Origin of the sequence: Agrobacterium tumefaciens (genome assembly GCF_013337285.1) — a bacterium.
GTDB lineage: Bacteria > Pseudomonadota > Alphaproteobacteria > Rhizobiales > Rhizobiaceae > Agrobacterium > Agrobacterium burrii.
Genome location: NZ_SUPW01000005.1, coordinates 1 through 57,671, shown reverse-complemented (window position 1 = coordinate 57,671; position 57,671 = coordinate 1). Strand labels below are relative to the sequence as shown.

The following is a 57,671-nucleotide window of genomic DNA, read 5'->3' as shown; positions in this document are numbered from 1 at the left end:
AAGCAGACACAGGGGTCGGTGGTCAACATAACCTCGGTCAACGGCATGGCGGTGTTCGGCCATCCGGCCTATAGCGCGGCCAAGGCCGGGCTGATCCATCTGACGAAGCTGATCGCCGTCGAATACGGCAAATTCGGCATTCGCGCTAACGCCGTGGCACCCGGAACCGTGCGCACCCAGGCATGGGAAGCACGGGCAGCCAGCAATCCGCAGGTCTTTGAGGAGGCGAAGCACTGGTATCCGCTGCAGCGGATCGTACGGCCCGAAGATGTGGCCAGCGCGGTTGCCTTTCTGGCCGGTCCACAGGCACAGGCCATCAGCGGCGTGTGCCTGCCGGTCGATTGCGGGCTTACGGCGGGGCAGGCGCCGCTGGCCCGGACTTTTTCGCAATCCGAACACTACTGATCGAAGCCCTTTCACGGGCTCAATACGCAATGAAGGGGAGCATCATGGCGCTCGCAAATTATCGTCTTGAAAATTCATGGCATCCGCTTGCAGAGTCCGCATCCGGCGGCTTTACGTTCACGCTGGTCAATCTTTCCCGCGAACCGCTGAAGGATTTTCGTATCGTCTACACCTCGCTGACGCGGACGGTGGACAAGCCGGTTTGCGGCAATGCCGTTTATCTGCGCCGCAATGCCAATTTCCATGAGTTTGCGCCGCCAGCCGGTTTCGTCCTCGAAGCGGGGAAATCCTGGCGCTTCACCGTCGATGGCCTCCTGAGGCCTGCGCGGCATCGCACCGACGGGGCGAAATCCGCCTATGTCAGCCTTGCCGATGGTACACATCGCGCCGTCGATGTCGGCGATCTGATGCTGGATGGGCGTCATAGCGAGCCAGCGCCGGTGCTGCTTCCGGAAGGCGAGCTCGACCTGCCTTTCGCCATTCAGCCATGGCCCGCTGAAATCAATGTCGAGCCGGGCGAGGGGTTTCCTGTCGCGCTTTTCCCGACGGAAGACGCAAGCACGGAAGAGGTTCTTGCGGTGGAAACCGTGCTTTCCCTGTTCCGCAGGCTTTTTGCCGTGGGGCACGTGCCTTTCAGCCTTGCGCCGGTTCATGAGGGAAAGCCGCTTCGTTTCAAGCAGCATAGCGGGCTTGAAGCAGAAGGTTATCGCATCACCTTTTCCGAAGATGCGGTGATTGTGGAATATTCGGCCGCTTCCGGTCTGCAATATGGCCTGACGGTTCTGGCGCAATTGCTGCATGGCGCACGCATCGATCCCAAATTCCGGTTCCCGGCGTCCGGCAGCATCAGTGATGCGCCGCGTTACAGCTGGCGCGGCTGCCATCTGGATGTCTCGCGGCAATTTTATCCGACCGGCGATGTCGTGCGGCTTATCGATATTCTCGCATGGCTGCGCATGAACCGGTTCCATTGGCACCTGACGGATGACGAGGCATGGCGTCTCGAAATCAAGGCCTATCCGCTGCTGACCACTGTCGGCGCAACACGTGGTCCGGATGCGCCGCTTCTGCCGCAGCTTGGCAATGGAGCACAGCCTGTTTCGGGCTATTACACGCAGGACGACGTGCGCAGGGTCGTTGCCCATGCGGCCGCGTTGAATGTCGAAATCGTGCCGGAGGTTGATATTCCCGGCCACAGCACGGCGGCTCTTGTCGCCTATCCGGAATTGACGGATGGGCAGGAAGCGCCCGACAGCTATCGCTCGGTGCAGGGATATCCGAACAATGCGCTCAACCCGGCCATCGAGCCGACCTATGACTTCCTCGGCAAGATATTCGACGAGATGGTGGAGCTGTTCCCGTCGCGGCTGATCCATATTGGCGGCGATGAGGTTGCGGATGGTTCATGGCTGGCCTCGCCGCTTGCCAAGGCATTGATGGAAAAGGAGGGGCTGGATGGCACCTTCGGCATTCAATCCTATTTCATGAAGCGCATTCAGGGGATGCTGCATGAGCGCGGCCGCCAGCTTGCCGGCTGGGACGAGGTTTCCCACGGCGGCGGTGTCGATCCGGCTGGAACATTGCTGATGGCATGGCAGAAGCCGGAAGTCGGTCTTGAGCTTGCACGTCAGGGCTACGATGTGGTGATGACGCCGGGTCAGGCCTATTATCTCGACATGGTGCAGGATGAAGCTTGGCAGGAGCCGGGTGCGAGCTGGGCCGGCACCGTTCCGCCTTCGCATACCTATGCCTATGAGGCAGTCGGTGAATTTCCGGAGGAATTGAAGGAGCGGATGAAAGGTGTTCAAGCCTGCATCTGGTCCGAACATTTCCTCAATCGCGCCTATTTCAACCATCTGGTTTTCCCGCGGTTGCCGGCTATCGCCGAGGCGGCATGGACGCCGAAAGCGCAGAAGGACTGGCTGCGGTTTTCTGCCATCGTTCCCTTGAGCCCGGTTTATTAAGGGGAGGGCGAGATGCGTATTGCCGTTGGTGGAATTCACACAGAATGCAGCACCTATTCGCCAGTGCTGATGGGTGAGCAGGATTTTCGCGTCTTTCGCGGCGCGGAATTGCTGGAGGCCGAGTATTTCAATTTCCTCGGTGAAGGCGGAGCGCAGATACTGCCGCTTCTGCATGCTCGTGCGGTGCCGGGTGGTCCCGTATCGCGCGGGGCCTATGAGGCGTTCAAAGCGGAATTCCTTGACCGCCTGAAGGCCTCGCTACCGCTGGACGGGCTTTATCTCGCCATGCATGGCGCGATGAATGTCGAAGGCATGGATGATGCGGAAGGTGACTGGATTTCCAGCGCCCGTGCCGTCGTTGGGCCGGATGTGATCATTTCCGCGAGCTACGACTTGCACGGCAACGTCAGCCAGACGATCATCGATCAGCTTGATATATTCGCCGGCTACCGAACTGCGCCGCATATCGACGTGCGCGAGACGATGGTGCGGGCTTGGACGATGCTGCTCAAAGCTCTGAAAACGGGTGAAAAGCCCGGTGTGGCTTGGGCGAAAATTCCCGTTCTCCTGCCCGGTGAAAAGACGTCCACCGAAGATGAGCCAGCCAAGAGCCTTTATGAGGTTCTGCCGGGCTATGACACCCGGCCCGGCATTTGGGATGCGAATTTTATGATCGGTTACGTCTGGGCCGATGAGTCACGGGCGACGGCCTGCGCGGTGGTGACGGGATCGGACAGAGAGGCGGCACAGGCGGTCGCAGCTGAAATCGCGCAATCTTACTGGGATGCCCGGCAGGATTTTCGTTTCGGTCCCGTGACCGAGCCGCTTGAGGCCATTCTGGATATTGCGGAAAAGACTGCTACCGGCCCGATCATTCTCGCTGACTCAGGCGATAATCCAACTGGTGGCGGGGTCGGCGATCGTGCTGATGTTCTGGCGGCACTGATTGCGCGTAACTGGCAGGGTGCTCTCTTAGGCGGCATAACCGACCGACCGGCGGTCGAAGCCTGCTTTGCGGCTGGCGAGGGGGCGGCTCTTTCCCTCAAGATTGGCGGCAGCCTCGATCCGCAAAGCCCGTCGGTCACTGTCGAAGCCAAGATCCTGAAATTGGACGGTTCCGGCGCTGCGGATCAGCGGCAGGCGGTGGTCGCCATCGGTGGTATCACCGTCATTCTGGCGGCCCGGCGCAGGCCCTATCACATGATTTCCGATTTCACCCGTCTCGGCTTTGATCCGAAGGCGGTGAAGTTGCTGGTCGTCAAGTCAGGTTATCTTTCGCCGGAGCTTGCGCCGATCGCCAATCCCAACCTGATGGCGCTGACGGAGGGAGTTATCAATCAGGATATCGAAAACCTTCCAAATCGTCGCCGGGATGGCGATTTTTACCCATGGAAGCCGCATTTCGACTATATGCCGAAACCCATTCTTTCGGCCCGCTGGCAATGACAGCGGTCCGGTAGCTTTTATCCAGCGATCCGGCGAGGCCGGATCATCTCAGGCGAATATCCATGCCGTCGGCTCTTTCCATCGTCATCAATAATCCGTCGATCCGCATCGGGGCGCTCGCCATCCTGTTTTTCGGATTTTCGAATGCGGCGACCGCACCTTATCAGGCGGTCATCGGCATTCGCGAAATCGGGCTCAGCAACACCGTTTATTCCCTGCTGATGCTTTTTGCTGCCATCATCAATGTCAGCGCCAGCGTGCTGATGGGGATTGTGGCTGACAGGCTGGGCGAATATCGCAAGCCCATGCTCTATATCGCGCTGTTCGGTGTCAGCGGCTATATGCTGGTTTATCTGGCGGGCAATGCGACGGCCTTTGTGAGCGCGAAGCTCATTCTCCTGCCGATTTTCGGGGCGATGAACTCGCTGATCTTCGCGCATGTGCGCGCCGATGCCCGCAATCTTTCGACGGGCGACATGATTGCCGTGAACTCGATCATGCGGGCGACAATCTCGCTGTCATGGGTGCTGGTGCCGGGTATCGTCGGCATTTTTCTCATCAGTTCCGGCAATATGCTGACGGCCTTCCTGTTTTCCGGCCTTTGCGCACTCGTCTGTTTTCTGCTCGTGGCCTTCTGCCTGCCTCGGGCCGCCACGCCGGCGGTGGTGAATACGGAAGCGCGTTTTGGTCTGCGTGCCTCGCTTGCGGAAATCGGATCACCGCGGGTATTGCTGCGGATCATCGCCATCGCGCTCATCTGCTCGATGCTGCATCTCAATGATTCCATACGTTCGCTCATCATAACGGGCCAGGCGAAGGGCACGGTGGCGGATATCGGCATCGTGGCGGGCATCGTTGCTGCGCTCGAAATTGTCTTCATTCTCTTGTGGGGCTGGATCGAGAAGAAGGTGCCGCAAACGCTGACCTTGGCGGCGGGAGCGGTGCTTTATGCGGTCTACCTCATTCTGCAGGGGCTTGCGACGGAACCCTGGCATATCTACGCGCAGACTTTCATCAGCGCGTTGGGGGCTGCTGCCATCATCAGCATCCCCATCACCTATCTGCAGGAGTTGATCGCGGACCGGCCGGGGCTTGGAAGCTCGCTGATCGCGGTCAATATCTTCCTCGGTGCCGGTCTGGGTGCACTGATTTTTGCCGTTGGGACAATGGTCTCCACCTATTCGGGCACCTCCATATTGGGGGCGATCGTGGGTCTTGGCGGCGTTTATATGCTCTACACGCTTGATGGGACGGGTCGCCGCAGGTAGAGCCTCGGACCGAAAAGTGTGAGCGGTTTTCGGATGCTCCGGTGCGTAAACAGGGCACGTTCAAATGAAAGAGGTTAGGATGATTCTCGAGATTTGCGTGGACGATGTGGCCGGTCTGGAAGCGGCGGTTCGGGGCGGGGCCGATCGGATCGAGTTATGCGCCGCGCTCTCCGGCGGCGGCGTAACGCCGTCTGCGGGCTTCATGCAACGGGCGGCGTCCTGTGGATTGCCCGTCAGCGTGATGATCAGGCCGCGCGCCGGTGATTTCGTGTTCACGCGCGACGAAGCAGATGTGATGAAACGCGATATCGATGCGGCACGTGCGGCAGGCCTTTCCGGCCTGGTGCTTGGCGCGTCGCTTGGCGATGGCTCGCTTGACATTGCCCTGCTTGAAGAATTGCGCCGTCATGCCGAGGGGCTGGATATGACGCTGCATCGGGCTTTCGATGTCGTTCCGGATATGGATGAAGCGCTGGAGGCGGCCATCGCTCTCGGTTTCCCGAGAATTCTGACTTCCGGCGGCGCCCGTTCGGCGCTTGAAGGGGTAGAGGCGCTGGCGCGTCTATCCGAGAGAGCAGCCGGTCGGATCGTCATCATGCCGGGTGCCGGCGTGCGTCCGCAGAGCGTGCAGGCATTGCTGGATCGCTTTCCGATTACGGAAATCCACGCCTCCTGTTCCGCCGTTCCCTTCTATGATCCGGAAAGCCGGGTGGCGAAGCTAGGTTTCACCGGCGATGGGCGCAAGGGTACAGATGAGGCGGCGGTTCGCGAATTAAAGGCGATGCTTACCGCTCATCATAAAGGCGGCGCAAAGCCCTAGCCGTACCGTCCGCGCCATCGAGATCGAGGCTGATCGTGTCTGGTGCCGGCAGGGCCAATGCCGCCGTGATGGCATCGGCCATGGATTGCGCGGAGATATCTTTCTCCTCCAGAACCTGCGCCAACCCCAACCGTGCCAATCGTTCGGCACGGGCGCTCTGTTCGGTTTCGCCACCGGCTGCAAAGGGGATGAGGAGCGAGCGGCATTTGGCCTGAAGAATATCGCAGACGGTGTTGTAACCGGCCTGTGAAACCGAAAGCCGCGCGCCGGCGAGCAGGCTTGCGAAATCCTTGCGGAAACGGAAGACAGAGACATTGTGCGGCGCCTCAGCCGAAATCGCGTCGAAATCCACCTGGCGCATGTTGGGGCCAGTGACGAGGCACCAGTTCCCGATCCCGTCCAGCAGCGGTGCGGCTTCAAGGGCGGCCCGGACAAGTGCTGCACCGACCGCGCCACCGCCGGCGGATACCACGATATCGAATTTCTCCGCCGGTTGCGGCGGTGGAAGCGGGGCAACAAGGCCGGTATAGACGATGCGCTGGCTGATCTCGCCGGCAAGGGGGAAGGTGTCTTCCAGCCGGGCGAAATTCGGGTCGCCATGCACCAGCACGGCATCGAAATGCTTTTTCACCAGCGACACGGTTTCTTCGTCCCGGCCCGGCTTGGTTTTTTCCTGTAGAATATCGCGCAGCGATGTCATGACCAGCGGGCGCGGTTCGCTGTCCTCGATCTCGTCAAGCAGCGACAGCAATTCGAACCGCACCTGCCTGCGGCCGAAGGGGAAAGCTTCGATGATGACGATATCGGGTTTTGCACCGTGATAGGCACCAATCAGCATATCGGTTCTGAGCTTTCTGAAGGCGTCGTCCACCGGCTTGCCGGAACTATCGACAAGACCGGAAAAGCTGCCGTCGCTGACCGCGATCGGTGGTAGCTCGACATGGCGGATTCCCTCACCCGGAAAGCCCGGGACCGGTGTGCCGCCTGTGACTAGAACGACATCGAAACCATCCGCCTGAAGCGCGTTGGCAATGCGGCTGGCGCGGGCGATATGGCCGATGCCCAGAAGGTGCTGGACATAAAAGAAAACGGAAGGGCGTCTTTCTGGATTGCTCATGGTGTCTTTTCCCACTCGGTCTCGAACAGGGCCTTCAACTCGGCAATACTGGTGCGATGGTCGAAGGCGGTTCGAACACGGTTTTCGGCGGCGTTACCCAGACGCTGGCGCAATTGCGGATCGGTGATCGCGCTGCGCAGGGCCTCTGCGAAGGCGGCCGGATTTTCGGGTTCCGTCAACAAGCCGTTTTCGCCAGAGACGAAAAACTCTGGAATGCCTGAGATATTGGTGGAAATACAGGTCAGCGCCTGGCTGGCGGCCTCGACCAGAACATTGGGAAGACCGTCACGGTCGCCATCGCTGGTGATGCGGCAGGCGAGTGCGAAGAGGTCCGCCTCGCGATAATTCTCCAGCACCTGCTTCTGGTCCATGGCACCGGTCCAGACGATCCTGTCGGCGATGCCAAGCTCGTCGGCGAGTTTCTTCAGTGCGGCCAGTTCGTCGCCGCCGCCAATATGGGTAAAGCGCCAATGGATATGCTGCGGAAGCGAGGCCAGCGCCCGCAACAGAATATCGATGCCCTTTTTTTTGACCGCCCGGCCGACGCTTAAAATCCGGACCGGATCATCGGCGACCGATCCATCTCTTGCCGGACGCGGCGCTTCGAAATGCGGGAAGCGGGTGAGATCTAGCCCATGATAGCTTAAGTGCACATTCTGCTTCGCTCCGGAAAGGTCGCGAAGGTGCTGAAAGCCGCCGGCCGTGCAGGTGACGGCCCAGCGGGCGCTTTGAAGCTTGCCGGATAGGTCGCGGTCGCTCGAAGTCCAGATGTCCTTGGCATGAGCGGAAATCGTCCACGGCGTTCCGGTGATGAGATGCGTATAGGCGGCGACCGAGGCGGGCGTGTGGATGAAGTGGACATGCAGCCACTCGGCATCCACAGGCCATTCATGGGCTAACACGGCGGCCTGACCGAAACGGCGGAAGCGGTTGCGGCTGAGATCATGTGGCAGATCATTGAAGAAACGGCGGAGCGCGCTGGTGAAGCCCGGCTTCTTGCGGCAGGCCCACAGCGCTTTCAGGACGCGCAGCGGCTCCTCATGCAGATATTCCGGCAGGTAGGTGACGGGTGCGCGGATTTCATCATGAACGGGGTGGCGCTTTTTGTCTGTCGGCCGGCGCATGGACATGAGTTCGAGTTTCAGCCCGGCCTTTTCAAGCCCCAGAAGTTCCTGGGCGATGAAAGTCTCGGACAGGCGCGGATAGCCCTTGAGGAGCACCACGATTTTTTTTGTATCGGTCACGTTGCGCGTGTCTCTTTTGAAGCGGTGGTTGTCGGGGAGCCGGTCACGCAGAGAGCGTGATCGGCGCCTTTTCGCCCTCGGGCGGCAGCCATTCGGCGATCCGTTTCGATATGTTTTCCAGACCGTCGAGCTTCAGCTCTCGCGAATTGACGGAGGGTGGCGCGCGGTTGGGCAGGGCTTTGAGAGCTTCCGCCATTTTTGCGGGATTTTCGGCATCTTCCGGCAAAAGCATGTCGAAAAGGCCAAGCTCCGAGGCGCGGCTGGCGCGGATCAGCTGCTCTTCCCGCGGCACGGTGCGCGGCACGACGAGGGCGGGCTTGTCGAAGGACAAGATTTCGCAGACGGTGTTATAGCCGCCCATCGACACGACGGCCTGGGCGCCGGCGACGAGATCTTCCATGCGGTTGTCGAATTCGATGATCTCGATATGGGGAATATCGGCAACGCTGCTCATGAAGCGCTGGCGCTGATCCGCCGGCATATAGGGGCCGAGTACCACCAGCGCCTTGTGGGTCAGTTCAGGATCATGGCGGTAAGCGTTGATGACATCGTCGATCAATTCGCTGCCATCGCCGCCGCCGCCGGTGGTGATGAGGAGATAGTCACCTTCCGGGCGGTGTGCCACGGTTTCGGCCTGCGTTTTGGACCTTTGCAGGAAGCCGACGAAATCCATCTTGTCACGAACGTTTTCGGGAACATCGAGCCCCGTCAGCGGGTCGTGGAAATCCGGCGGGCCATAGACCCAGACGTGGTCATAAAACTGGCCGATCTTGGTCATGACGTTGTTGCGCTTCCACTCCGCTTCGAGCAGTTGCGGCGCATCCATGACGTCACGCAGGCCGATAACGAGCTTGGTTCCCTGTCCCTTGAGGTAGGCGAGCGTTTCTTCCACTTCGCCGCGAAGGCCCATTGGCTCCTTGTCGACGATGAAGATATCGGGCTGGAAGCTTTCGGCGGTGTGATAAATGATGGAACGGCGCATCTTCAGCGTTTCCTGGAGATCGATATGCCTGTCCATCGAGGTGTATTCGCCGTTGCGCAGCTTGATGACGCTCGGGATCTTCACGAAATCGACGCGGGCGCGATAATCGAAGGCGCCGGCAATTGTCGCACCGGAAATGATGAGAACGTTGAGGCCGCGATAATCCTCCACCAGCGCATGGGCAATGGTGCGACACCGTCGCAGATGTCCGAGGCCGAAAGAATCATGGCTGTACATGAGGATACGCGCGTCGTTCAAACGGGAGGTCATGGGCCACACCTCTTTTTGCCTTTCACAAAAAAGGCGATGGCGGAAGAGCAGTTTATCAAAGGGTGTTCCATTTTATCTGAAGGGATCCGCAGCATCACGTAGTCCGTCGCCGAAGAAATTAAAGGCCAGAATGACGAGAACGACCGGGATCGTCGGTATGAGAAGCCATGGATATAGCGCAATGACGCTGACGCTGCGCGCCTCCGTGAGCAGAATTCCCCAACTTGTGATCGGTGGTCTGAGGCCGAGGCCGAGGAAGCTCAGCGCGGTTTCGCCGAGAATCATGCCCGGTATAGTCAACGTGGCCGAGGCGATGAGGTGCGACATGAAGCCGGGAATAAGGTGCCTGCCGATGATGCGCGGTGTGCCCGCGCCCATCAATTGTGCAGCCAAAACATAGTCTTCTTCGCGAAGCGCCAGCAATTTCGAACGCACGGCGCGCGCCAGTCCCGTCCAGTCCAGCATGCCGAGAATGATGGTAATGCCGAGATAGACGAGGATCGGGCTCCAGGTCACCGGCATGATCGCCGCAAGCGCCAGCCACAGCGGAATGCTTGGGATGGATTGCAGGACCTCGATGATGCGCTGGACGATGAGATCAAAGGTGCCGCCGCGATAACCAGCGAGACCGCCGATCACAATGCCGAGAACGAAGCTCATGGCGACGCCGAGAAGGCCGATAGTGAGCGAGATGCGCGCGCCATAGATGATGCGCGACAACACATCGCGTCCGAGACGATCGGTGCCGAGCAGGAACATTTCGCCGCCTTCGGCGGGGCATACAAAATGGGTCCTGCCCTCGAACATGCCCCAGAAACGGTAGGTATCGCCCTTGCAGAAGAAACGCAGCGGCTGAACATCCGTTGGCACGTCCCGATAGACACGCCTCAGATTGTCCATGTCGAGCGTCATTTCCCGGCCGTACACGAAGGGGCCGACAAATTTTCCGTTATCAAAGAGGTGAATGGCCTGCGGCGGGGCGTAGATATGCTCGATATTGCGGGTATGGAGGTTGTAAGGCGCGAGGAACTCGCTGATCAGGATCGAGAGATAAAGAACCACCAGAAAGGCACCGGACCAGACGGCGATCTTGTGCTGGCGAAACTGCCACCACATGAGCTTCAGCTGCGACGCCTTGCTGAAGGCTGCCATTCCGGATGTGTTCGGTTCGATCAAGGAGGGATCGAAGGGCGCGGTCGAGACGTAATGCGGCAGCGCTTCGCCTGAATTCGGGATGGATGAAGTCATTTGACGTTACCACCTCCAAAGCGGATTCTCGGGTCGAGTATGGCAAGGGCGATATCCGACACCAGAACGCCGATCACCGTCAGGAAAGCGAGGAACATCAGGAACGAACCGGCCAGATACATATCCTGGCTTTGCAGCGCGCGGATGAGCATAGGACCGGTGGTTTCGAGCGACAGGACGACGGCGGTGATTTCCGCGCCGGAAATGATGGCGGGCAGGATCGAGCCGATATCCGAGATGAAGAAATTCAGCGCCATGCGCAGCGGGTATTTGATCAGCACCTTAAAGGGGTGAAGCCCCTTGGCACGGGCAGTCACGACATATTGTTTCTGCAATTCGTCCAAAAGGTTGGCGCGCAGGCGGCGGATCATGCCCGCCGTGCCCGCCGTTCCGATGATGAGGACGGGGATCCAGATATGTTCGAGGATCGATTTGAACTTCGCCCAGCTCATCGCCTGGTTCAGATATTCGCGGTCCATCAGATGGCCGATGGAGATACCGAACCAGATATTGGCGAAATACATCAGGATGAGCGCCAGCATGAAGTTGGGAATGGCGATGCCGAGCAGGCCGAGGAAGGTCAGGCCATAGTCGCCCCAGCTATATTTATGTGTGGCGGAGTAGATGCCGATCGGAAAAGCGAGAATCCAGGTGACGATGATGGTGAGGAACGACACGAGAACCGTCAGCCACAGGCGGTCTCCCACCACATCGCTGACGGGCAGCTGATATTCGAAGGAATAACCGAAATCGCCGACCAGCATGCCGGTCGCCCAGCGGAAGTAGCGGATCGGCGCGGGCTGGTCGAAACCGTAGCGGACGCGCAGCTCCTCGATTTCGGCAAGGTTCGCCGTCTCGCCCATGGCGCGCAGTTCGGCGACATAGCTTTCGAAATAATCACCCGGTGGCAATTCGATAATGGTGAAGACCAGCATCGAGATCAGGATCAGCGTGGGGATCATGACGAGGATGCGCTTGATAATATATCGCAGCATATCAGGCGTCCCCGTCGTACCAGAAGGCATCCGGCAGGTAGACGCCGAGATAAGATGTGGGTTCATAACCGAAAAGTGCCTTTTCGGGCACGTTTCGCATGCGCTTGACATGAACGACAGGCTGAAGCGCGCCGTTGACGATGCCAATGGAAAACACCTGCTGTGTATAGATATCAAGCATTTCCAGCCAGATCGCCGTCCGCTCTTCCTCGGTGACGCTTTTGCGCCATTTTTTCAGGAGATCGAGCAGATGTGCGGCCTCCGGCAGATCAGGCTCCTTGCCCTCGCGGCCGCCGGAAAGATAATGGATGCCCCAGACGGGCCATTGCAGCTGGTCGTCACCGGTGGGCGCAAGGCCGGAAGGCAGCATATCCGAAGTGGGTACGCCATTGTCCATGCCCATCCATACCGACATCAGCACTTCGCCGCCCATCGCACGCTTGCGGAAGACATCGCGCTGGGTGGGGCGGACGGAAACCGCAATGCCGATGCGCCGCCAGTAATCGCTCACCAGTTCCATCACGTCGGTCTCAAGCGTGCTTTCGCCGGTTGTTTCGACGATGATATAGGCCGGACGGCCATCGGGCAGGAGCCTTATGCCGGCATCGTCGCGTTTATCGAGACCCACCTCGTCGAGCAGCCTGTTGGCCGCTGCGCGGTCGAAGGCGCTCCAGGCTTCCGCAAATTCCGGCCTGTAAAGTGGGCTTTCCGGCAAAACGGTGTCGGAGCTTTCCTTCGCCAGCCCGTAAAAGCAGACCATGTTGATTTCGTGCCGGTTGATCGCAAGGGACAGCGCGCGGCGCACCCGCACGTCCTGGAAATAACCCCGCCATGCCGGGTCGGCGCAATTGAGGTTCGGCAGAAGCGCAACCCGCGATCCTTGCGAGCGTTTGTAGAGGTTCACCTTCAGGGGGAAACGCTTTTCGGCATCCTTCAGGAAGGTGTAATCGGCGAAATCGAGGCCGAAATATTGCAGGTCGCTGTCGCCGGACGCCGTCTTGGCCGAGATGATGTCGGAGGAGGTGACGTTCAGCAGGAAGCGATCGAGATAAGGCAGCTGCAGGCCGTTTTCATCGACACGGTGATAATAGGGATTGCGCTCGAACACGAACTGTTCGGCCGGCGGCGAGGTCGTGTTGCGCCATGCATCCAGCGTCGGCAAAGCGGGGTTTTCCGGGCGCACCTGCCGCGACATCTTGATATGCAGCCCGCTCCAGTCATCCGCCTTGTTCTTCTTGATAAGCTTGGCGAGATTTTCCGCGGTCTGATATTTGATGTGGAACTGCTTCATATAGGCGGCAGGCAGGAACAGCCGCGCCGGGGAGGCCGCCGCGAGTTTCGCCAGAAAATCCGGGTTCGGACCTTCCCAGGTGTAGCGCACCGTCAGTTGGTCGATGACTTCGATCAGTGGCGGATTGTTGTTGACCAGAAGTTCGATCGGGGGACCGCCCTTGTGGATTTCCTTGTTAAGGGCGACATCCTCCCAGAAATAGCGGAAATCCTCGGAGGTCAAATCGCTGCCATCGGACCATTTGTGGCCCTCGCGCAGCTTGAAGGTGAAGATGCGTTCTTCCTGGACGTCGTAACTTTCCAGAATGTCCGGATGCAGCTCGAACTTTTCGTCATAACCGACGAGACGGGCATAGTTGCTGATAGGCATCAGGCGGATATCGCGCTGACCACCGATCAGCATGCGAACGGAGCCGCCATGTTTTCCCGGTTCGCGGCCGAGCGATTTCATATTGATGACGCGCGGATTTTTCGGCAGGCGTCCCGCCACGTCGGGCAACTCGCCCTTTTCCCGTTTTTCCTTGAAGTAGTCGGCGTCGGTATAGGCGGCGCGCGCATAGGCCGGCAGGAAGACGGAGGCCAGCAGGGCGAGAGTGGTGCGGCGCGTGATCAAGGGCGGAGCTCCCGGATGTCGACGTTGCCGTTTGCAAGAACGAAATGGCCGTCGCCCAGATCGGCGGAAATCATGTCGCCATCACCCTCATCACGGAACTGTTTGCCCCAGTCGAATTTGCCTGTCGCGCTGATCTTGCCAATGGTGCGGAAATCCAGCGGCCGGTCGAGGTCGGGAAAGGGCACAGCCGCCAGCAGCGATTTCGTGTAGGGATGCACGGGGGAGCGCATCATGATTTCCCGCGGTGCCAGCTCAACGATGCGGCCCTCACACATTACGGCCACGCGGTCAGCCATATAATCAACCACCGCCAGATTGTGCGAGATGAAGAGGTAGGTAAGCCCGAGGTCTTTCTGCAAATCCTTGAGCAGGTTGAGAATTTGCGCCTGAACCGAGACATCGAGCGCGGAAACGGGTTCGTCACAAATCAGCAGTTCGGGACCGAGCGCCAAGGCTCTGGCAATGCCGATACGCTGCCTTTGCCCGCCCGAGAAACTGTGCGGGTAGCGGTTCAGCGCGCTTTCTCCAAGGCCGATGGCCTTGACGAGATTGCGGACTTTCTCGGCGCGGTATTTCGCGTCGCCGCGTCCATGGATTTCCAGCGGCTCGCTCAGGATGTTGCCCACGGTCATGCGTGGCGACAGCGAGGAGATCGGGTCCTGAAAGACCATCTGTATTTTCGAGCGCAGTTCCTTGAGGTCGCCGTCTTTGGCGTTGAGCACATCGATGTTGCCCTGCGGACGGTGAAATGTGACGGAGCCTTCATCCGGACGAACGGCGCGCATGAGGATCTTGCTGACGGTGGTTTTGCCGCTGCCGCTTTCGCCCACCAGCCCGAGGCATTCGCCCCGGCGGATTTCAAAACTGACGCTGTTGACCGCCTTGGTGGCGTTGGCGTCGCCTTTGCTGAACCAGCTGGACTTGCGGGTGGTGAAGGTCTTGCTGATATTGTCTACGGTCAGAAGCGGGCCGGGGGTTTTATTCACGGCGGCGTTTTTCTTGCCGACGAGGCTTTCATGATCGACCTTGATTTCGCGCAGCGCCTTCAGCCTCTCACCGGGCTTCATGTCGAAATGCGGCACGGCGTTCATCAGGCCTTTGAGATAAGGGTGGCTTGGCGACTTGAAGATCTCGTCGACAGTTCCGGCCTCCATGATCTCGCCCTGATAGATCACAGCAACTTCGTCGGCGATGTTTGCGACGACGCCGAGATCGTGGGTGATGAGCAGCATGCTCATATTCAGCCGGCTCTGCAGATCGCGCAGTAGCTTAAGGATTTGTGCCTGGATGGTCACGTCCAGCGCCGTCGTCGGCTCGTCGGCGATCAGAAGAGCCGGGCGACAGATCAGCGCCATGGCGATCATGGCGCGCTGGCGCATACCGCCTGACAGCTCGAAGGGATACATGTTCACGACCTTTTTCGGGTCGGGGAACCCTACGAGGTCGAGCGTCTCATACATTTTTTCCGCGCGCTCAGCCGGCGACAGGATGCTGTGGATGCGCAGCGCCTCGTCTATCTGATTGCCGACAGTGTGTAGCGGCGAAAAGGAGGTCATGGGTTCCTGAAAAATAAGCCCGACGCGATTGCCGCGTATGGAGCGGATTTCCCGGCCGTCTTTCGGCAGTTGCAGCAGATCGACAGGACCGGCTGCGGCATTTTCAGGATCGGTGAAAAGCACGCGGCCGTTCACCCGCGCCGTCTTAGGATGGATGCCCATGATCGTCTGGCCGATGACGGATTTTCCGGAGCCGGATTCTCCCACAAGTGCAGTGACTTTTCCGGGAAGAATGCGAAGGCTGGTGCCCCTCACGGCTTCAATCGTGCCGCCCATAAGAGAAAACGAGACCCGCAGGTTTTCAATACGGAGCAAATCTGCGCCTGCGCTCATGCCAAAGGGTTCCTTGCCGTCTCTTTATCGTTGCCTTGTGACAATTTGCTCAGGAGGGCTTAAAGGTACGTTATCGCAGGGTTTGTTGTCTGTCTATGCTTCTGAAACATCGAATTGTTTAACGAATTCAAAGCCGGCTTCCTAAACGCTACGGCTTGCCTCATGGCTCGTGTTTAGCGATATGTTAACGAGCGTTTCTGGATGAGGATCCATGTCCGACAAGAAATATTATGACGCGCAGCTGGAGAAAGCCCGACAGTTGCAAAATGACGGCCAATATGCGGAAGCCCAGGCGCTTCTCCTATCTTTGGTTGCAGCAAAAGACGGTTACATGATGGGCGAGCAGACGGTGCTCGGTCTGCCGCGCCGGCTGCATGCAGCGCGGCTGCGTCTCGCCAAGGCCGAAGGCGATATGGTTGCCAAAATCGGTTACCAATATACGCTCGTGCCGCCGCCGCAGGTTCTGGCAAAATATGCACAGTTTTCGCCGGAAGAGCGCCACACGATCAATCTCAAAAGCAGGGAGGATGTGCCGAGGATCATTCACCAGATATGGATCGGCGAAAGAGCGCTGCCGGTATCGGTGAAAGCCTGGGCCGCCCATGCTGCAAGACATGGATACGACTATCGTCTCTGGCGGGAGGTTGATCTTGAGCGGGAAGGCGTGTTTGCAGACGCTGTCTTTAAAACCATGCTGGAGCAGGGTGATTATCCGGGCGCGGTGGATGTGGCCCGTTATATCGTGCTGGAGCGTTTTGGCGGCATCTATCTCGATTGTGACTGGTATCCGGCGCGGGACGATGTGAGTTTCGACGCTTTCCTGCCCTTGGCCGGATTGACGGCGTTCGATGAAAAGACGCCGCGTGATACGGGTCAGGGCAGCATGCTGCTTGCCAATTCCTTTATTGCCGCTCCGGCTGGACATCCGGTCTTTCGCAGGATGCTGGAGGTGTTTCCCGGTATTCTCGAAGAAATGCCGCGTGCACCCGCCTGGTGGTCCACCGGACCGCTGATCTTTACCGTCATCGCCCGGGCGGGAAGCATCAGCCTCGCGCCGGCGGCATTTGTTGCGGCGTCGCTTGCCGATCGCACGCCGTTTGCGGCGGTCGAAGCGCTCCGGCAGCAACTCGGCGACAAGGATGGTTTGCTGATCGCCTGGAAGTCATGGTGAGATTTCGTTGACGATATTCGCCGAGGAGCGCCAGCGGCCGGCAGGATGGTTCGAGGTCACCTCGAAAAGCCGCCGCAGAAACCGCCAGACATTCTCATCATGCACGAGATGATGGGTGAGGATGCCGGTCGTGCCGCCGTCTTCGGCGGTCTTCAGAATTCGTGTGGCGGTTTCGGCGAAAAGGATGTCGTCATCGCGGCCGCCCCGGCTGCCGTGCCAGTCGATTACGTCGACATGGGTATTCAGACGCGGCGGCAGGGTGTTTTTCTCCGGGCCGAAAACGGACAGGGCGCGATAGCCGATGCCTGCCAACTCTTTCACGATGCTGGCATCCACGCGGTTCCATGGCGGCACGAGCATCGGCACGAGACGGCTGCCATGCAGGTCATGGAGCTTATCCAGTCCGGATTGCAATTCGTCGAGAACGAGGGAAAGCTCCCGGTGAGCGCCGAGTTCCTGTTTCTTTTCGCTGTTTCCGGCATAATTCGTGTGTGACCAGCCATGCACGGCCACATGGGCAATATCTGACGCATCCAGATATTGCGCGAGCCTGTTCGTCGTCATCTCGGGAATGACCGCGAGGGTGATCGGAACGGCAAAGCTGCGGCAGAGATCAAGCAGCGTATCAAGCGCGGGTGTCGGCTCCACGGCGTCGTCGTCCCGGAGCCATAGATCGGCGGTCATGCCGCGCCGGCCGCATTCGTCCAGTGCTGCAACGAGTTTTTCCACACTCATGATCTTCGCGCCTTTGCTTGCAGCAGGATATTATTCAGCTCTGTTGCGGCGTTTTCCAGAGATCGTTGATTGACGACGAACTGGCGGGCCGCTTTTGCCAGTTTTTCGCGCTGCCTGTCATTGCCGAGCAGGCTTTTGATCGCGTCGGCATAGGCGGCTGTATCATTTTCCGGTGTCAGTAATCCGGTGGTGCCGGATTTTACCACTTCGGGAACACCGGCCACTTTTTCGGCCACCACGGGCAGGCCGGCGGCCTGTGCCTCCAGATAGGCAAGACCATAGGCTTCGCCATGGCCGGGCCAGACGTAGAGGGATGCTTTTGAAAGAAGTGCTGTGATCTCGGTTGCGGTTTTTTCGCCGTGCCAGACAAGACGGTTGTCGGGAAATGCGCTGAACATGGTCTGTACAGCCGAGCGTTCCGGCCCGTCACCAATGATATCCAGCGTCCAGTCGAGGTCCTGCGGCAACAAAGCGAGTGCTTCTGAAAGGGCGCGATAGCTGGTCAGCTTGTCGCCCGAGCGCATCATGGCGACGGTGATGAGCCTTGCCGGCGTTGGGTGTGGGGCAGTTTCAAGAAAAGTCCCGACATCGATAAAGGGCGGCAACATTTTCCAGTGCAGAGTGGGGGAAGCGCGCAAAAGCCCTTCGCGATCCCGCGCCGTGAAGCAGATATTCACGGCGGCTGCATTCAACGCGGCCAGTAATTCATCCTGTATCGCCTGCCAACCCATTCCATTGCGCTTTGGCGAATAGGAGGCTTCGGCGGTGACGTAGGGAATATCGAACCGTCTGGCGAGTTCCGGTCCGAGTAAATCCGGGGCTTTGTAATACGGATGATAACAAAACCAGAGGTCCGGGGGGCCTTCCCGTCGCCAGCGCTGAGCGATGGCTTCGATCTCGCGATCGGCCGCATCGACGAGCGAGGTTCGTGCCGGGTCATCCGCCTGTTTCAAAAAGCTGCGCAGTTCGGAAGCAACGAAGACCGCGTGGCCGCCCATCGTCATTGCCTGCATCAGCAGACGGGCCATCAACCGGTCTCCAGAGGGAACGGGATGGTTGGGTGATTTGAGCGGCGAATAAAAGGCGATCTTCATGCCGAAGGTTGTGCGTTGGCCGCCGCATCGGCGTCAACCGGAATTTGAAAGGGCCGAGCCTTGACAGCCCGGCCATTCTTGCCCAACTGAAAGGCATCTTTTGCACATGCGCGGAGCGTGACACGCTTTGACTTCTCCTGATGTCTCCCAGACCCTGCTTTCCAGCATCGAAAACAAAACCGCCAAGGCGGGTGTGATCGGCCTCGGCTATGTCGGCCTGCCACTGGCCATGACGGTGGCCAAGGCCGGGTTCAAGGTCGTCGGATTCGATATCGACCCCGGTAAAATTACCGCGATCGATGCGGGCCGCAGCTATATCGAGGCGGTGTCTGATGAGGTGCTGGCGAGTGTGCGGCAGAATGACGGCTTCGTCGCCACCGCCGATTTCGCCCGACTGGCCGAATGTGACGTGATCGCCATTTGTGTGCCGACGCCGCTGACGAAATATCGCGAGCCGGACTTATCCTATGTCGAAAAGACCTGTCGGGAGATCACCACTTATCTGCGCAAGGGGCAGCTTGTTGTGCTGGAATCGACCACCTATCCGGGCACGACTGACGGGGTGGTGAAGACCATTATGGAGAGCGGCGGGCTGGTCTCCGGTGTCGATTTCTTCATCGGCTTTTCGCCCGAGCGGGAAGATCCCGGCAATCGCGATTTCGAGACTTCGACCATTCCGAAGGTCGTTGCCGGGGATGGCGAAGCGGCCGGAAAACTGATGGCCGCATTTTATGGATCGGTGGTCAAAAAGATCGTGCCCGTTTCGACAAACGCCACGGCCGAGGCGGTGAAAATCACCGAAAACGTCTTCCGCGCCGTCAATATCGCGCTCGTCAACGAACTCAAGGTCGTTTACGAGGCGATGGGCATCGACATATGGGAAGTGATCGACGCGGCGAAAACCAAGCCTTTCGGTTTCATGCCGTTTTATCCCGGTCCGGGTCTCGGCGGCCACTGCATACCGATTGATCCATTCTACCTCACCTGGAAATCACGCGAATATGAATTGCCGACGCGGTTCATCGAACTTGCCGGGGAAATCAACACCGGCATGCCGCGCCACGTTGTCGGGCGGGTTGCGGAAGCGCTCGACATTCATTCCGGAAAGGCGCTCAGCCGTTCGAAGGTTCTTGTCGTCGGCCTCGCCTACAAGAAAAATGTGCCCGATATTCGCGAAAGCCCCTCGCTGAAACTCATCGAGCTTATTCAGGAGCGTGGTGGCGAAGCGGCCTATTATGATCCGCATGTGGCGGAAATTCCGAAAACCCGCGAATACAGCCACCTGATGGGTATGAAATCGGTGCCGTGGGACAGGCAGACGATCGGCGCTTTCGATGCCGTTCTCGTGGCGACCGACCATGACAATGTTGATTATACCGCGCTCAGTGAATGGGCGCCGCTGATCATCGATACGCGAAATGTCTTTGCGCGGCGAGATATTGCCGCAAAACACATCATCAAGGCCTGATACGGACGGACCATGAGCAGACTGGACAGTTTTATTCGCCGGTTGACCGCGCAGCGGGATATTCTCAACCACCTCGCGGCCGATCTCGATCTGCCGGAAGAGGGTGCGCTGATGGAAATCGGTCTCGGAAACGGACGCACTTTCAATCACCTGCGGGAACTGTTTCCCAACCGTCGTATCATCGCCTTCGACAGGGCCATGGGAGCTCATGCCTCCTCCGTTCCGGCGGCGGAGGATCTTGTTATTGGTGAAATCTCGGAGACCGCGCCCGCCTTCATCGGTGCAGATGCGGCGATGGTGCATGCCGATATCGGCACGGGCTATCCGGAAAAGGACGCGGTTACATTGACGTGGTTGCCGGATCTTGCCGCGGGCGTGCTGGCGAAAGGCGGCGTCGCCGTCAGCGGTCTGCCGCTGGATCATCCCCTGCTAAATCCGCTGCCGGTGCCGAAAAGCGTGCCGACGGACCGCTATTTTCTCTATCGCAAGATTTGAACCTGCGCAGGTAAACAGCAAGCGCCTCGGCCTTCTATAGATAACGTTCACTCTCTTCCTTCGAGAGGAGGAAAACTTTCATCTGCGAGTTCCGTCCGCGAATGGAGATCTGTTCGCTGCGAAGGTCGGCGATATCCTGCCCTGCCTGAATAAGAGCCGGTTCGGAAACAACGATGGCCGCGCCGACTTCCTTGGCCTTGGATTCGAGCCGGCTTGCCACATTGACGGTATCGCCGATAGCCGTCAGGGTTTTTGCGGCGCCATATCCCATGACACCGACGATGCTTGGGCCGGCGTGAATGCCGACCACGACTTCCAGACGGACGGCGAACTGTTTTTCCAGCCCCTCGTTTAAGATTGCGATATCACGCAATATGGTGGCCGCTGCCTTCATCGCGTTGCGGCAGGCATGTTCCTCATTTTCTCCGAGTCCGAACAGGGCCATGGCGCCATCGCCAATGAACTTGTCGAGATGGCCGCCTGCGTGCTCGACAGCCTGGCCGACGATGGTGAAATAACGGTTCAGGAGGAAGACGACATCATAGGGCAGCTTCGCCTCGGAAAGCGTGGTGAAGTTGCGCAGATCGCAAAAGAGGATGGCGATTTCCTCTTCCCGGCCGGGGCGGGCCAGCTGCGTATCGACCGGCAGATCGCTCTGCTGGGGCGGCGAAACGAGGAGCGCGATACCAAGATCGCTCGTGGGGCGTAGCTGACAGCCGAGCCGCACATCGGAATCGGCATGGATGCGCCGCAATGTGGTCTGCTCGATGTCTCCGGGCGGCGGAAGCGGACCTTTGCTGTCCAGAACCTTGACCCGACAGGTTGAGCAGCGCCCTTTGCCACCGCAGACGGAATAATGCGGTATGCCGGCAAGCCGGCTGGCCTCCAGAATGCTCAGCCCGGCAGGCACACGCGCCTGCGCGCCATGTTCGTAGCGGATTTCGATGGCCGTCAAGCGTTGCCGCCAGCTGCGCACGCCGCGCAGGACAAAAACCAGCATCACCGCGCCGATAAACGACGTTTCCACCGTTCCGGTGATGAACCTGATCTGCGTCTCCATTTCCCGTTGCAGCGGTAGCTCGTCTTTTTGAACGGTATTGTCGACGAGTCCCGGAGGAAGCGCATATTTTTCGTCGATCTCCGCCAGCCATCGGCCGGCATCGCTGAAGCCCAGCAGCGCAAGAAGCGGCAGCATCACCGCCACCGTCATGAATAGCCCGGCTATACGCGGATACCAGTCGCGGTAACGCAGCCAGAAATACAGGCCGATGCATCCATGCACCCAGATCACGATCAAGGCGAGGCTTTGCCACGCGCCCTGTATCGGGTTGTTGATCCACAGCCTGCGGATGACCGAGTAGTAGCCGACATCGATGCCATAAATCATATGCGACACGCGGATATTGACGGCGTGGCCGATGATCAGAAACGGGATCGACAGGCCGAAAATGAGCTGAAGCGCTTCGCGCAACGGCATGCGCAATGTTCTGCGCAGATAAAGCGAGCGCAGGACAAGACAGACATGCACCAGAACCGAACCATAAAAAAGCAGGCTGCTGACGGGATTGAGCCAGATCAGGCTGAACCATTTTCGCGCCCGTTCGGCGGTGTCGATCGAGATGAGTGCAAGGGAGTGATTGAAAAGATGGGAAAATACAAAAGCAAATATGATGAGACCGGATAAAATCCGGGCCTGTCTTAAGTTGGTTTCCGAAAAGAAACGGATCATGCAAATCCCATCGTGTGGTCGCTCAGCGCAGAATCATCACTAGTAAGCCGTGACGCTCTTAGTGCAGGGAATCTCGTGGCAATATCGTGGAGCAAAAGGCTGGCGACGGTCAATTGTGCGTGTTCGAATGTCGCTGACGCGCGTCCTGTTTAAAAGGAATCGTTCGGTGAGCTCTCGCCCTTTGTTCTTACGCATTTTCCGCAGGTAAAGCCGCTGCGCATTTTTGCTGGAAATTTTCTGGACGTACGATTGCAATCGCGACTTGGGGGCGTTGCCAAGCACCCCAAACCTTCGCCGTGACCAAGAGGTTGCGGTGACCGCGATCAGAGTTCGATGATCTGGCCGTCCATGGCCGCGAATGCGCCGTCGAACTGGGCTTTTGCCTGTTTCTCGATGCTGTCCAGTTCCTCGTCGCTGCGGCTTGGGGCATGGTGGATGAAACCGACATTTTTTGCGCCAGCCAGCTTGGCGAGGCGAATAGCCTGTTGCCAGGAGGAATGGCCATAACCGCGATAAAGGCCCATTTCCTCATCGGTGAACATGGCGTCGTAGAGGAAAAGATCCACATCCCTGATCAGATCGAGCACGGTTTCGTCGATGCTGCCCGGCTCATGCTCGGTATCGGTGATGATGGCGAGGGACTTTCCTTCCCAGTCCAGCCTGTACCCGATGGCATTACCGGGATGATTGAGCATTCCGGTTCTGATTGAAAGGTCGGTGCGCGGGTTGAGCGTGTCGCCGGGGATGAAGTCCCGCGTCACCATTTTTGCGCAGCAAACCTCCAGCGGCACGGGGAACCAGGGTGGGCTCATGAAATCCTTGAGCATTTCCCGCGTTGTCATGATGCCGGCGAGATGACCAGACCAAATAGCGACGTCGTTGCAACTGTTGTAAAACGGCTTGAAATAGGGGAAGCCGACAATGTGATCGTAATGACAGTGCGAGAAGAACAGATCGACGTCGGTAATGCCTTCCGCCCGCAATGCCAGACCGGCGGGATGAAGCCCCGACCCCGCATCGAACAAAAGAACGTGGTCTCCGCATCGTACCTCGATGCAGATGGTATTACCGCCATATTTTCGGAAGTTTTCACCTGAAACAGGAAGCGTTCCCCGCGCACCCCAGATCTTTACCCGAAAATTTCTATTACTTTCCCGACTTGCTGTGTCGGAATCGAACGCCATGACACACCCCAATAACAACGGAATCTTGCACGCTTTCCTCCCATGAAGCCCGTTGTCTCTATAGATTCTTATATCCGCCTTTTTTAGCGGATGCCCTTACCTCTTATTCAGTCAGCATTTCATTTATATTGCAATGGTGCGACATTTATTTTTCTAATATCGCCCGTCGGGGTAGCAAGGAATTGCCGCTCATGTTCTGGCGCTTGCGCGCGCCTTGCTGAGTTCCGTCGTCGTCTGGGTGAGGCGTTCGGCAAGAACGCGCATGACTTTTATGGTAATATCCGGGAAATCGGACATGAGCTTGAAGAATTGTTCCTTGCCGATCCGCAGGGCTTCCACATTGGTGGAGGCGCGCACGGTCGCGGTTCTGACGCTGTCACAGAGGATGGCGATTTCACCGACGATGGCATTGCCGGTCATTTCCGCCACCTTCAATGTGCCTGACGGGGAATCGACCAGAACATCCACTTTGCCGGTCAGAACCACATAGGCCGCATCGCCGACATCCCCCTGCCGAAACAGCACGTCACCTGTATGATAGGATACCCGATCCGACGCAAAAGCGAGTAGTTTGAGCTTCGACGGTTCCATTTCCGAAAAAAACGGGACGCGTTTCAGCATTTGAATTTCTTCTTTGAAGAGCATTGCCTTACCCTATTCTTGTTCCACCTCGGCCACGTTCTTGGATTTATGTTGCGACCATATCCTTGAATGTACCGTTTTCCTGCGCCAGAGTCTCGTAACTTCCGTCGGCGGTGACCAGTCCCTGATGGACGAATATGACCCGGCCGAACATGCGCGAAAGCGTTGCATTCGACAGAACCCATATGATTGACGGGTTATTGTTGTTCTGTTTCAGGAGTGTGATGACCCGTTCGACAATTTCCTCCTGCTGTCGCGGATCAAGGCCGGGAAGGGGGCGATTAAAGACGTAATAATCAGATTTACGGATCAGCGCGCGGGCAAGATTGAGCTTCTGGCGCTGGAGCGGGCCAAGCCGCTTGCCGCCGGCACCGAGGTTGAAATCCAGACCCACGGCCAGAACACGCTCGTAGACGCCCTGCTTGCGCATGACATCGGCGACGATGCGGGTGATGCGCCGGGAGGCATCGGTATAACGATGGCTGACCTTGCCGAAGAGAATATTATCCAGCAGGCTGGTGGCGCTCATATATTTCGTCGGATCGTAGATTTCGATGATGTTCTTCAGGCTGTCGGGCAGCTTTTCATGGAACATGTGCCGGACCTCGACGATCCGGTTCATGATTTCCGGCGACAACAGGCCGAAACGCTGGCGCGGCTCGACGTAGAAGAAGCTCAGCCGCAGCATTGCGCGTTTTTCGCTCTCATTGGCATCATCGAAACCGCGGCCCTGCAGGCGCTGCAGCATCTGCTGATAGACCGGAATGTCATCGGGCGTCATGAATGTCAGCTGCTGGAAGAAGGGGTGGTCTCCCGGCAGGTCGGCGAAGATTTCGACGATGTTTTCGGCAATCGTGTAACCCATTTCAAACAGGGTTTTGACAAGACCGGTCTCGCGCATCAGCGAGCGGAAATAATCGCTTTCGATGATGGTCCGGATCGTCTGGGAAGAGTCCCGCATGGTGCCGAACAGCAGGTTTTCGCCGACCGTCGCCTCGCTGTTGTAGCTCTCAAGCTCGAAGGGTGCGATGAGGCCGCTCAGGTTCTCTTTTTCCAGTTCTGCACGCAGGACATGCCGCAGTTCCACGATGCGGGCGGCAAGATGCAGGTCGGTCAGAGGGTCGATCGACGAGCGCAGCGCAAATTCCAGAATATCCTGCGACAGTTCCACGCTGTCGAGGACGGCCAGGATTGCCCGAATGAGATTTTCCGGCTTACCGTCCCCGGCCGGGCTGGAAGCGTAGTCGATCCATTCGCTGTTGATGTCGATCAACGGATTGCCCGCCATCTTGGCTTCGCGGATTTCCCACTTGCGGTGTTCCAGAGCCGCACCCTCGTAGTTTTTGTCTGCGAGCGGGGCGTGTTTCAGGCCGTAGAGCAGGTTGTCCATCAGGCTGGCGTGGAAAAAATAGCTGTCCGAAGAGACATAGGAGATACGACGTCCCGTCAGTGATTCTGGCAGTTCCAGTATGTCGACATCATTGATGCTGATCTTGCCGGAGGCCGGCCAGAGTGTACGACCGATCGCATCCGCAAGCGCTTCGCCTCCCGCGCCGCCGACGATGGCGATGACTTCACCCGGCTCGATTTTCAGCGACGCCTGCTCCAGAAGTCTGCTGCCGCTATCGTCTTCCAGCGTCAGATTGGTGATGACGATCGGTGCGGTGATGGCTGCGACGGCTCCCGGCGACAGTTTCTGTACGTTTTCTTCGATCATGTTCGGTGCATTGAACTGTTCGAAGACCTGCTCGTATTTCACCTGCACGTCCTGGCGGGCCTGATCCCAGTCGATCAGTTCCTTCAGCGGTCCGGGCAGTTCCTTATAGGCGTTGATGACGGCGACCAGCTGGCCGACATCGAGGCTGCCCTTGAGGGTGAGATATCCGCCGAGCGCATAAAAGAAGAACGGCGTGAGCTGTGCGAGGAAGTTATTGATGAATTTGACCAGAAACTTCCACTGGTAGAGATCGTAACGGATCTTGAAGATGTCGCCGAGCCGGTGCGAGGCGTCGGCGCGCTCGAAATTGGAGGTATCATAGGCGTGGATGGTCCCGATGCCATCGACCATTTCGCCGATGCGCCCGGCTAGCTGGCGGGCGCTCAACTGCCGCTGGCGACCGAGTTCAATGAGGCGGCGGCGCATCTTGGGGATGATGCCGACCTGAATGGCGGCCATGAAAGCAGCGATCAGACCCAGCCAGAAATTCTGCACGAGAATGAAGAAGAGCGCGGAGAGCGCCTGACCGCCGAGAAGCGCCGGCTGCACGAAGGCGTCGCCGGTAAAGCCACCCAGCGGCTCGACCTCGTCCTTCACCATACTGGAGATTTCAGCACCCTTGACCCGCTTGAAGTGGGTGGGCGGAAACCGCAGGATCCTGTCGATGAGCTCAAAGCGGATACGCCGGAGAAGCCGTTCGCCAAGGCGGCCCTTGAAGGTATTGATGTAATATTTGAAAAGCCCGTTGATGACGACAAGCGCAAGGAATGTGAGGCTGAGCGCCATCAACATCGACATGCGGTTGAGTTCGAGCCCGGGGAACAATGTCACGGTGCCCCAATAGGGAATATCGACCGTGAGATGCATGAAAAGCTGCGTCGCGTTCGCCCCTTCGAAGCCATCTCCCTGAATAGGCCCGTTGACGATCTGTTTGGGCAGATCGAAGGCGAGGAAGTAGGGGATCATGGACAGGGCCACAATCAGCAGAATGAAAAGCTGCTGCCGCCTCGTGTGCGACCAGATGTAACGCGTAAGGCTTTGTTCCATATAAAACTTCTATGACCTGTCGGGGTAAGCCCGGGGTGTTGGTTTGCGCGGTGTCTAAACGATCCGGTGGCCGGGTAGCGCAAGCTCCTCCTGCAAATAGGTACGTGACTCGCTATTTATCAGTATATTCAAGCGGTTTCGAGCAAAATAGCATTCGCACCGAGGCTTGCCCGCCACACTGAAAGATTGTTTTTGCAACCGCTTTGTCGCAATCGATGTAAATGCGACAGTATTTTTAGAATTCTCTAATGTTATTGTTTGTAGTGTAGGACAGGCGTTAAGACACTTGGGTATAGTGATCCCGTAGTGGTTGAGCCAGACGCTGGCGCAATAGTGGCAAGGTCGATGGCGATAGATATTTCAGAGCGTGCAGGCAGCGAACCTCTCCTTGATTCACGGCAGCTTTTCGACATTTCAGCGGATGGGATGATCGCGCATCCTGTTTCTTTTGAAGGGCTTGCCGGTATTTTTCATCCGGCGCGCAATGATGTGCAACGGGATCATGCGGTTCTTTTCGTCAGCCCGTGGGGCATGGAAGAGCTATGCAGCCGCAAGTTCCAGCGGGTTCTCGCCGAGCGGCTGGCCGCTTCCGGCGTTGCCAGCCTGCGGTTTGATTATCTTGGCGCAGGTGACGCGCTTGAACCGGAAGATGCGGGCCGGGCGGCCGACTGGCTTTCCGACACGCGCGCGGCGCTTGATTGTCTGAAGCGTCTTTCCGGCTGCTCCGGGGTTGTCGTTGTCGCTCAGGGTCTCGGTTGCCCGATCGCCGCTCAGGTGCTTGCCGGTGCTCTGGAGGTCGGTTCGATGGCTTTTCTGGCGCCGGTCGTCTCCGGCCGTGCCTATTTGCGCGAACTGGCAATGTGGTCGTCGATGATCGATGATGGTCTTGGTCTTCTTTCCGTGCAACGTCTGGCGCAGCCCGGGGCGATTGCCGGCATGGCCATGCCGGCAGGCGTTGCGGATACGATCAAAAAAATCAATCTTTCCAGTCTTGAAACTGTTCCAGCCCGCCATGTCCTTGTGCTGGCGAGAGCCGGCCGGGTGACGGACAGTGATTTCGCCAGACATCTTGCCACGATAGGCGGCGAGGTGAGGGAGGCGGCGTTTTCGGGTTATGACGATCTCGTTTCCAGCCCGACGCTTTCGAAAATATCCGGCGACGTCGTGAACCTGTTGGTGGATTGGGTCTTGTCACAGACCCATGCCGGGAACCCTGCGGCACTCCCGGAAGATTTCACCATCAACGCGCCACAGCGCGGCCAGGGTTTTTTCGAACAGCCGGTGCAATTTGGCGAGGGCGGACGGCTTTTCGGCATCTTTTGCGAGCCGGATCATCGGAAACCGGTTTCTTCGGTCCTTCTGCTTGGCGCGGCCTATGACCGGCATGCGGGCTGGGGCAGGCTTTCCGTGCAGACCGCCCGTGCCCTTGCGCGTGCCGGCGTCGCTTCGCTGCGCTTCGATGCGGCCAATATTGCCGACAGCCCGCCGGTCGAAAATGTGCCGGATCAGGTTCTTTATGATGCCTCGCAGAATAACGATGTCGCTGCCGCACTCGATTTTCTCGAGCGGCGCGGCAAAGGTCCCTTCATCGCGGCCGGCCGGTGCAGCGGCGCCTATCTCGCCTTCAACGGCGCGCTTGCGGATAGTCGGATCAGCGCAGTAGCGGCGGTCAACCCGGTCGTCTTCCACTGGCAGAAAGGCCGCTCGGTTGATGAAGCACTGCACAAACGGCCGCGTTCGTTTGGGGAGTATAGCCAGCGATTTCGCCAGGGGGCGACATTCAGGCGTCTCTTCAGCGGCGATGTCGATGTCGTCAGTGCCGGGCTGAACATCGTCAAGGCGACGATGAAGAAGCTTTCGACAAAAACGGCAAGGCTGTTCCGCCGGGGCAGTGAAGAAGGCCGCGCCGTTTACGGTGCATTCGATTCACTCAAGGCAAAGGGCACTGCCGTTAGCCTGCTCTACAGCGACAATGACGACGGGCTTGAGCATTTCCGCTATTATTTCGATGCCGATGGTCGTGGGCTTTCGGCCTATCAGAATGTGTCGCTGACAATTATTGCCGATGCCGATCACAATCTTTCGACTCCGGAAGCGAAAAAAATCTTTATCGATGCGGTGAAGCGGCTGGCTCTAAAAGGCGAAGCGCCGGCCGGACCCCAATGATACCACCTCGCCGGAAGGTGGCGTTTCGACCGTGCCGGTTTCCGGCACGAGATTGATTGTCTTGTTCTCGCCGGGGGCGAGGTGGAACCAGTTTTCCGAAGCGAGATAGCCTTCTGCCGACACATGGACGGATTGCGCCAGCCGGTCCGTACCGATTTCGAGCGACCAGTTGCCATTGGTTTCGCTGAGACCCGGAGCCAGACTGGCGGCATGCAGCGCCTTTTTCCGGCCGAGCGGGAAATGGAAGGCGTCGGCGATGACAAGCCCGGTTGCGAGATCACGAAGCCGGGCGACCGTGACATCATGGGATGGCGGGCCGAAACGATAGGCATAGGTCGTATCGAAAAAGGCGCCAAACAAATCGGTTGAGGCAATTATCTGGCTCTGCCGCGGTGAAAGCGTCAGCGGGCGTTTGGCGTGCACGACTGGCTGCATGCCGTCGCGCAGGCAGGTCAGTTCCAGCATGGCGTCTAAGCCGTTGCCGGTTTCGTTGATGAGATGGATGTCCAGCCCGTTGGTGCCTTCATCGGACAGGCTGAGCTGAATGGGGCGGAACGCCCGCTTTAATGCGTGCCAGACGGATTTGGGCCGGCCGGTGGCGTCGATGATACCCCAGCCGGCACCGGGAACGAGATCCTGCAAGGTCCAGACCAGCGCACCCCGGCAAGAGGAACCGCTGCGCCGCCATTCGGCAAAAGTCGCCTCCATGACCTCGGCTGTTGCTGCACGGGACATGTCGAGATAAAGCCCGCCATCCTCGCGTCGCAGAACGTCCGGCTCAACGTCGTAAAGCAGCTTCAGATAATGATCGCGAACATCTTCGAAATCCCAGGACGCGCCGCGATCGCGCGGCGTGCGTGCTTTCCAGCGTGGATCATGCACGGCCACGCCGGTAAGATATTTGTCCAGCGTTTCCTGTTCGGGAATATTGGAAAAGGCCAGGCACTCAGCAGCAAAGCGCACATCGGCGCGGCGGGCATCTTCCAGCGGACGGCAATAGGCGCCCACACCATAATAGTGACCGACCCCGGCATTGGGGAAAAATGGCAACGCGCCACCAGAAGGTGAATTGGCGACGTAGGCCGTATCCGGCCGTCTCTCAGCCATCACATCAGGAATAATCTCCTCGGTGAGCGTCACCTTCCATATCTGTTCCGGCAGGCCGAGCATGGCGCCCTGCTGGTATATTTCGCTGCCGCCGCAGAAAACGGTGAGCGACGGAGAAAGCGCTGTCGCCTCGAGGAATTGCGAGATTTCCGTAACGATATGCTGGCGCAGGCCATCATCTTTTGCCGGGTAATCGAAATTGGCGAGCATGGCGTCCTGCCAGACCATGATGCCGAGTTCATCGCAAAGCGCGAAGAATTCCGGTGTCTCATAAGCCATGGTGCCGCCGATGCGGATCATGTTCATGCCGGCTTCGGCTGCTTTTTTGAGCCATGGCTCGTAGTCCGGCCTCGTTCCCGGCAGGCGCACGATGTCGGCCGTCGTCCATACCGCCCCACGGCAGAAAACGGGTTGCCCGTTCACTTTGAGCCCGAAACCGTTGCCGTCCTCGCCGTGATCGATCTCAAGCTGGCGAAAGCCGGTGCGCCCGAGCCGGTGTTGCTTGCCGTCCAACTCAAGAACGACATCGTGCAGTGCGGGCCTGCCATGGGTGTGTGGCCACCAGATTTCGACGCCCGGTATGAGCAGTTCGCCTAGAAGTTTGCCGTCTTCGCCCTTTGAAAGATTGGTGCTGTAACCAGCGCAAATCACCCGTGCGGACTGGATGTCGCGGTTCGCTTCTAGAACGATGCTGACCTTTCCCGTGCCGGTATCGTCAAGTGAAGATCGCAGGCTGCAAAGCACGCTTTCCTGTTTGATGAGGCTGATGGGTCGCCATGGGCCGGCGGCATGGATTTCCGGGCACCAGCCGGGCATATAGCCGAGCGCCGTGGTGCGGATCAGCCGCAACCCCTGCGTATTCATCATCTGTGGGCGCCAGCGGGCGCGCGGGCCGGTTTTTTCGAGCCTCGGGCCGAGTGCCCGAAAGCAGATCGAAAGCTCGTCTGCGCCTGTCATTTGGACCGGTACTTCCAGCCTTTCAAACATGCTTTGGCTGGCGGCGATCAGTTCGCCGTTGAAGAAGATTTCGGCAATGGTGGAGAGGCCATCGAAGCGCAGGGTGGCCCGCTCCCGCGTATCGGAAATCATCGTCAGCCGATACCAGGCATCCTTGTCGTTCAGTGCGACAGGGGCAAACCGATCGAATTTTTCCGCCATTTCCAGTGCCTGCGCCACGGTGCCGGGAACGGAGACGTGCAGGCTTTCAAGCGCTGCCGGAATTTCAGAGGGCGTCTCGTAAGCATCGGCGGGCGTCAGTGTCAGCGTCCAGCCTTCACTCAGCAATTCTTCGCTTTCGCCCGGAAGATAGGTTCTCACGCGGCCTCGCTGGCATCAGACAATTTTGCCGCAAGGCTTTCCATCAAGCCATCCCATGCGTCTGCTGCCGGATCGAGCACGGAGGCCAGCGCGTCGAATTTACGGCGGGTGACGGCGCGGGCAAGCTGGAACTGCACGGTTTTGGCAACCTCGGAGATGCGCAGCGCGCGGTCTCTTGCTTCAGAAAAACCTTGCTTGTCCAGCCATTCGAGATGGCTTGCCGCCAGTTCAAAATTGGCGCCGAGCTGGCGCAGCGTGTTGAAGGCATATTTGTGGAAGAAGCCGAAAGGCCTGTCGGCAACCTTTTCCACCTGGGCCGGAAATACGGCTGAAAAAGCCCTGACCGGATTGGTGGATGGCCGTCTTGAAAAATGAAACTTCAGCAGCCGTTCGGCCGTCTTGCGAATATGCGCCGGCGAGGCATTGCTGTCTGCGAATTTCGCAAATTCGGTGTAGGGCAGGAAGGGTGGATCAGTTTCGGCCAGATGATGCTGGAACAAGCCGTCGAAATCTTCACCTGACAGATGGAAAAAGCCGGCATTGTGGAAATAGTCGAGTTCCCGGTTCGCCAGGTCCAGCCGGTTGATGGCGACTGTGGTTTTGCCGTGTTCCTTCTGATAGCTCACCCCATGGGTATCGGGCATATAGAAGCTGTCCATCTCGATCAGGCAGATGCGGCCGCGCTCCAGTTGCGCTTCGATGTGGTTTTCCACCCGGTCGAAGATCGCAAGCTCGGTGGCGCGAACGCCATAAAGCGCTTCGAGATCTTCCAGCGGCACCTTGAAGAAGGTGAACTGGTCGCCCTCGAAATCCTGTGTGAGGGTGAAACCGAACATGGCTTCCGGCGGCAGGCCCCTGGCCGCCAGCACCTCGATCCACAAATCAATGTAGCAATTGGTTTCCGGCCACATCCTCTCGGAAGAATGGAGCGGATGTTGCACATAGTTTTTGGGATCGAGACCGGGGAAAATCTGCCGCATGGATAATCAGCCCCAGAGGGTTTCCACGACCTTTGCAGGCCATTTCTTCACATCCAGACCATGATGGGCAAACAGCGCCAGCGCGATGCGCTCAAGGCCGAAACCGACGCAGGCGGTATGGGCGACATCGCCGTTGGCGAGGTTGAGGCCCCATTTCTGGCCGAAGGCATCCTGATGATAGTTGAAGCTCATGCAGGCTGTCGGGTTGGTCGTCGATGTGACCGGGATCAGCAGTTCGAATTTCAGGTTCTGATCACGCTGGTTGTTGGCGAGCATTTTGCCGGCACGGCCGAAGAAAGGATCGTTGGCGACATCGATGGTGACGTCGAGCCCGACCGCCTTCATCATCTCCACGCCGCGATCCATCCAGGTCTGGCGGAATTCGGTGACGTCGGACTCGGTGCCCATGCAAACATATTCACGCATGCGGAAAAGCTGCTGGCGCGCCGGATCCTTGGAGGGCTCATGGCGGAAACAATAGGACTGGATGTCATAGAGACCGCCGCCGGCAGGTAGCGCGCCGCGCTTGGCGATCGTCGGATAAAGCGGATAGCAGGCCGCCGGCGTCAGCACGATGTCGGTGGCTTTCTGGTCCTTGGTCCAGTCTTCGCCCTCATCCATGGATTTCAGAAGGCTGACATGGTCAAGCTCGCAGCCGCAGAACGAATGGACCGTGCCGGCGAGCTGCGGGAAGCTCTTCATGTAGCCGCTTTTTTCAAAATAGGCGCGGTTGATGCCGGGCGGAAAACGGATCGCTTCGGCGCCATCGGCGGCGCCCGTGCGGTCGATCAGCCGCTCGAATGCGGCAATCACGTCCTCGAACTGGCCACTGCGGCCATAAAGACCGTCCACACCGGTTTCAATCAGCAGACCTTCTTCGAACAGTCGATCGAGGAACGATGTTTGCATGTCCATGGTCTTATCCCAAGAGGCTGGTGTCCTGCCTGTGAACCAGCAGGAGGTTGGCGGAATTGCCGAGAATACGGTCGTTGGAAATCATCAAACGGGCGGAATGCGCGTCGCGCAGATGCCGGCCGAGGCTGTAGGGCGTGCCGTTCTTGTAACCCATGATGCCGCAGACCAGCATGGCGTGGTCGATGATTTCGAGAATGGTTTCCGAAGAGCAGATCTTCACATTGTTCATGGCGACAGCAAAAGCCATCGACATCAGCTTTTCGGCATCGCTCTTGGTGTCCTCGTAAGCCTTGATGCCGGCAATGATGTTGGATTTCACCACCTGCAGCTTGGTGGAAACCTCGGCAAGCCGGATCGCGCCGGGAGGAGCGGTGCCGGGCGACTTGCGTGCCGCGGCCCTGACAAAGGATTGCGCGCGCAGCACCGCATCCGACGCGATGCCGTACCAGACGGCGCTCCACAGAAGATGGGAGCTTGCGAGCATGGATTGCGCGGCGATTTCCGCAAAAGGTTTCGGGAAAATCTGCGCTGCGGGAGCTTCGCCACGAAACAGGAAACCGTCCGAACAGGTGCCGCGCATGCCGAGCGTATCCCAGATATGGGTCTTTTCGAGCGTATACTGGCTTTTCAGGAAAACGGTCATCACCTGATCGGCCGGCGCGGCATCCTTGTGGGCGCGCGAGGTGATGAGGATCGCATCGGCATTGCTGCCATAGGAAATGACGGTGGCGTCCTTTTCCAGCCGGCAAAATTCGCCCTCGACCTCGATCGCACAGATGGAATTGCGCAGATTGCCGCCAATGCCGCCCTCGGTGGTTGCGGAGCCGAGCAGAAGCTGTTCACCGGCGATGCGGCTCATGAAGCCCGCATGCCATGCGCTTGTCTCGCCATGTTCCACCAGGCTGGACAGCTTGATGTGGTGCATGGCGAAAATCATCGCCGTTGCCGAACAGGCCTGGCCAAGCCGGGCGCAGATATCGGCGATTTGCTGCAGGGATGCGCCTTCGCCGCCCAGCGAGGAGGGGACCTGGATGCCCAGCAGGCGTTCCTGCCGCAGTGCATCGACGGCTTCCTGCGGGAAGCTGCCGGTGACATCCACCTCGTCTGCATGTTTGGCGGCAATGGTCGCGACACGGCCCGCGCGCGCGGACAGCGTTTCATCCTGCGGCGCTACGGTCACGTTCATCAGGCAGCCTCTTTACCATCCAGAATGAGCTTAACGGTGTCTTCAATGGCCTTGATGCTGGCGAAGGACTTGCGGTTCAGCAGATTGTCGGGAAACTCGATATCGAATGCTTCTTCGATGCCCAGCATCAATTGCACCGATGCAAAGGAAGAGAGGCCTGCCGCATAAAGATCTGCTTCATCTGCAATCGTATCGACGGGGGTGGGAAGCTGGCCGAATTTTGCCAGTATTTCACGAATAGTCGCATTCATTCCGACGGATCTCCAATGAAATTAACATTAGGAAGGTTTGTGCTTATCGTTATGTCGCAAACGATAATATTCACCTAAACCGTTAGGTTAATTACAACTAACGGCAGCATGCGCCATTCCCGCACCTTTGCCAAGCGTTGATCGGCGGCCTTGACAAAAGGCGGCTGGTGTTTTTTGCTGTGAGCCATTCACCAGGGGTGTCCCGTCAAGGGGCTGAGATTCTGCTTTCATGCGCAGTGACCCGTTGAACCTGATCCAGTTCATACTGGCGTAGGGACGGTGCAAAGACCTGATGTCGGCTGGCGTGTGCATTGCGCTGTCGGCGCTGCGGTATTTTCCATCATTCCGGCTCGAACTGGGTCTCCACTGTCAAACTTTGGAGCCTCAAGATGAATATCGCTGCCAAGAATATCCCGCTGTCGGTTACCACCGGACCGCATGCCGCCTCCACGAAAATTCATAAACCGGGAATCCTGCATCCGCATATTCGCGTGCCGATGCGCGAGATCGCGGTGCACCCGACGGCGGGCGAACCGCCGGTAACGGTTTATGATTCCTCTGGTCCCTACACCGATCCCACACATCCCGTTCTGATTGAAAAGGGTCTGCCGCGACTGCGTCACGACTGGGTCGTGGCACGCGGTGATGTCGGGGCTTACGAGGGCCGGCACGTTAAACCGGAGGATAACGGCTTTGCCACCGGCGAGCGCCTGACCCCCGAATTTTCCGTGCGCCACCAGCCACTCAGGGCGACTGCCGGCAAAGCGGTGACACAGCTTGCCTATGCGCGGGCCGGCATCATCACACCGGAAATGGAATTCATCGCCATCCGCGAAAATCTCGGGCGCGAGGCGGCCAAGGAGAAGCTGGTGCGCGACGGCGAGAGTTTCGGCGCGCATATCCCTGACTACGTGACGGCCGAATTCGTTCGGCAGGAAGTGGCGTCGGGCCGGGCCATCATTCCCGCCAATATCAATCATTCGGAACTTGAGCCGATGATCATCGGCCGTAATTTTCTGGTGAAGATCAACGCCAATATAGGCAATTCCGCCGTTACGTCCTCCATGGCGGAAGAGGTGGAGAAGATGGTCTGGGCGATCCGCTGGGGTGCGGATACCGTCATGGACCTCTCGACCGGGCGCAACATTCACAATATCCGCGAATGGATCATCCGCAATTCACCGGTGCCGATCGGCACGGTGCCGCTTTATCAGGCGCTGGAGAAGGTCAATGGCATTGCCGAAGACCTCAACTGGGAGGTGTTTCGCGATACGCTGATCGAACAGGCGGAGCAGGGGGTGGATTATTTCACCATCCATGCCGGGGTGCGGTTGCATTACATTCCGCTCACCGTCAACCGCGTTACCGGCATCGTCTCGCGCGGCGGCTCGATCATGGCCAAGTGGTGTCTGCATCATCACAAGGAAAGTTTCCTCTATGAGCATTTCGATGAGATTTGCGATATCTGCCGGGCTTACGACGTCTCCTTCTCGCTCGGTGACGGGTTGCGTCCCGGCTCGATTGCCGATGCCAACGACGCGGCGCAGTTTGCGGAACTGGAAACGCTGGGCGAGCTGACGCAGATTGCCTGGGCCAAGGACTGCCAGGTGATGATCGAAGGCCCCGGCCATGTGCCGATGCACAAGATCAAGGAGAATATGGACAAGCAGCTGAAGACCTGCGGCGAGGCGCCTTTCTATACACTAGGACCGCTCACCACCGATATCGCGCCCGGTTACGACCACATCACGTCAGGCATCGGGGCGGCGATGATCGGCTGGTTCGGCACGGCGATGCTTTGCTACGTCACGCCGAAGGAACATCTCGGCCTTCCTGATCGTAACGACGTGAAGGTCGGCGTCATCACCTACAAGATTGCCGCCCATGCTGCCGATCTTGCCAAGGGCCATCCGGCGGCACAGGTGCGGGATGATGCGCTGTCGCGCGCAAGGTTCGAGTTCCGCTGGGAAGATCAGTTCAACCTATCGCTGGACCCGGATACGGCTCGGTCCTTCCATGATGAGACCCTGCCGAAGGAGGCGCACAAGGTTGCGCATTTCTGCTCCATGTGCGGACCGAAATTCTGCTCGATGCGGATTTCCCATGATATTCGCGCCGAGGCGCAAAAGGAGGGGCTGGAGGCGATGGCCGCCCGCTTCAAGGAGGGTGGCGAGCTTTATATGCCGCTTCCGACGCCTGCGAATGCCGAATAAAATGTGTGTCCTTGTCAAGGGAACGGGGGTCGCCGGATTGACGGCGGCCTTCGAACTGGCGCGGAGCGGCGTTGCTGTCGAGGTGTCGGAGCGCAATGCTCAGCCTTCTCGTGGGGCGTCGTTCTATGCAGGCGGTATGCTGGCGCCGTGGTGCGAGCGTGAAAGCGCGGAAGAGGCCGTTCTGACGCTCGGTAAGGCGGCGCTTGACTGGTGGGACGAAGCGACACCCGGTCTTGTGGTCCGCAACGGCACGCTGGTCGTGGCGCCTGCCCGCGACAAGGCGGAGCTATCGCGTTTCGCATCGCGGACCAGCGGCTATCACTTGGTGGATGAGGGTGAAATCGCCGCTCTGGAGCCTGATCTTGCCGGCCGGTTCCGGTCCGGACTCTACTTCCCGGGCGAGGGACATCTCGATCCGCGTTTTGCGCTGAAGTCACTCTATGAGCGGCTTTACGGTATGGGCGTGCGGTTTCATATGGGCGTTTCGGTGGATGAACAGCGGTTCGACCGGGTGGTGAATTGCATCGGGTCCGCGGCGGTGGGAGAAATTTCCAACCTTCGCGGCGTTCGGGGAGAGATGCTTTATCTCGCCACGTCGGAGATTTCCCTATCCCGTCCCGTCCGGCTGCTGCATCCGCGCATTCCGCTTTACATCGTGCCGCGCGAGCCTGGCCGGTTCATGGTGGGCGCGACGATGATCGAGACGGAGGATACCGGGGCAATTTCCGCCCGTTCGATGATGGAATTCCTCAATGCCGCCTATGCCTTGCATCCGGCCTTTGCGGAGGCGGAAATCATCGAGACCGGCACGGGCGTGCGCCCCGCCTATCCCGACAATCTGCCTGACGTCACCGAGGACGGGCGGACCATCTTCATCAACGGTGCGCACCGGCACGGCTTTCTGCTCTCGCCAGCGATGGCGCGGCAGGTGGCTGAGATCGTATGCCACACTCTCTCGAAAGGAACAGGATCATGAAACTTCTGGTGAATGGCGACGAACTTGATCTCGCCAGTGAAACGCTGGCCGGCTTGCTCGCCAGCCTCGATTATGAAGGCGAGTGGCTGGCGACGGCGGTCAATGGCGATCTGGTGCATTCGCAAGAACGTGCCGATTACCTGCTGAAGGCCTTCGACCGTGTCGAAATCCTCTCGCCGATGCAGGGAGGTTGAGGCCATGCTGACGCTTTGTGACCGTGAGGTCTCGTCCCGCCTTCTCCTCGGCACGGCGCGTTATCCTTCCCCCGCCGTGCTTGCCGATGCGGTGCGGGCCAGCAACACGGATATTCTGACGATTTCGCTGCGCCGGGAAACGGCGGGCGGCAAAAAGGGCGGGCAGTTTTTCGAGCTGATCCGCGAGCTGGATCGTCATATCCTGCCCAATACCGCCGGTTGCCACACCGTCAAGGAAGCGGTGCTGACGGCGAAGATGGCCCGCGAGGTGTTCCGCACCAACTGGATCAAGCTGGAGGTTATCGGCCATCACGATACCTTGCAGCCTGATGTTTTTGCACTGGTGGAGGCGGCGAAAATCCTTTGCGAAGACGGTTTCGAGGTCTTTCCCTATACGACCGACGATCTCGTCGTGGCTGAAAAACTGCTGGATGCCGGCTGCAGGGTGCTGATGCCTTGGTGCGCGCCGATTGGCAGCGCCATGGGACCGCTCAATCTGACGGCGCTGAAATCGATGCGGGCGCGGTTTCCCGATGTGCCGCTGATTGTCGATGCCGGTATCGGCCGACCGTCGCATGCGGTGACGGTGATGGAACTTGGCTATGATGCCGTTCTGCTTAATACGGCGGTTGCCGGGGCGGGTGATCCGGTCGGAATGGCGCAGGCTTTTGCTCGTGCAATCGAGGCTGGCCGTCAAGCCTTTCTGTCTGGGCCGCTGGAGCCGAGGGACATGGCCATTCCATCGACACCTGTTATCGGGACGGCGGTATTCTCCTGATCGCGGTTTTCCGCCAAGGTCGGGCACGTCACCTTTTGCGTTGACAGTGCCCTGCGGCGGCGGGATACCGGGAGGAAAGGGGAACGGCATGGCGGCACGCAACAATCTTCTCACGGATATCGACGGCGTTTCGGTCGGCAATGTCACCGATCTCTCCCTCGGCTCCGGCGTCACGGCGATTGTTTTCGAAAAGCCCGTCATCGCCTCCGGTTCGGTTCTCGGCGGTGCGCCGGGCGGGCGTGACACCGGCCTGCTCGACCCCGCGATGACGGTTGAAACGGTGGATGCCCTGGTTTTATCAGGCGGTTCAGCCTTCGGGCTGGATGCGGCGGGCGGCGTTCAGGCCGGATTGCGCGAAATTGGTCGTGGGTTGCAGGTTGGCTCCGCCCGCGTTCCCATCGTACCGCAGGCAATCCTCATGGATTTGCTGAATGGTGGTGACAAGGACTGGGGGCTGCATTCGCCCTATCGCGAGATGGGGTATGCGGCTTTCAAGGCGGCAGGCCGCGAGGCTTTCGAACTCGGAACGGTGGGCGCAGGAACGGGTGCGACGACCGCCACCTTCAAGGGTGGTCTGGGTTCAGCCAGTGCCATCAGTTCCGGCGGTTACAAAGTGGCTGCCATCGTTGCCGTCAATGCGCTCGGCTCGGCAACTGTCGGCACCAGCCGCCATTTCTGGTCCGCGCCTTTCGAAGTGCAGGGTGAATTCGGCGATTGTGGTTTTCCCGGACGCTTCACGGCGGATGATACCGCGCTTCGGCTGAAGGGCGTCAATCTTACCGCTACGACCATCGGCGCTGTCGTGACCGATGCCGTCCTAACAAAAGCGCAGGCGCATCGCCTTTCCATCATGGCGCATGATGGGCTGGCCCGCGCCGTACTGCCCGCTCATCTGCCGAGCGACGGCGACACCGTGTTCGCGGCCGCGATCGGGGAGAAGCCGCTGGAGGGCGGGGTTCATTTCGCCGAACTTTGTCATTTGGCCACCATCGTGATGGCGCGAGCTGTGGCGCGCGGCGTCTACGAGGCGACGGCCCTGCCGCAGCAGGGTGCGCAGAAAGCCTATTGCGATCTTCATGCCGGGGGTCTTTGAACGATGAGCGAGACACGTCCGCCGCTGAAACCTGTTCTCCGCATTGATTTTCCGCCGGGAGAACGTCTGGGCCATGGCAAGATCGAGTTGATGGAGCTGATTGTGGAGACCGGCTCGATCTCTGCCGCCGGCCGGGCAATGGACATGTCCTATCGCCGAGCATGGCTGCTGGTCGATGCGCTGAACCATATGTTCAGGCAGCCGGTGATCGAATCCCAGCGCGGCGGCAAGCAGGGCGGCGGGGCAGCGCTGACCGCCTTCGGTGCTGAATTGCTGGAACGTTATCGCGGCATGCAAAAGCAGATGAACGAAGTCTTGCGTCAGGATATCGACTGGCTAGAGGCCAATCGTAATCCGCAGGCCGCCGTCAATACGGATCGAGAGCCGCGGATTTTATGATCGCATGCACCGGTTTGCCGGGCGCCAGTTGCAGGCGTTCGCGCGAGAGGTCGGTGATGCGTGACTGGATGATGTCCCCACCGCAATCCACCTGAACCGTCACCATGCCGCCCTCGCTGACCGAGATATCTGCAATATGGCCTTCGAGAATGTTGAGTGCGCTAAGGCCTTCGGGTTTCACCAAAGCCAGCATGACATCGCGAGCCGGTATCAGCACCCGTGCAGGGCTGCCGGGTGTTCCTTTTTTTGCCGGAACCTGAAGCAGCGCTGTGTTGAGTCTGACGGCGGCAAGCCCGTGCCGTGCATCGAAGCTTTCGATGTGCCCTGACAGGATGCTGCCCGCTTCCCGCCGCTCCAGATGGCTGCTGAAATCGGGTCTCCCCAGAACTTCGGCCGCGGTTCCCTCGGCTTCCACCTTACCGTCTTTCATCACCACAATGCGGTCGGCAAGGCGGGCGACTTCCTGGATGGAATGGCTGACATAGACGATCGGAATTTTCGTCTCGTCGCGCAGCCGCTCGAGATAGGGAATGATCTCGGCTTTGCGCTGCTCGTCCAGCGAGGCGAGCGGTTCGTCCATCAGCAGCAGTCTGGGGCAAGAGAGCAAGGCGCGGCCGATGGCAACGCGCTGTTTTTCGCCGCCCGAGAGTTTGTTCGGACGGCGCTGCAAAAGATGGCCGATGCCCAGCATGTCGACGATATGGTCTTCTTGTACGACCTTCGTTTTGTCTGAGGTGAACCATCTGCCATAATTCAGGTTCTGCGCCACGCTGAGATGCGGGAAGAGCCGCGCCTCCTGAAAGACATAACCGAAACGTCGTTTATGCGCCGGCAGGAACAGCCGCTTTCCGCTATCGGCCAGTACTTCGCCATCGAGCGAGACCTTTCCTTCATCCGGCCGCAGCAGGCCGGCAATGATGCGGATCATCGAGGTCTTGCCGGAGCCGGAGCGCCCGAACAGTGCGGTCACGCCGCCTTCGGAGGTGAATGACGCGTCGAGTTCGAAGGAGCCGAGGCGATGGCGAGTGGAGACCGAGAGCGTCATTCCATGCTCACCCGTTTGCCGATGATGCGGGCCAGAAACTCCGAGACGAGCAAGGCGAGCATGGAAATCACGACGGAAACGATGGTCAGCCGCAATGCACCGGCATCGCCGCCGGGCACCTGTGTGAAGGTGTAGATGGCGGCAGACAGTGTCTGGGTCTCGCCGGGAATATTGGACACGAAGGTGATGGTCGCGCCGAATTCGCCCATCGCCTTGGCGAAAGCGAGAATCATGCCGGCGATGATGCCGGGCAGGATCAAAGGCAGAGTGACGGTGAGGAACACCCAGAGCGGGCTTGCCCCCAATGTTCCCGCTGCCTCTTCCAGCTTGCGGTCCACCGCTTCGATGGAGAGGCGGATGGAGCGCACCATCAGTGGGAAGGCCATGACGGCGCAGGCGAGTGCGGCGCCCGTCCAGCGGAAAGAAAAGACGATGCCGAACCAGCTATCGAGAAATTGCCCGATGGCGCCCCTGCGGCCGAAGAGAACGAGCAGCAGGAAGCCGGTGACGACGGGCGGCAGAATGAGCGGCAGATGGACAATGCCGTTGAGCAGCGATTTGCCCCAGAAGCGGCCGCGGGCAAGCGCCACGGCTACTGCAATGCCGAAGGGCAGGCTGGCGAACATGGCGATGGAGGACACCCACAGGCTGAGCCTGATCGCCGTCCATTCTTCAGGGCTGAGTGTCCACCAATGCAATGCCATATCCTGCAATCGTCAAGTTTCATGGCCCACCGGGAGGTGGGCCTGAGACAAGCTTATTTCAAAACGGTAAAGCCTTGCTTTTCGAAGAAGGGCGTTGCCTTGGCCGACTTCAGGAAGTCCAGATAGGCCTTTGCAGCCGGAGACTTTGCTTCCGAAAGAACGGCGACCGGGTAGATGATCGGCGGGTGGCTGTCTTCCGGGAAGGTGCCGACAATCTTTACGCCCGGATCGGCGGCTGCGTCGGTCTGATAAACGATGCCATAGGGTGCTTCGCCGCGTGAGACGAGCAGCAGAGCGGCACGCACGCTTTCCGCGCCGGCGACTTTCTTTTCAACCGAAGACCAGGCGCCGAGCTTTTCCAGCGCCGCCTTGCCGTATTTACCGGCGGGAACGGAATCGACCGCGCCCATGGCCAGACGGCCATCGCCCACGAGAGCAGCAAGATCGAAGCCCTGCTTGATATCGACGGGCTTTGCCTTGTCTGCGGGAGCGACGAGAACGATGCGATTGCCAAGAAGATTGGAGCGGCTGTCGGCGTTGATCAGCTTCTTTTCGGCGACATAATCCATCCATGCAAGGTCAGCGGAAATGAAGATATCCGCCGGCGCGCCCTGCTCGATCTGTTTGGCGAGCGCGGAGCTTGCGGCATAAGAAACGGTCGCTTCGTTGCCGCCTTCCTTTGCCCATTCGGCATTGATGGCGTCGAGCGCGTTTTTCATGCTCGCGGCAGCAAAGACCGTGACTTTTTCGGCGGCATGGGCCGGAACACCCACAAAGGAAGCTGCCACCCAGAAGGAGGTGGCGGCGGCAATGGTTTTGAAGAAGTTGCGACGCAAAAGTCTCATGGTCTGTTACCCCCGTTTCGAGATATTTTGATGAATATATCGATAGGCCTATAGGGCAATCATTATATTTTCAAGAATATATCGATGGGTCGGGGGAAAGGCCGCAGCTTTGGCTGGTGCGGTCGGTGAAAAAGTTCGAAAACCTTTCATTCGTCATGTTCGGCCTGTGCCAAACATTGCAGGCATAGCTGATCAGAAACGCTCGCCGGCGAAATGGGCGATCTGCGCGCCAGCTTCGTAGTATGCTTCCTTCACCGCACGGAAAGCCTGTGCCTTGGGTTCCGTGATCGGCAAGGGCAGGTTGCTTTCGGCTATGTCACCCAGAATATGCTGTGCAATTACCTTGCCGAAGGCGGTACCCGGGGCGATACCGCGGCCGTTATATCCTGAAAAGCCTACGACATTGTCCGCGAATTTATGAAAGCGCGGCACGGCATTGTCGGTCATGCCGATCTGGCCATACCATTCACATTCGAATTCCGTTTCACCCAACTGCGGAAAAAGCCGTTTCAGCGACCGTTTCGCCCAGGCCCGATGAATGGCGGCGCCTGTGCCCCGCAAGGCGCCGACGCTGCCGAAGACCAGCCGGCCGGCCTTGTCCATGCGGAACGACGAGAGGATTTCCTTCGTGTCCCAGCAGCCTTCGCGGTTCGGCAGGATGCTTTTTTGCAGGTTGTCGCTGAGCGGTCTGGTGGCGAAGTTGAAATAGGGCAGGTAGGTCTGCTCATCGCGGACGATCTGCCAAGGGCCGGTGCTATAGGCTTCGGTGGCCACGATGATCCAGTTGGCGGTTACCGATCCCTGCGGCGTCTTCACCACCCATTGTCCACCGCTGCGTTCGGTTGCCACCACGGGGCTTGCGGTGTGCAGCCGCGCACCTGCCTTTTGCGCGGCGGCCGCTAGACCACGAACATAGGCAAGCGGCTGAATCGTGCCGGCGCGGGTGTCCAGAAGAGAGCCGGAATAGCCAGTGCTGCCGGTGCGCCTTGCAGTTTCATCGGCATCGAGAACACGGACAGGCGCGCCTCTCGCCGCCCATTGTTCGCAGCGCTCGCGAATTTCCGCGAGGCCTTTCTCGCCAACGGCACAATGCAGGGTGCCGTTTTTTTCGATCTCGCAGGAAATCTCGTGTTTTTCCACCAGTGCGCGGACGAGCAATGGTGCATCGCCCAGAAGGCCGAGAAGGCGTTCGCCGTAAACCTCGCCCAATACACCCGGCAATTCCCTGGGCATGACCCACATGCCGCCATTGATGAGGCCGACATTACGGCCTGCGCCGCCAAAGCCGATTTCCTTAGCCTCGAGAAGGACGACGTCTACGCCTCTTTCAGCAAGATGCAGGGCGGCGGATTGCCCGGTGAAGCCGCCACCGATGATCACGACATCGGCAACCGCCGAGCCCTGCAAGGCGGGCGTTGCGGGCGGCTGCGGCGCGGTCTTTTCCCAGAGGCCGTGCGAGCGGGGGTCGTTATACATCGTTCCACCATATTCCGGGCCAGTTCATTTGTTTTTCGTATGAGTGACAAGCCCTTGTTTATGAGACTTTACAAGTGACCATACCTGTTGAATATCGACATATCGTCAAGAGTTCATTCCGTGAGGGAATATGGTTCTGCCGCCGCGCCGTTTTCTGCCGTCGCTTTCGCTGCTGGCGGCCTTCGAAGCCGCTTCGCGGACGGGCAGCGTCACCGCTGCGGCGAGGGAACTCGGCCTGACGCAGGGCGCCGTCAGCCGTCAGATTCTGGCGCTGGAAGAACAGCTTGGTGTGGCGCTGTTTCTCCGCGAGCGGCAGACGATCCGGCTGACAAGGGCGGGGGAGGGTTATGCGCGGGAAATTCGCGAAGCCCTGCGGCGCATATCGACCGCTTCGCTTAATCTACGCGCCAATCCGGATGGGGGCACGCTCAATCTCGGTGTCCTGCCCAGCTTCGGCACGCGCTGGCTCGTGCCGCGCCTTCCCGATTTCATCACCCGGCATCCGGGTGTTTCGGTCAATCTTTTAACGCGCTCGTCATTGTTCGATTTTCGGACCGATACCGTCGACGCGGCGATCCATTTCGGTCTGCCACACTGGCCGGGCACCGAGCTGGTTTTCCTGATGCATGAAAAGGTCATTCCGGTATGCAGCCCCGCCTTCAGTGAGCGCCATGGACTTTCAAGGCCGGACGATCTGTTACAGGTGCCGCTGCTGCATATGACGACCCGGCCGGATGCCTGGGAACAATGGTTTCGCAGCCATGATGTGCGTTTCGACAATGTGCATGGCATGCTTTTCGATCAGTTCACAACCATTGCTGAAGCCGCAGGTGCGGGGCTCGGCGTATCGCTCATTCCGTCCTTCATGATCGAGGAGGAGTTGCGAAGCGGGCGTCTGGTTGCGGCTGTCGCGGGGGAGGTGGAAAGCGAAGAGGCCTATTATCTTGCCTGTATGCCTGATCGCGCCGGTTATGCGCCGCTTGAGAGCTTCCGGCACTGGATCGTTGCTGAGGCGGCGCGTGGGGCAGGGGCGTTTTCGGCGTAAACCGGCGGGCGGTCTTGCAAGTCTGGTGCGGCTCAGCCAATAGTGCGCCATGACGTGTGGTGCCAGACGCCACACACCGAAAGTTCCAATACGGGAGATGTCCGTGAAGCCCATTTTTGTTCAGCTTCAGTGTGAGCCCGGCAAGACTTATGATGTCGCCGACGCCATCTATAAAACCGAACTGGTTTCCGAGCTTTATTCAACCAGCGGCGAATATGATCTGCTGCTGAAAATCTATCTTCCGCAGGAAGAGGATATCGGCAAGTTCATCAACCAGAACATCGTCAATATTCCGGGGATCGTCCGCTCGCTGACGACGCTGACTTTTACCGCGTTCTGACGCGGATAAGCCTTCATAGGCACATCGCTGTAAAGGTGATGGTGCTCCCTGGGCGGTACGCCGCTTCATTAGATCAAGATGTGTGTCTTTGGGGGGAGGGCCTTGTCGGGGCTTTTCAGATCAGCGGATCGGCGTGTTTTGATACACCCTGAATGGGCTGCGTCACGCCGGCAGACGAATTGTCATGCAAAATAAAAGCGCGCCATCGGCCCGCAATTTGGGGCCCGATATTTGGCGCGCTTTGGTTTTGACGGTTCTGTGAGCGGGCGATAGTTTTCCCGCATCAGGCCGCGGCCAGATTCCGGTTGCGCACGAGATCACGGATTGCGATCCGCACGTCATCGGCACTGTCGAACTTCTGTTCGTCCAGATCGTGAACGTGGAACTTTACCGCGATAAACTTCAACCGGTCATTGTCCGGTATGACGATGCCGACGGGTTCGCCAGCGAATTCAATAACTTGCTTTTGCATAGATATACTCCCGCTGTGGCTACTTCACAGCATGTTGTCGAACTGAATTTCAGGAAATTGAGACCGTTAAGTCACATTCGACAGCAGCGGGAACACGTGGATTTAAATCCAGCGTTCCAGGACACAAGACCAAGGATTGCGTTAATGTTGATATATTTTGACATGACACACTCCCTGTATTGGTGTTGGCCCGGAATCAGGAGACTCGTTCTCCAGTTACACACTGATATTCCAGACCTGCACTAAAATCAATGCTGATTGTTATAGGTAGAATATTTTTCTTTATGATGACAGGAGAGGGGCGGAATTGTGAAATTTTTGTTTTCGTTGGTGGCCGCCCACAAAAGCCCGGCACAGCGGGCTTTTTATTTTATTTTAATTGCTGCCGGGTGTCTGCGGCGGGTAAATATGATCGTTGCCGTTGAAATCGGCTACAGAATAACAGCCCTCACGGGTTTTTTCGGCCGCATTTCTGCCAATTGCCGCCTTGCCGTGGCCGCCGGGTATGTCGAGAACATAGGTCGGCTGGCAGAGACCGGAGAGATTCCCCCGCAAGGCGGAAACGATTCGCTGGCCCTCTTCGATCGTCAGCCGGAAATGGCTGGTGCCGGGGGCAAGATCGGGATGGTGCAGGTAATAGGGCTTGATGCGGGTCTCAACAAAGGCGCGCATAAGCTCGGCCAGAGTTGCCGGGTCGTCATTGACGCCCTTCAGAAGCACCGTCTGGCTGACCATGGCTATGCCGGCATCAATCAGCCGCGCGCAGGCGCTTCTGGCTTGATCGCCAAGTTCGCGTGCGTGATTGGCGTGCAGAGCCACATAGGTGGTCTTGCCGCTGGCCTTGAGGGCTTCGATAAGCGGCCCGTCGATGCGCTCAGGATCGACGACCGGCACGCGGGTATGGAACCGGACGATCTTCACATGCGGTATGTCTTTTAACCGCTTCATCAGGTCGGACAGGCGTCGCGCCGAGAGCACCAGCGGATCGCCACCGGTGAGGATGACTTCCCAGATGGCCGAGTTGGCATTTATGTAGTCGAATGCGGCGTCCAGCTCCTCCGGGCTCATCATACCGTTGCCCTGCGGGCCGACCATTTCGCGACGGAAGCAGAAACGGCAATAGACGGGGCAGACATGCACCGCTTTTAAAAGAACCCGGTCGGGATAACGATGAACGATACCATGCACAGGGCTATGGGCGTCGTCGCCGATCGGATCGTCGCGTTCTTCGGGAAGGTGGATAAGTTCGGCCGTATCAGGCACAAATTGCCGGGCAATGGGATCCTGCGGATCGCGGCTGTCGATGAGATCGGCAATCGGTGGTGTGATCGCCAGCGCGTAACGCTGCGTTACCGCGCGCAGGCCCTCCAGTGCGCTGGCCTCGACCAGCCCCGCTTCGACAAGTGCTTCGGGTGTCTTGATGGTTTCGAGCCTTGTCATCGTCCATATTCCGCAACGGGTGCCCACATGACGAGATTGATACGGGGAGCGCCGGTCGCCAGCATTACCAGCCGGTCAAAACCGAGCGCGATGCCGCTGGCCGGCGGCATGATGGCCAGTGCAGCGAGAAAATCCTCATCCAGCGGATAGGTCTCGCCATAGACCCGTCGCTTCTCGGCCATCTCCATTTCGAAGCGCCGTCTCTGTTCAGTGGCGTCGGTCAATTCACCGAAGGCATTGGCAAGTTCCACGCCGCAGGCATAAAGCTCGAAACGTTCTGCGACGCGCACATCCCTCGCAGACTTGCGGGCGAGGGCTGCTTCGCTCGTCGGATATTCATCGAGAATGGTGGCGCGGCCGAAGCCCAGTTCCGGCTCCACCCGCTCGACGATGACGCGGCTGAACATATCCGCCCAGGTATCGTCGTCGGCGACGCGGATGCCGGCATTGGTGAGGCTGGCGGCGAGGTGCCGCTCGTCTGTCTCACCGTTTCGGCTGATGGTGGCCAGAAGGTCTATCCCCGCATAACGCTCGAATGCCTCCGCGACGCTCAACCGTTCAGGTTCGAGAAAGGGATCGACGCTGCGGCCACGATAGGTGAAGTTTTTTGTGCCGGTGGTTTCAGCGGCCAGCGCCAGAAGATCGGCGCTGTCCTTCATCAGGCTCTCATAGGTTTCACCGACCCGATACCATTCCAGCATGGTGAATTCCGGATGGTGCAAGGGGCCTCTTTCCCGGTTCCTGTAAACATGGGCGAAACAGGAAATGCGTTTTTCACCGGCGGCAAGCAGCTTCTTGCAGGCAAATTCCGGCGAGGTGTGGAGATAGAGCGGTACGGCATCGCCGCCCGGCGTCAGGCCCTCCGTAGCAAAGGCGTGCAGATGGGCCTCGTTACCGGGGGAAATCTGCAGGGTGGCGGTATCGACCTCGAGAAAATCAGCGCGGGCAAAGTGGCTGCGAAATGCCGACTGGATCGCATTGCGGCCAATGAGAAAAGCGCGGCGGTCGGCATGGACGTCGGGCGTCCACCAGGGCGACATTGTCTCGTTGTTTGCGCGCATCTTCTCTTCTTTTCCGTCTTCTCTGCGGCGCCTGTTGCGGTTAAACGCCCCGCAAAACGCCTGATCGCGTCATTTAAAGCAATTCCGGGCGGAAAACCGCTAGGCACTCTTCCGCGAATTGCTGTAGAAGGCTGGCAATTCGTGCGGATTTAAGGTAGTTGCGCCCCAGAAAAAAGACAAAATGTCTGACGGGGCCGGTGCTGCCGCGCAGTCCTTTACGACGCATTTCATCGAGTTACAAGGAAGTCATATGGTCAAGGTTATCGCCTCATCCGTCCGCAAGGGCAATGTTCTCGACGTGGACGGCAAGCTTTACGTTGTTCTCACCGCGCAGAACTTTCATCCCGGCAAGGGCACGCCGGTCACGCAGGTGGACATGCGCCGCATCGTTGATGGTGTAAAGGTCTCCGAGCGCTGGCGCACCACCGAACAGGTCGAGCGGGCTTTCGTCGAAGACCTGAACTTCCAGTTCCTCTATGAAGACGGCGAAGGTTTCCACTTCATGAACCCGGCCAACTACGATCAGGTGGTTGTCGACGTTGACACCATGGGCGACCAGAAGGCCTATCTGCAGGAAGGCATGACCTGCGTTCTGTCCATCCACGAAGGCAATCCGCTGTCTGTTGAACTGCCGCGCCACGTGACGCTGGAAATCGTGGAAACGGAACCGGTCGTGAAGGGCCAGACGGCTTCTTCTTCCTACAAGCCGGCAATCCTCTCCAACGGCATCCGCACCATGGTTCCGCCGCATGTCGACGCCGGTATTCGCGTTGTCATCGCGACGGAAGACAATTCCTACGTCGAGCGTGCCAAGAGCTGAGCCTGATCGCGGGTTAAACAAAAAGCACCGGTTACCCGGTGCTTTTTTTGTGTCTGGAATAACAAAAAGCCCGCGTCGAAACGCGGGCTTTTTTGGTTTGCCGTGTCTTACATAGCCTTCGCCGCGGTCCGGGTGGGGCCGGGCACCTTCTTCGGGGCAGGCTGGCCAACGGCATAGCCGCCGCCGAGCGCCACGTTCAGTGACACATAGTCCTGTGCGGTCGTTTGGATCGCCGTGGCAAGGTTTGCCTGCGCATCCGAGACCGAGCGCTGAGCATCCAGAACGTCGAGCAGAGACGATGCACCATCACGGTAGCTGGCGGTGGAGAGCTGCAGCGCTTCCTGGTAGGAGGCGACGGTCTTTCTCAGCGCGTCTACGGTACGCTGGTCGCGATTGACGGCGGCCAGAGCGTTCTCGACTTCTTCCACTGCGTTAAGAACGGTCGATTTCCAGACGAGATATTGCTCGCGCGCCTGCGAGTTGGTCAGGTCGACATTGGCGCGGAGTTTGCCGCCATCAAGGATCGGCAGAACGAGGCTTGGGCCAAACGACCAGCTATTGGCCGTTCCCCTGCCACCGCCGCTCAGGAAATTGTAGCTCGGGGTGATCGCGCCACCGAGTTCGATGCTCGGATAAAGCTGAGCTTCAGCGACGCCGATCGAGGCGACCGCAGCGGCCAGATTGCGTTCAGCGACGCGAATGTCCGGACGGTTGCGGATCAGGTCGGCCGGAATACCGGTGCGGGGAACTGCACGCGCAACAGGCTGGCGAGCGCCCTTTTGCAGTTCAGCAATGAGCGACGAGGCCGGCATGCCGAGCAGGGTCGCGATGCGATGTGCGGCCTTGCGGAAGCTGGTTTCGAGGCCTGGTATCTGCGACAGCGTGGAATTGACCAGACCTTCGGACTGGACGACATCGAGGCGCGACGCTGCACCGGCTTCAAGCTGCAACTTGGTCAGGTCAAGCGTTTCGCGGCGGGAACCCAGGTTCTGGCGGGCAATCGCCAGACGCTCCTGATAATAACGCACGTCGATATAGGCTGCGGCGACGGATGAAATCAGCGTCAGGCGCTGAACGTCGACGGTAGAGTAAGCGGCATCAAGCGATGCATTGGCGCTTTCCGTTGCCCGGCGATAGCGACCGAAAAGGTCGAGGAACCAGGAAACGCTGAGGCTGCCCGAAGACACGTTGGTGACGGGAACGTCACGGTAGCTTCCCTTGGTCTCACTGGTCGTGTGGCTGCCGTTGGCCGTCAGGCCCGGCAGACCGTCAGCACCGGCCGCGATCACCTGGGCTTCCGCCTGATTGATGCGCTCTATCGCCTGCATCACGGTCAGGTTCTGCGCCAGGCCAGTTGAAACATAACCGTTCAGGCGGCTGTCGTTAAAGGCCGTCCACCATGCAACGGTGCTTATATCGCCATTACCGGTTTTCCCAGCTTCCGCGAACTTTCCCGGCAATTGGATTTCCGGGGTCTTGTGGTCGGGTCCGACGACGCAGCCTGAAAGCAGCAGCATTGTCAGGGGAAGAGTTGCGCGAATAGACAGCATATAATTTTCCCAATTCTATAGGTTGGCTTACCGAGCGCGGCTTGCTGACAAATGGGCTGCGCGGTCGATATGCCGTAGAAACGTGCATTAGCCAAATCGGCAACATTTCTAGCAGCGTATTAACGGTTGGCACAGCCCATTTTTGTTTTGTTAACGCCTTGAAAGGCGACGAATGATGACGAAAAAGGACGGAACGAAGAAAATTCCGAGCAGTGTTGCAGAAAGCATACCACCCAGCACCCCGATACCGATTGCATTTTGCGCGGCAGAACCCGCTCCAGTTGCAATCGCGAGAGGCACGACTCCGAGGATAAAGGCAAGCGACGTCATGATGATCGGACGCAGGCGCAGCTTCGCAGCTTCCAGCGCAGCTTCCACCAGACTTAATCCATGCTCCTGCCTCTCCTTGGCGAATTCGACGATCAGGATCGCGTTTTTCGCCGCAAGGCCGATGGTCGTCAGCAGGCCCACCTTGAAGTAGACGTCGTTTGTCTGACCGAAGAAGTGGGCCGCAGTCAAAGCGCCAAGGACACCCACCGGGACGGCCAGAATGACCGAGAAGGGGATCGACCAGCTTTCATAAAGCGCGGCGAGGCAAAGGAACACGATGAGCACCGACAGCGCATAAAGCATGGGCGCCTGTGAACCGGACAGACGTTCCTGGTAGGAAATGCCCTGCCACGCCACGGTGTAACCGCCCGGCAGGCTTGCCGTCAGGCGCTCCATCTCGTCCATGGCCTCACCGGAGGCGACGCCTGTCCCGGCTGTACCTTCAAGCGAGATTGCGCCTGTTCCGTTGTAACGGGCGAGAGACGGCGGGGCGTTGATCCACTTCACCTCGCTGAAGGAGGAGAAGGGCACCATTTCGCCGTTGGTGTTGCGGGCATACCAGAACTTGAGGTCGTCCGGCTGCATGCGGTAGGGCGCGTCGCTCTGGACATAGACGGGCTTGAGTTCGCCGTTAAGCGTGAAGTCATTGACATCCCTGCCGGCAAAGATCGTCGTCAGCATGAGATTCACGGAGGCAAGATCGACGCCCATGGCCCCCATCTTTTCCTGATCGAGAATGATCTTCATCTGCGTTTCATTGTCCTGGCTGTCGCTTCGAAGCGAGCTGATCTTCGGATTGCCCGTGGCAAGCGCGATCAGCTCCTTGGATGAGGCAGTCAATGCGTCGGTGCCGTTGCGGCCGCTATCCACCAGATACATCGAGAAACCGCTCGATGTACCCATGCCCTGAATTGCCGGCGGCAAAAGCGGGAAGACCTGCGCATCGCGGAAACCGAAGAAGGTGCCCATAGCGCGCTGCACGATGGCGGCGGCGTGCTGGTCGGGTGCCGTTCTTTCGGCAAAATCCTTGAGCTTGGTGAAGACGATGGCGTTGTTCTGGCCTGAACCGCTGAAGCTGAAGCCAAGCACACCGAAAACAGATTCGACATTGTTGGCTTCTTTTTCGCGGAAGTAGTTTTCAACCTGCTTCACAACCTCGTTGGTGCGTTCGATGTTCGAACCGGTCGGTGTCTGGATGATCGTCAGAAGCACGCCCTGGTCTTCCTGCGGCAGGAAGGAGCTTGGTAGCTTGCTGAAGAACCAGGCGCAGCCGCCTATGACGATCGCAAAGAGAATCATGACACGCAGGGGGCGTTTCAGCAGGTAGCCAATGGAAGAGACATAGCCGTCCGTCGTCTTGCCGAAGCCACGGTTGAACCACGCACCCGGTCCACGCTTCTTTTTATTGTGGTCGATGGGCTTCAGCATGGTTGCGCAAAGCGCCGGTGTCAGAACGATGGCGACCACAGCCGAAAGCAGCATGGCCGAAACGATGGTGATCGAGAACTGACGATAGATGATGCCCGTCGATCCGCCGAAGAAAGCCATCGGAATGAACACGGCGGTCAGGACGAGCGCAATGCCGATGATTGCACCGGTGATCTCACCCATCGATTTTTCGGTCGCCTCGACCGGCGACAGGCCTTCTTCCGACATGATGCGCTCGACGTTTTCGACAACGACGATGGCGTCATCGACGAGAAGTCCGATGGCGAGAACCATGGCGAACATGGTGAGGGTGTTGATGGAATATCCTGTCAGCGCAAGCACACCGAAGGTGCCGAGAAGCACGACGGGCACCGCGATCATGGGAATGAAGGTGGCTCTGAGGTTTTGCAAGAACACCAGAAGCACGACGAAAACGAGGATGATCGCCTCGATCAGCGTATGCACCACCTTCTCGATCGACAGCTTCACGAAGGGTGTCGTGTCGTAGGGATACTCGATCGAGACGCCCTCGGGCAGCGAACCCTCGACGGCGGAAAGCGCCGATTTTACGCGCGCCGCCGTGTCGAGCGCGTTCGCACCGGTGGCAAGGTTGACTGCGAAACCGGCAGAAGGCCGGCCGTTGGAGCGAGAATCTCCACCATAGGTTTCCTGGCCGATTTCGATGCGGGCCACGTCGCTGAGGCGGACGGTCGAGCCATCTTTTTCGACTTTCAGGATCACCGATTCGAAATCGGCGACCGTGGTCAGCTGGCTCTGCGCCGTCACTGTCACGTTGAGCTGCTGGCCTTTGACGGCAGGAACCGCACCGAGCGAACCGACCGAAACCTGGGTGTTCTGGCTTTGGATGGCGCCGGTGACGTCAGCGGTGGTCAGCTGATATTTGTTGAGCTTGAACGGATCCAGCCAGATGCGCATCGCATATTCGGAGCCGAAGACGTTGATGCTGCCCACACCTTCCAGACGCTTGATCTGGTCTTCGACGCGTGAGGAGAACACGTCGCCGAGATCGGCGGAATTGCGCTTGCCGTCGGTGGAGATCAGCGCCCCCACCATCAGAATGCTCGAGGTGGAGCGGCTGACCTGGATACCCTGCTGCTGCACGGTATCGGGCAATTGTGACTGGACGAGCTGCAGCTTGTTCTGCACCTGAACCTGCGCGATGTCAGGCATGATGCTGTTGCCGAAGGTCAGGGTCACTTCGGCGCTGCCGGTGGAGGAAGACGACGTCATATAGGTGAGGTCATCGAGGCCGGTCATGCCGTCCTCAATGATCGTCGTCACCGATTTTTCGACTGTTTCGGCGCTGGCGCCGTTATAGGTCGCGCTGACGCGCACCGTCGTCGGTGCAATATCGGGATATTGCGAGATGGAGAGCGTCGCGATTGCCAACGCGCCGCCCAGCATGATGACGATGGCGATAACCCATGCAAAAACGGGGCGCCGGATGAAGAAATGGGCCATGGCAGTCCTGCCTTACCTTTTACGAGCTTCGACCAAGGGTTTCGTGCTCATGCTTATTTCGAGGGGGCGGCGGCAGGCGGAGCTTGCTGCGGCAGAACAACGATACCGCGATCGTCGATGGTTACTTCCACCGGCGCCACTGTCGCGCCGTCGGCAATCCACTGGAAGCCGTCCACGATGAGCTTGTCGCCATCCTTGACGTTTTCCATCACCAGCCAGGCGTTGTTGGATTGCTGGCTGGACGGGAAGGTGCGGGTTTCCACCTTGTTTTCCGCCGAGACGAACTTTGCGGTCAGTTCGCCATTGGCGTTCCGGCTTGCCGCGCGCTGCGGAATGCGGAAGCCCTTCTCCTTGCCGATGGTCAGCGTGGCGCGAACATAGGTGCCGGGAAGCAGAAGATCGTCCGGATTTTCGAAGAGGGCGCGGATGGAGAACGTGCCGGTTGTTTCGCTCACCGCCATGTCCGACATGTCGATCTTGCCGTCATGCTTGTATTCGGTGCCGTCTTCCAGCGTCAGATGAATGCCGGTTTCCTTGGTGTCGCCGCCGAGCTGGCCCGACGAAATCGCATTTTTCAGACGCAGAAGATTGATGCTGGATTCCATCAGATCGATATAGATCGGATCGATGCGACGCAGCGTCGTCAAAGCCGTCGTCTGGTTTGCCGTCACCACGTTGCCGATGCTGAAAGCGGTGGCGCTGGTGATGCCGTCGAAAGGTGCGCGGACCTTGGTGAGGTCGAGATTGATTTCAGCCGTTTCCAGCGCCGCCTTGGTCTGGGCCACGTCGGCCTGTGCCTGCAGCAGCGTCACCTTGGCGTTTTCATATTCGATCTGGGTTGCGCCGCTGTTGACCAGCCGTTCGTAACGGGCAAGGTTCGCCTCGGCGCTTGGAACGCTGGCTTCGGCCTTCGCCACGCTTGCCTTGGCCTGCGCCACTTCCGCCAGATAGGTGTTGTCTTCGATCTGGTAGAGAACGTCGCCCTGCTTGACCTCGCTGCCTTCCTTGAAGGGAATTTCGCGGATGATGCCGGTAACGCGCGGACGGATCTCGGCGGTCTGGAATGCGCTGGCGCGACCGGGAAGCACTGTTGTCAGAGGATATTCGCTGCTCTTCATCAGGATGATGCTGACCGGAGACGGCGGACGCTCGGCACCCTGACCGGCGGTCTGGCTGCTCTCGCCGCCATCGCTGCATCCCGCCAGGAGCGCTGTTACACACAAAGAAGCAAATAGGGGTAAAATACGTCGGCTCATTGTTCTTCCCTGCGTATCAGTCGCATTCAACTACAAGCGCAATGTCGCTCGGCGGATGCGCGCCCGGAAAGAATAGGTATGACAGGGAAAGGCCTTATGGGGCCTTCGTCATTACATTCATTCCGGACCGCCACGCGCATAGAAGCGCAGGCTCAGGCGCTTCGCAAGCAATTGCGAGAAGGTGACGTAAATAGGGAATCGTCACTTAGCAAGTGGATTGCGCAATCCGGCATCGATTAAATCGACGAGTTGATCACAACGTGTTGCCAAATTGCCGATATCTTCCCGGGCAACGAGGACGGGATGGATAACGCTTGTCAGCGCGTGGAGCACGGTTTCCGCCAGAGGTGGAATGTCCGCCGGCGCATAGACCTTCGCGTTGATGCCGTCGCTGATAATGTCGGCTAACAGATTTGCGATGACGGATTTATAATAGTCGCCGCACTTCATGTCCTGCTTGGCCGTCATCAGGATCATTTCGAATATATAGGGATTGTCGTTGAGGTCCTGATGGTGCTGTTCCATCAGGGTACGGGCGAGGTGGCGCAGTCTGGCAAGTGGTGGGTGACCATCGTCGAGCGGGCGGATCTCTCTTTCGAAGATCCCGATCTGTTCGAAGGCTATGGCGTCGACGAGTGCGTTCTTCGAACTGAAATTCTTGAAGACATTGGCGGGTGACATGCTGAGTGCTGCGGCGATATCGGCTATCGCCACTGCATTGAAGCCACGCTCGCGAAAAAGCTCTTCGGCTTTGGCGAGAATGTCCCGCCGTGTTTCTTCGGCGGAACGGCGAGGCCGGCGTTTGACAGGACGGTCGTTCTTCCTGTCACCCTTTCGCGCCTGTTCGATCGTTTTGCTCAAGGTCAGACTCCGGGGAAAAACCGCTCCAGATTTCGGCGTATTCTTGCAAGCGGCGTCTCACCGCTATCGTCGGGAACGAAACTCTGTCCGGTGATGCGTTCATAAGCATCAATATAGACCTTCGAGGTCTGCAAGACGAGGTCCTGCGGGATCTCGGGCACCTCGTCCTTATAGGGATCGCAACGTTCGGCAACCCAGGCTCTGACGAAATCCTTGTCGAAGCTCGCCGGCCGTGTGCCATTGCGGAAGCTTTCCTCATAGCTGTCAGCCATCCAGTAGCGGCTGCTATCCGGCGTGTGGATTTCGTCGGCCAGAATGATCGTGCCGTTTTCATCGGTCCCGAATTCATATTTCGTGTCGACGAGGATGAGGCCCTGCTTTGCGGCAATCTCCTGCCCGCGCTTGAACAGCGCCAGCGCATAATGAGAGAGCGTGTCCCATTGCTCCTGTGTCAGAAGTTTCTTCTCGACGATCTCTGCGGGTGTCAGCGGCTCGTCATGGCCGCCATCGAAGGCCTTGCTTGTCGGCGTGATCACCGGCTCGGGTAAAATCTGATTGTCCTTCATCCCGTCCGGCAGGCTCATGCCGTACATCTGCCGCTCACCCTTCTTGTAAAGGGTCAGGATCGATGTGCCGGTGGTGCCGGCCAGATAACCGCGAACCACCACTTCTACCGGCAGTATGTCCAGCCTCTTGCCGATGACGACATTCGGATCGGGATAACTTACCACGTGGTTAGGACAAATATCCTTCGTCAGCTCGAACCAGTAGCGCGCCGTCTGGGTCAATACCTGCCCCTTATAAGGAATGCATGTAAGAATTCGGTCAAAGGCGCTCAGGCGATCGGTGGATATGATGATGCGGTTGCCATCAGGCAGATCGTAGTTCTCCCGCACCTTGCCACGGTAATAATTCGGCAGCTCGGGAATGACGGCTTCATCGAGAATGCGCACGGGCTCTCCAATTCTTGGGCTTATATGGGGCGTTGAACGCCCCGGTCTTTCTGAAACTCTTGCCCGTTCCTATTGCATGTTTCCCGGAACAGGGCCAGTCGCCACAGAAAGGAGGCTTTTTCAGGAGCCTCATGTGCATTTCTGTTAAAGTCCTC

General features: G+C 58.6%; 47 protein-coding genes, 1 pseudogene and 1 riboswitch (1 of these 49 running past the window's edge). Of the genes and pseudogenes, 18 read left to right on the top strand and 30 right to left on the bottom strand.

Annotated features, from left to right (window positions below):
• The 5 genes from FCH38_RS14955 to FCH38_RS14935 all read left to right on the top strand — a co-directional run.
• Positions 1–405: the 3' portion of an SDR family oxidoreductase gene (locus FCH38_RS14955; RefSeq protein ID WP_174374234.1), read on the top strand. It extends 378 nt beyond the left edge of the window; 405 of the gene's 783 nt are visible here — the last part of the coding sequence; its start codon lies beyond the left edge, outside the window; it ends in the stop codon at positions 403–405.
• Positions 406–449: 44 nt separating this feature from the next.
• On the top strand, positions 450–2,369 hold the full coding sequence (locus FCH38_RS14950; protein ID WP_174374233.1) for a beta-N-acetylhexosaminidase: 1,920 nt from the start codon (positions 450–452) through the stop codon (positions 2,367–2,369).
• A 12-nt stretch (positions 2,370–2,381) separates the two neighbouring features.
• Positions 2,382–3,815 carry a M81 family metallopeptidase gene (locus tag FCH38_RS14945; protein WP_174374232.1) on the top strand — a complete coding sequence of 478 codons (1,434 nt, stop codon included), beginning with the start codon at positions 2,382–2,384 and terminating at the stop codon, positions 3,813–3,815.
• Positions 3,816–3,877: 62 nt separating this feature from the next.
• Positions 3,878–5,083, top strand: coding sequence for an MFS transporter (locus tag FCH38_RS14940; RefSeq protein WP_174374231.1), 1,206 nt, complete (start codon positions 3,878–3,880; stop codon positions 5,081–5,083).
• Between the two features lie 79 nt (positions 5,084–5,162).
• A complete protein-coding gene (locus FCH38_RS14935) occupies positions 5,163–5,903 on the top strand; it encodes a copper homeostasis protein CutC (RefSeq protein WP_174374230.1) in 741 nt (246 codons plus the stop codon).
• Here the strand turns inward: FCH38_RS14935 and FCH38_RS14930 are convergent.
• The 7 genes from FCH38_RS14930 to FCH38_RS14900 all read right to left on the bottom strand — a co-directional run bounded on the left by FCH38_RS14930 (position 5,869) and on the right by FCH38_RS14900 (position 15,551).
• A complete protein-coding gene (locus tag FCH38_RS14930; protein ID WP_174374229.1) occupies positions 5,869–7,020 on the bottom strand; it encodes a glycosyltransferase family protein in 1,152 nt (383 codons plus the stop codon). The two genes, FCH38_RS14935 and FCH38_RS14930, sit on opposite strands and share 35 nt — an antisense overlap.
• Positions 7,017–8,264: a glycosyltransferase gene (locus tag FCH38_RS14925; RefSeq protein ID WP_174374228.1), complete on the bottom strand. Its 1,248-nt coding sequence runs from the start codon at positions 8,262–8,264 to the stop codon at positions 7,017–7,019. The genes FCH38_RS14930 and FCH38_RS14925 overlap by 4 nt, the downstream gene beginning before the upstream one ends.
• Positions 8,265–8,307: 43 nt before the next feature.
• A complete protein-coding gene (locus tag FCH38_RS14920; protein ID WP_174374227.1) occupies positions 8,308–9,516 on the bottom strand; it encodes a glycosyltransferase family protein in 1,209 nt (402 codons plus the stop codon).
• A gap of 72 nt (positions 9,517–9,588) precedes the next feature.
• Complete coding sequence (locus FCH38_RS14915) at positions 9,589–10,764, bottom strand: ABC transporter permease (protein WP_174374226.1); 1,176 nt, start codon at positions 10,762–10,764, stop codon at positions 9,589–9,591.
• Positions 10,761–11,759: an ABC transporter permease gene (locus FCH38_RS14910; RefSeq protein ID WP_149900569.1), complete on the bottom strand. Its 999-nt coding sequence runs from the start codon at positions 11,757–11,759 to the stop codon at positions 10,761–10,763. Before FCH38_RS14910 ends, FCH38_RS14915 begins: the two co-directional genes overlap by 4 nt.
• Position 11,760: 1 nt before the next feature.
• Positions 11,761–13,662, bottom strand: a complete 1,902-nt coding sequence (locus FCH38_RS14905) for an ABC transporter substrate-binding protein (protein ID WP_174374225.1) — start codon at positions 13,660–13,662, stop codon at positions 11,761–11,763.
• The gene (locus FCH38_RS14900) at positions 13,659–15,551 is read right to left on the bottom strand and encodes an ABC transporter ATP-binding protein (protein ID WP_174374224.1); all 1,893 of its coding nucleotides are present in this window, start codon (positions 15,549–15,551) and stop codon (positions 13,659–13,661) included. The genes FCH38_RS14905 and FCH38_RS14900 overlap by 4 nt, the downstream gene beginning before the upstream one ends.
• A gap of 211 nt (positions 15,552–15,762) precedes the next feature.
• Here FCH38_RS14900 and FCH38_RS14895 point away from each other — a divergent pair, with 211 nt between their 5' ends.
• Positions 15,763–16,722 (top strand): glycosyltransferase family 32 protein, encoded by a 960-nt coding sequence (locus FCH38_RS14895; RefSeq protein ID WP_174374223.1) that lies wholly within the window; start codon positions 15,763–15,765, stop codon positions 16,720–16,722.
• Here FCH38_RS14895 and FCH38_RS14890 read toward each other — a convergent pair.
• Together FCH38_RS14890 and FCH38_RS14885 are read right to left on the bottom strand one after the other, a co-directional pair.
• Positions 16,714–17,457, bottom strand: coding sequence for a polysaccharide deacetylase family protein (locus FCH38_RS14890; protein ID WP_153515562.1), 744 nt, complete (start codon positions 17,455–17,457; stop codon positions 16,714–16,716). The two genes, FCH38_RS14895 and FCH38_RS14890, sit on opposite strands and share 9 nt — an antisense overlap.
• Positions 17,454–18,551, bottom strand: coding sequence for a glycosyltransferase family 4 protein (locus FCH38_RS14885; protein ID WP_174374222.1), 1,098 nt, complete (start codon positions 18,549–18,551; stop codon positions 17,454–17,456). Before FCH38_RS14885 ends, FCH38_RS14890 begins: the two co-directional genes overlap by 4 nt.
• 127 nt (positions 18,552–18,678) lie before the next feature.
• On the opposite strand from FCH38_RS14885, the gene FCH38_RS14880 reads away from it, so the two are divergent.
• Together FCH38_RS14880 and FCH38_RS14875 are read left to right on the top strand one after the other, a co-directional pair.
• Complete coding sequence (locus FCH38_RS14880) at positions 18,679–20,019, top strand: nucleotide sugar dehydrogenase (RefSeq protein ID WP_153515564.1); 1,341 nt, start codon at positions 18,679–18,681, stop codon at positions 20,017–20,019.
• A gap of 12 nt (positions 20,020–20,031) precedes the next feature.
• Positions 20,032–20,514 carry a class I SAM-dependent methyltransferase gene (locus FCH38_RS14875; protein ID WP_153515565.1) on the top strand — a complete coding sequence of 161 codons (483 nt, stop codon included), beginning with the start codon at positions 20,032–20,034 and terminating at the stop codon, positions 20,512–20,514.
• A 34-nt stretch (positions 20,515–20,548) separates the two neighbouring features.
• Here FCH38_RS14875 and FCH38_RS14870 read toward each other — a convergent pair whose 3' ends face one another.
• From FCH38_RS14870 to FCH38_RS14855, 4 genes are all read right to left on the bottom strand, one after another.
• Positions 20,549–22,243, bottom strand: coding sequence for an adenylate/guanylate cyclase domain-containing protein (locus FCH38_RS14870; RefSeq protein ID WP_174374221.1), 1,695 nt, complete (start codon positions 22,241–22,243; stop codon positions 20,549–20,551).
• Between the two features lie 323 nt (positions 22,244–22,566).
• Positions 22,567–23,427 carry an MBL fold metallo-hydrolase gene (locus FCH38_RS14865; protein WP_174374220.1) on the bottom strand — a complete coding sequence of 287 codons (861 nt, stop codon included), beginning with the start codon at positions 23,425–23,427 and terminating at the stop codon, positions 22,567–22,569.
• 189 nt (positions 23,428–23,616) lie between these two features.
• Positions 23,617–24,072 (bottom strand): cyclic nucleotide-binding domain-containing protein, encoded by a 456-nt coding sequence (locus FCH38_RS14860; RefSeq protein WP_149900577.1) that lies wholly within the window; start codon positions 24,070–24,072, stop codon positions 23,617–23,619.
• A gap of 43 nt (positions 24,073–24,115) precedes the next feature.
• Positions 24,116–26,833 carry an ABC transporter ATP-binding protein gene (locus FCH38_RS14855; RefSeq protein WP_174374219.1) on the bottom strand — a complete coding sequence of 906 codons (2,718 nt, stop codon included), beginning with the start codon at positions 26,831–26,833 and terminating at the stop codon, positions 24,116–24,118.
• 345 nt (positions 26,834–27,178) lie between these two features.
• Between FCH38_RS14855 and FCH38_RS14850 the strand changes: the two genes are divergently transcribed.
• Complete coding sequence (locus FCH38_RS14850) at positions 27,179–28,999, top strand: hypothetical protein (RefSeq protein ID WP_174374218.1); 1,821 nt, start codon at positions 27,179–27,181, stop codon at positions 28,997–28,999.
• Here the strand turns inward: FCH38_RS14850 and FCH38_RS14845 are convergent.
• Genes FCH38_RS14845 through FCH38_RS14825 form a run of 5 tightly spaced genes read right to left on the bottom strand, consistent with a single transcriptional unit; the run spans position 28,967 to position 34,755 of the window.
• Positions 28,967–31,423 (bottom strand): glycoside hydrolase family 2 protein, encoded by a 2,457-nt coding sequence (locus FCH38_RS14845; protein WP_174374217.1) that lies wholly within the window; start codon positions 31,421–31,423, stop codon positions 28,967–28,969. The two genes, FCH38_RS14850 and FCH38_RS14845, sit on opposite strands and share 33 nt — an antisense overlap.
• Positions 31,420–32,403 (bottom strand): DUF1839 family protein, encoded by a 984-nt coding sequence (locus FCH38_RS14840; RefSeq protein ID WP_174374216.1) that lies wholly within the window; start codon positions 32,401–32,403, stop codon positions 31,420–31,422. Before FCH38_RS14840 ends, FCH38_RS14845 begins: the two co-directional genes overlap by 4 nt.
• A gap of 6 nt (positions 32,404–32,409) precedes the next feature.
• Positions 32,410–33,318, bottom strand: coding sequence for an amino acid--[acyl-carrier-protein] ligase (locus FCH38_RS14835; protein ID WP_149900582.1), 909 nt, complete (start codon positions 33,316–33,318; stop codon positions 32,410–32,412).
• 4 nt (positions 33,319–33,322) lie between these two features.
• A complete protein-coding gene (locus FCH38_RS14830) occupies positions 33,323–34,504 on the bottom strand; it encodes an acyl-CoA dehydrogenase family protein (protein WP_149900583.1) in 1,182 nt (393 codons plus the stop codon).
• Positions 34,504–34,755: an acyl carrier protein gene (locus tag FCH38_RS14825; protein WP_003504852.1), complete on the bottom strand. Its 252-nt coding sequence runs from the start codon at positions 34,753–34,755 to the stop codon at positions 34,504–34,506. Before FCH38_RS14825 ends, FCH38_RS14830 begins: the two co-directional genes overlap by 1 nt.
• Positions 34,756–34,938: 183 nt before the next feature.
• Positions 34,939–35,050, top strand: a riboswitch (TPP riboswitch).
• A gap of 94 nt (positions 35,051–35,144) precedes the next feature.
• Here FCH38_RS14825 and thiC point away from each other — a divergent pair.
• The 6 genes and pseudogenes from thiC to FCH38_RS14795 all read left to right on the top strand — a co-directional run bounded on the left by thiC (position 35,145) and on the right by FCH38_RS14795 (position 40,408).
• A complete protein-coding gene (gene thiC, locus FCH38_RS14820; protein WP_174374215.1) occupies positions 35,145–36,968 on the top strand; it encodes a phosphomethylpyrimidine synthase ThiC in 1,824 nt (607 codons plus the stop codon).
• Position 36,969: 1 nt separating this feature from the next.
• Positions 36,970–37,972, top strand: a pseudogene (gene thiO / locus FCH38_RS14815) (glycine oxidase ThiO).
• Positions 37,941–38,138 (top strand): sulfur carrier protein ThiS, encoded by a 198-nt coding sequence (gene thiS / locus FCH38_RS14810; protein ID WP_174374213.1) that lies wholly within the window; start codon positions 37,941–37,943, stop codon positions 38,136–38,138. Before thiO ends, thiS begins: the two are co-directional and overlap by 32 nt.
• 4 nt (positions 38,139–38,142) lie before the next feature.
• Positions 38,143–38,916, top strand: coding sequence for a thiazole synthase (locus tag FCH38_RS14805; protein WP_174374212.1), 774 nt, complete (start codon positions 38,143–38,145; stop codon positions 38,914–38,916).
• A gap of 88 nt (positions 38,917–39,004) precedes the next feature.
• On the top strand, positions 39,005–40,009 hold the full coding sequence (locus FCH38_RS14800; protein ID WP_174374211.1) for a P1 family peptidase: 1,005 nt from the start codon (positions 39,005–39,007) through the stop codon (positions 40,007–40,009).
• Positions 40,010–40,012: 3 nt separating this feature from the next.
• A complete protein-coding gene (locus FCH38_RS14795) occupies positions 40,013–40,408 on the top strand; it encodes a winged helix-turn-helix domain-containing protein (RefSeq protein ID WP_149900589.1) in 396 nt (131 codons plus the stop codon).
• Here FCH38_RS14795 and modC read toward each other — a convergent pair.
• The 4 genes from modC to FCH38_RS14775 form a co-directional block, all read right to left on the bottom strand.
• Positions 40,377–41,453, bottom strand: a complete 1,077-nt coding sequence (gene modC, locus FCH38_RS14790; RefSeq protein ID WP_174374210.1) for a molybdenum ABC transporter ATP-binding protein — start codon at positions 41,451–41,453, stop codon at positions 40,377–40,379. The genes FCH38_RS14795 and modC overlap by 32 nt on opposite strands.
• Positions 41,450–42,157 carry a molybdate ABC transporter permease subunit gene (modB, locus tag FCH38_RS14785; protein ID WP_174374209.1) on the bottom strand — a complete coding sequence of 236 codons (708 nt, stop codon included), beginning with the start codon at positions 42,155–42,157 and terminating at the stop codon, positions 41,450–41,452. The genes modC and modB overlap by 4 nt, the downstream gene beginning before the upstream one ends.
• 53 nt (positions 42,158–42,210) lie before the next feature.
• Positions 42,211–43,002 carry a molybdate ABC transporter substrate-binding protein gene (modA, locus tag FCH38_RS14780; protein WP_174374208.1) on the bottom strand — a complete coding sequence of 264 codons (792 nt, stop codon included), beginning with the start codon at positions 43,000–43,002 and terminating at the stop codon, positions 42,211–42,213.
• A 192-nt stretch (positions 43,003–43,194) separates the two neighbouring features.
• A complete protein-coding gene (locus FCH38_RS14775; protein ID WP_174374207.1) occupies positions 43,195–44,478 on the bottom strand; it encodes an NAD(P)/FAD-dependent oxidoreductase in 1,284 nt (427 codons plus the stop codon).
• A gap of 130 nt (positions 44,479–44,608) precedes the next feature.
• Between FCH38_RS14775 and FCH38_RS14770 the strand changes: the two genes are divergently transcribed.
• Together FCH38_RS14770 and FCH38_RS14765 are read left to right on the top strand one after the other, a co-directional pair.
• The gene (locus FCH38_RS14770; protein ID WP_174374206.1) at positions 44,609–45,523 is read left to right on the top strand and encodes a LysR family transcriptional regulator; all 915 of its coding nucleotides are present in this window, start codon (positions 44,609–44,611) and stop codon (positions 45,521–45,523) included.
• 103 nt (positions 45,524–45,626) lie between these two features.
• Positions 45,627–45,863 (top strand): Lrp/AsnC ligand binding domain-containing protein, encoded by a 237-nt coding sequence (locus tag FCH38_RS14765; protein ID WP_003521320.1) that lies wholly within the window; start codon positions 45,627–45,629, stop codon positions 45,861–45,863.
• A gap of 283 nt (positions 45,864–46,146) precedes the next feature.
• Here the strand turns inward: FCH38_RS14765 and FCH38_RS14760 are convergent, their stop codons facing one another.
• The 3 genes from FCH38_RS14760 to epmA all read right to left on the bottom strand — a co-directional run bounded on the left by FCH38_RS14760 (position 46,147) and on the right by epmA (position 48,836).
• Entirely contained in the window at positions 46,147–46,335 is a 189-nt protein-coding gene (locus FCH38_RS14760; RefSeq protein ID WP_045019798.1) for a hypothetical protein, read from the bottom strand.
• A 375-nt stretch (positions 46,336–46,710) separates the two neighbouring features.
• Positions 46,711–47,775, bottom strand: coding sequence for a lysine-2,3-aminomutase-like protein (locus tag FCH38_RS14755; RefSeq protein ID WP_174374205.1), 1,065 nt, complete (start codon positions 47,773–47,775; stop codon positions 46,711–46,713).
• Positions 47,772–48,836, bottom strand: a complete 1,065-nt coding sequence (epmA, locus tag FCH38_RS14750) for an EF-P lysine aminoacylase EpmA (protein ID WP_174374204.1) — start codon at positions 48,834–48,836, stop codon at positions 47,772–47,774. Before epmA ends, FCH38_RS14755 begins: the two co-directional genes overlap by 4 nt.
• A gap of 250 nt (positions 48,837–49,086) precedes the next feature.
• Here epmA and efp point away from each other — a divergent pair, with 250 nt between their 5' ends.
• Positions 49,087–49,656, top strand: coding sequence for an elongation factor P (gene efp / locus FCH38_RS14745; RefSeq protein WP_149900622.1), 570 nt, complete (start codon positions 49,087–49,089; stop codon positions 49,654–49,656).
• A 107-nt stretch (positions 49,657–49,763) separates the two neighbouring features.
• On the opposite strand, the gene FCH38_RS14740 is transcribed toward efp, so the two are convergent.
• The 5 genes from FCH38_RS14740 to FCH38_RS14720 form a co-directional block, all read right to left on the bottom strand.
• A complete protein-coding gene (locus FCH38_RS14740; RefSeq protein ID WP_149900597.1) occupies positions 49,764–51,206 on the bottom strand; it encodes an efflux transporter outer membrane subunit in 1,443 nt (480 codons plus the stop codon).
• A 150-nt stretch (positions 51,207–51,356) separates the two neighbouring features.
• Positions 51,357–54,446, bottom strand: coding sequence for an efflux RND transporter permease subunit (locus tag FCH38_RS14735; RefSeq protein WP_149900598.1), 3,090 nt, complete (start codon positions 54,444–54,446; stop codon positions 51,357–51,359).
• A 53-nt stretch (positions 54,447–54,499) separates the two neighbouring features.
• Positions 54,500–55,702 (bottom strand): efflux RND transporter periplasmic adaptor subunit, encoded by a 1,203-nt coding sequence (locus FCH38_RS14730; protein ID WP_149900599.1) that lies wholly within the window; start codon positions 55,700–55,702, stop codon positions 54,500–54,502.
• 201 nt (positions 55,703–55,903) lie between these two features.
• Positions 55,904–56,563: a TetR family transcriptional regulator gene (locus FCH38_RS14725; RefSeq protein ID WP_153515584.1), complete on the bottom strand. Its 660-nt coding sequence runs from the start codon at positions 56,561–56,563 to the stop codon at positions 55,904–55,906.
• A gap of 2 nt (positions 56,564–56,565) precedes the next feature.
• Positions 56,566–57,516, bottom strand: a complete 951-nt coding sequence (locus tag FCH38_RS14720; protein WP_149900601.1) for a phosphoribosylaminoimidazolesuccinocarboxamide synthase — start codon at positions 57,514–57,516, stop codon at positions 56,566–56,568.
• Between the last annotated feature and the right edge of the window lie 155 nt (positions 57,517–57,671).

What these genes read in the sequence shown, in the direction of transcription:
- FCH38_RS14950 (WP_174374233.1), top strand. Translation starts at nt 450, where the DNA reads ATGGCGCTCGCAAATTATCGTCTTGAAAATTCATGGCATCCGCTTGCA.
- FCH38_RS14945 (WP_174374232.1), top strand. Translation starts at nt 2,382, where the DNA reads ATGCGTATTGCCGTTGGTGGAATTCACACAGAATGCAGCACCTATTCG.
- FCH38_RS14940 (WP_174374231.1), top strand. Translation starts at nt 3,878, where the DNA reads ATGCCGTCGGCTCTTTCCATCGTCATCAATAATCCGTCGATCCGCATC.
- FCH38_RS14935 (WP_174374230.1), top strand. Translation starts at nt 5,163, where the DNA reads ATGATTCTCGAGATTTGCGTGGACGATGTGGCCGGTCTGGAAGCGGCG.
- FCH38_RS14930 (WP_174374229.1), bottom strand. Translation starts at nt 7,020, where the DNA reads ATGAGCAATCCAGAAAGACGCCCTTCCGTTTTCTTTTATGTCCAGCAC.
- FCH38_RS14920 (WP_174374227.1), bottom strand. Translation starts at nt 9,516, where the DNA reads ATGACCTCCCGTTTGAACGACGCGCGTATCCTCATGTACAGCCATGAT.
- FCH38_RS14915 (WP_174374226.1), bottom strand. Translation starts at nt 10,764, where the DNA reads ATGACTTCATCCATCCCGAATTCAGGCGAAGCGCTGCCGCATTACGTC.
- FCH38_RS14910 (WP_149900569.1), bottom strand. Translation starts at nt 11,759, where the DNA reads ATGCTGCGATATATTATCAAGCGCATCCTCGTCATGATCCCCACGCTG.
- FCH38_RS14900 (WP_174374224.1), bottom strand. Translation starts at nt 15,551, where the DNA reads ATGAGCGCAGGCGCAGATTTGCTCCGTATTGAAAACCTGCGGGTCTCG.
- FCH38_RS14895 (WP_174374223.1), top strand. Translation starts at nt 15,763, where the DNA reads ATGTCCGACAAGAAATATTATGACGCGCAGCTGGAGAAAGCCCGACAG.
- FCH38_RS14890 (WP_153515562.1), bottom strand. Translation starts at nt 17,457, where the DNA reads ATGAGTGTGGAAAAACTCGTTGCAGCACTGGACGAATGCGGCCGGCGC.
- FCH38_RS14885 (WP_174374222.1), bottom strand. Translation starts at nt 18,551, where the DNA reads ATGAAGATCGCCTTTTATTCGCCGCTCAAATCACCCAACCATCCCGTT.
- FCH38_RS14875 (WP_153515565.1), top strand. Translation starts at nt 20,032, where the DNA reads ATGAGCAGACTGGACAGTTTTATTCGCCGGTTGACCGCGCAGCGGGAT.
- FCH38_RS14870 (WP_174374221.1), bottom strand. Translation starts at nt 22,243, where the DNA reads ATGATCCGTTTCTTTTCGGAAACCAACTTAAGACAGGCCCGGATTTTA.
- FCH38_RS14865 (WP_174374220.1), bottom strand. Translation starts at nt 23,427, where the DNA reads ATGGCGTTCGATTCCGACACAGCAAGTCGGGAAAGTAATAGAAATTTT.
- FCH38_RS14860 (WP_149900577.1), bottom strand. Translation starts at nt 24,072, where the DNA reads ATGCTCTTCAAAGAAGAAATTCAAATGCTGAAACGCGTCCCGTTTTTT.
- FCH38_RS14855 (WP_174374219.1), bottom strand. Translation starts at nt 26,833, where the DNA reads ATGGAACAAAGCCTTACGCGTTACATCTGGTCGCACACGAGGCGGCAG.
- FCH38_RS14850 (WP_174374218.1), top strand. Translation starts at nt 27,179, where the DNA reads ATGGCGATAGATATTTCAGAGCGTGCAGGCAGCGAACCTCTCCTTGAT.
- FCH38_RS14840 (WP_174374216.1), bottom strand. Translation starts at nt 32,403, where the DNA reads ATGCGGCAGATTTTCCCCGGTCTCGATCCCAAAAACTATGTGCAACAT.
- FCH38_RS14835 (WP_149900582.1), bottom strand. Translation starts at nt 33,318, where the DNA reads ATGGACATGCAAACATCGTTCCTCGATCGACTGTTCGAAGAAGGTCTG.
- FCH38_RS14830 (WP_149900583.1), bottom strand. Translation starts at nt 34,504, where the DNA reads ATGAACGTGACCGTAGCGCCGCAGGATGAAACGCTGTCCGCGCGCGCG.
- FCH38_RS14825 (WP_003504852.1), bottom strand. Translation starts at nt 34,755, where the DNA reads ATGAATGCGACTATTCGTGAAATACTGGCAAAATTCGGCCAGCTTCCC.
- thiC (WP_174374215.1), top strand. Translation starts at nt 35,145, where the DNA reads ATGAATATCGCTGCCAAGAATATCCCGCTGTCGGTTACCACCGGACCG.
- thiS (WP_174374213.1), top strand. Translation starts at nt 37,941, where the DNA reads ATGAAACTTCTGGTGAATGGCGACGAACTTGATCTCGCCAGTGAAACG.
- FCH38_RS14805 (WP_174374212.1), top strand. Translation starts at nt 38,143, where the DNA reads ATGCTGACGCTTTGTGACCGTGAGGTCTCGTCCCGCCTTCTCCTCGGC.
- FCH38_RS14800 (WP_174374211.1), top strand. Translation starts at nt 39,005, where the DNA reads ATGGCGGCACGCAACAATCTTCTCACGGATATCGACGGCGTTTCGGTC.
- FCH38_RS14795 (WP_149900589.1), top strand. Translation starts at nt 40,013, where the DNA reads ATGAGCGAGACACGTCCGCCGCTGAAACCTGTTCTCCGCATTGATTTT.
- modC (WP_174374210.1), bottom strand. Translation starts at nt 41,453, where the DNA reads ATGACGCTCTCGGTCTCCACTCGCCATCGCCTCGGCTCCTTCGAACTC.
- modB (WP_174374209.1), bottom strand. Translation starts at nt 42,157, where the DNA reads ATGGCATTGCATTGGTGGACACTCAGCCCTGAAGAATGGACGGCGATC.
- modA (WP_174374208.1), bottom strand. Translation starts at nt 43,002, where the DNA reads ATGAGACTTTTGCGTCGCAACTTCTTCAAAACCATTGCCGCCGCCACC.
- FCH38_RS14775 (WP_174374207.1), bottom strand. Translation starts at nt 44,478, where the DNA reads ATGTATAACGACCCCCGCTCGCACGGCCTCTGGGAAAAGACCGCGCCG.
- FCH38_RS14770 (WP_174374206.1), top strand. Translation starts at nt 44,609, where the DNA reads ATGGTTCTGCCGCCGCGCCGTTTTCTGCCGTCGCTTTCGCTGCTGGCG.
- FCH38_RS14760 (WP_045019798.1), bottom strand. Translation starts at nt 46,335, where the DNA reads ATGCAAAAGCAAGTTATTGAATTCGCTGGCGAACCCGTCGGCATCGTC.
- FCH38_RS14755 (WP_174374205.1), bottom strand. Translation starts at nt 47,775, where the DNA reads ATGACAAGGCTCGAAACCATCAAGACACCCGAAGCACTTGTCGAAGCG.
- epmA (WP_174374204.1), bottom strand. Translation starts at nt 48,836, where the DNA reads ATGCGCGCAAACAACGAGACAATGTCGCCCTGGTGGACGCCCGACGTC.
- efp (WP_149900622.1), top strand. Translation starts at nt 49,087, where the DNA reads ATGGTCAAGGTTATCGCCTCATCCGTCCGCAAGGGCAATGTTCTCGAC.
- FCH38_RS14740 (WP_149900597.1), bottom strand. Translation starts at nt 51,206, where the DNA reads ATGCTGTCTATTCGCGCAACTCTTCCCCTGACAATGCTGCTGCTTTCA.
- FCH38_RS14735 (WP_149900598.1), bottom strand. Translation starts at nt 54,446, where the DNA reads ATGGCCCATTTCTTCATCCGGCGCCCCGTTTTTGCATGGGTTATCGCC.
- FCH38_RS14730 (WP_149900599.1), bottom strand. Translation starts at nt 55,702, where the DNA reads ATGAGCCGACGTATTTTACCCCTATTTGCTTCTTTGTGTGTAACAGCG.